Origin of the sequence: Saccharothrix tamanrassetensis (assembly GCF_014203665.1) — a bacterium.
In the GTDB taxonomy this organism is placed as follows: domain Bacteria; phylum Actinomycetota; class Actinomycetes; order Mycobacteriales; family Pseudonocardiaceae; genus Actinosynnema; species Actinosynnema tamanrassetense.
Genome location: NZ_JACHJN010000009.1, coordinates 228,464 through 285,222 on the forward strand (window position 1 = coordinate 228,464; position 56,759 = coordinate 285,222).

Consider the following 56,759-nt stretch of genomic DNA (forward strand, 5'->3'; position numbering starts at 1 on the left):
GATCGGGATGCCGTCGCGGAACTCCACCCAGAACGGCGGCAGCGCGGGCAGGCCGTTCTCGGCCAGCGTCACGTTGGCGCCCAGGATCGGGAACTTGGCGCCGTCGTAGGACTCGCGGAACTGACAGCCGTCCACCGGGTGGCACCCGCCGCGCTGCACGCGGAGGAGTTCCCGGTAGCCCTCGTCGAACTCGTGGTTGCCGGCGGCGGTGGTGTCCATGCCGACCCGGTTGAGGATCTCGACCGTCGGCTCGTCGTGGAACAGCGCGGACACGATGGGCGACGCGCCGATCAGGTCGCCCTGCCCGACGATGACGGAGTTGCGCACCTGGCCCTGGAGGTTCTTGATGTGCGTGGCGTTGTACGCCGCGCCGCCCGCTTCCACCTGGGAGCCGTCGGACAACGTGACCCGGCCGGACGACCCCGTCGGCGGCTCGATGTTGCCGTGCAGGTCGTTGATGCCGATCAACCGGACGTCGACCGTGCGCAGGGGCTTGTTGTCGGCCTGTGCCGGGGCCTGCGCGACGACGACGGCCAGCCCGGCCACGGCGCTGAGCACCAGCGCGGTCGTGGTCCGCCTGAACGAGGTCATAAGGGGGTTCCTCCCTCACTGCGCCCCGGTAGGAGGCGCACTACGGCGAGGGAGTTTGCCTCCCGGAGCTGACCGGCACCAGACAATCGCGTGGATCGTCCGTTAACGGAGATGTGCGGTCGTGGCGGCGCGCGGGCTTAGCCTTGTGGTGTGACTGAGCAGGAGCCCCGGTGGCTTGACGACGGCGAGATGCGTGCGTGGCGGAACTACGTGGTCGGGGCGTCCATGCTGGCGGACCGCCTGCACCGCGAACTGCAGGACCGGCACGGCCTCTCGTTGGCCGACTACGAGGTGCTCGTCCGGCTGTCCGAACAGCGCGGGCTGCGGATGCGCATGTCCCTGCTCGCCGACGAGGTCGCGTCCTCCAAGAGCCGCGTCTCCCACCAGGTGGCGCGGATGGAGCGCGAGGGCCTCCTGCGCCGCCGCGAGTGCCCCGAAGACGGCCGGGGTGTGTTCGCGGAGCTGACCGAGAAGGGCATGAGGACCTTGGAAGGCTCCGCCCCGACCCACGTCGACGGCGTCCGGGCCCACATGATCGACCTGCTGTCGCGCGATGAGCAGGAGGTGATGGCGAAGGTCTTCGACCGGGTCATCACGCACCTGCGCGGCCTGGACGGGTAACCTGCTGGACCGCGACACCGGGAAGCGTGGCAGAGCGGCCGAATGCACCCGCCTTGAAAGCGGGAGACGGGCAACCGTCCGGGGGTTCAAATCCCTCCGCTTCCGCAGGCCCGAGCCCCGATCACCATGCGCGGTGACCGGGGCTCTGCTGCGTCGTCTCAACCGCCGTCTCAGTTGCCCTCCGGACGGGTATCACCGTCTTTTGTCCTTGCAGCCCCGATCACAGGGACCTCTCTGTTGGCAGGGGCATGGGTTTGCGCAAACTGTGATCTGAAGGCCTGGTTTCCGGTGTGCGCGTTCAAGTAGTTTTTCCGCGAATGTGTTGACAGGCCCAGCGCGGCGGTGGCTCGGGGACGCCGGAACCCGCAGCGGGCGTGGACCTCAGCAGGGGGGCTTTGCCTTGTTCAGCAGTAGTGCTGTCGCGCGCCCGAAAACGGGCGTTCGGCTCGTCAGAGCGGTGACGGCGGGTGCGCTCGCGCTCGTCGTCACCCTCGGCGGCCACACCGCGTGGGCGCAGGACGGCGAACCGCCGCCGGCCACGGAAAGCGCGGTCCCCACCGAAACGCCCACCGGCACGCCGGAGCCGACGCCCACGGAAGCGCCGTCGGAAACCCCAGTGGAAATGCCGGTGGAAAACCCGACAAGTACTCCGACGGAAGCCCCGCCGGAAACACCGGTCGAAACCCCGTCCGCAACGCCGACCGAGACGCCGGCGACGACCCCCGAGCCCGTTGACCGGATCCCGGCTGACAAGCAGGCCGAGATCCTCCGGGAGGAGGTCGACGCGCAGGCGCCGCCGCGGGTCGCGGACCTGCGGGTGACGGCGTCGTTCGACCGCGACGTCTACCCGGTCGACAGCGACATCGCCATCCGCGTCACCGTGGCGAACGTCGGTCCGGTGCCCGCGACCGACGTCCGGCTCCGCGACATGACCAACCTCTCCCTGAAGTCCGGCCAGACGGACCTGCGCCGCGTGCCCGGTCCCGCGATCGGTCCCGGCGAGCACCGCACCTACGACCTGGTCGCCCGGCAGGACCACTTCGGCGGCCACGACCCGCACGAGGTGTACTTCGAGGTCACCGCCGTGCAGGGCGCACAGGACTGGCTCGACACCGACCCGACCCCCGACGACAACCGGGCCCGGATCACCGCCCGCGTCCCGCGCGAGTTCGGCTCGGTGAACGCGGTGGTCTTCGACGACGCCAACGGCAACGGCCGGTTGGACGACGGCGAAGGGCAGGGCGGTCTCTTCTTCAACGCCGACGGCGGATCGGTGTCCAAGCGGCTCAGCGGCGCGACCTCGCCGACCGGGGCCGTCGAGTTCGCCAAGGTGACGACCGGTCACTACCGGCTCAGCATCAGTTCGCCCGGCCCGGTGTCGAAGGTGCCCGCGCGGGGCACCAGCGAGTTCGACGTCGTGGCGGGGCAGACCACCACGGTGCTGGTGCCGCTGGTGGCGCCCGTGTCCGGGGTGCTGGTGCCGACCGTCGAGTTCCTGAACGACCCGTTCGTGAACGCCGGCGACCAGGTGCAGGTCAAGGTCACGCTCAAGAACACCGGGTCCGTGCCGCTCGACGGCGTGGTCGCGGTGTGCAACCGGAACAGCGGCGTGCCCGGTCTGTCGGGCACCGGCCCGGGGTGGGCGGCGTTGCACCCGGACGGCCCGGGCATCGCGCTGGCCGCCGGGGAGACCAGGTCGCTGGTCGTCACCGACGTCGTCCCGCAGGAGGCGTTCGACCACGGCAGCCTCTACGTGGGCTGCGACTTCGGCAACGACGGCCGCAACTCCGTCGGCTACCGGGGTTCCTCGGACTTCGCGGCCGTCGACGGCCGGTACGGCAGCGTCACGGGCACCCTCCTGTTCGACGACGGCACCGGTGAGCGTCCGCTGGCCGGCCGGCGCATCGTCGCGCTCGACCAGCGCACCGGCGTGTCGGCGGCCGAGGCGACCACCGACGACAACGGCGCGTGGCGGATCGACCGGGTGGTCGCGGGCCGCACGAAGTTCGTGGTGCCCGGCGAGTTCAAGCCGAGGGAAGGCGCCGAACTCGCGGCCGACGTCGTCGCGCGCCAGACCACGTCGGCGACGTTCCGGCTCGTGCCCGGCCCGCGGTGGGACGTGCCCGCGTACTCGCCGAAGATCGAGGTGACCGCGTCCTTCGACAAGGCCGCCTACGACGTCCGCGACGTGGTCACGGCCCGCTTCAAGATCGTCAACAACGGCACCGGCGGGCCGTACCCGGTGCGCTTCAGCGAGGACTACTCCGCCACCACCCTCCTCTACGAGAGGGGGCAGTGGGGCCCGCTGTCCGCGTCCTACCCGAACAACGGCGTTGAGCTGTGGCCCGGCCAGGTGCACGAGGTCACGGTCACCGGGACGATCCGCCCGTGGTCGACGACCGACACGGTCCGGCTGAAGGGTTCGTTCGGATTCCCCTACCCCGGTCAGCCCGACCCGTCCGGCTTCGACCTGTCGGCCAAGGTCCTCTTCCGGACCGGTGACGCCGATGTCCTCGTCTACGGCGACGCCAACGACAACGGCTCGTTCGACCAGGGCGAGGGCCTGCCGGGCATCGGGCTGTACTTCAACGGCGGCCTGCCGAGCCGGTCGTCCGAGGGCCGCACCGACGGCGCCGGCCGGTTCCGCCTGGTGGACGCCGCCGCCGGCGTCCACCAGGCGTCCGTGAGGACCGACGACACGGGTTGGGCCAGGCCGCTCGACTACTACGGCAAGTTCGTCGTCGAGGCGGAGCAGACCACGCCGGTGGAGCTGCGCCTGGTGCGCCCGCTGTCGAACACGCTGCACGCGACGGTGGAGTTCGACCGGGAGTCCTACGACAAGGACGAGCAGCTGGGCGTGCGGATCACGCTCGCCAACAACGGCCCCGAGCTGCTGGTGAAGATGTTCTGCGCCGGCGACTTGCCCGCACCGGACACCGGTCCGGAGTGGGGACCGTTCGCCCACGACGGCCCCGGCGTGGTGCTGAAGGCCGGTGAGACGCGCGAGTTCCACGTGGTCGACACGATCCCCGGCTACGCGGCCGACGAAGGCGTCGTGTCGCTGTCGTGCGGGTTCGGCCCCTCCAACGGCGACGGCCTGCCGTGGGCGCACGACCTGGCCAGGGTGACGGGCGTGACGACGACCGTCGACGGCCGGGTGCTGACCGGCGACAGGTACCCGTACGAGGGCGTGCCGGGCGTGAAGGTCGTGCTGCTGGACTACTTCACCGAGCGGCCCGCCGCGCAGGCGGTGGCCGACGGGTCGGGCGCGTTCACCTTCCCGGACCTGAAGACCGGCCGGTACAAGCCGGTCGTGGTGGGGCCGTGGCAGCTTGCCCCCCACAAGCAGAACCTGATCCGGGCGGTGCGGGGCTCGACCTACGCGCAGGACGTCCACGTGGTGCCCGGCCCGGAGGTGGCCGACCCGTGGACCGATCCGCCGGGCGACCCGGGCGCACCCGGTGACCCGAACGCACCCGGTGGCCCGGGACAGACCGCGGTCGCGGACGGCGCGAAGGCGAAGGGCGGCGAGTTGGCCGACACCGGTGCGAGCGTGATCAGCCTCGGCCTGCTGGGCGGGCTGGCGCTGGTGCTCGGGTTCGCCGTGGTGATGTCGAGCCGGCGCCACCAGGCGTGAGGTCTGCCCGGTAGGGCGTGGGACGGGGCGTGGTGCCGGCGAGCACCACGCCCCGCTCCGTGTCATCAGGCCCACACCGCGCGCTCGCGAACAGAGTGTTAGCGTCGCTAACCAACTGGCGGACCGAGGGATCGAGGTGGCCGTGACGACGTGGGAGGTGGTCTTCGTCGTCCTCGCCGGGGTGTTCGCGGGCGGCATCAACACCGTGGTGGGGTCCGGCACGCTGGTGACGTTCCCGGTGCTGCTGGCCGTGGGTTTCCCGCCGGTCACCGCGAACGTGTCGAACAGCCTCGGCCTGGTGCCGGGCTCGCTCAGCGGCGCCTGGGGCTACCGCCGCGAACTCGACGGCCAAGGCCCGCGGGTCAAGCGGCTGCTGCCGGCGTCGATCCTCGGCGGTGTGGTGGGCGCGGTCCTGTTGATCACGTTGCCCGAGGACGCGTTCGCCGCGATCGTGCCCGTGCTGATCTCGATCGCCCTGGTGCTGGTGATCGCCCAGCCCTGGCTCAACCGCAAGCTCGCCGAGCGTGAACGCCACGAGCACGGCGGCGTGGCGCTCTGGGTCGGCGTGTTCCTCGCGGGCATCTACGGCGGGTACTTCGGGGCCGCCCAGGGCGTGCTGGTCATGGGCCTGATGGGTGTCCTCATGAGCGAGCACATCCAGCGCATGAACGCCCTGAAGAACGTGCTCACCGCGTTCGTGAACCTGGTGGCGGGCGTGCTGTTCATCTTCATCGCCGACGTGGCCTGGGACGCGGTGCTCGCGCTCGCGGTCGGCTCCGTCATCGGCGGCCAGCTCGGGGCGAAGGTCGGCCGCCGGCTCCCACCCACCGCGCTGCGCGCGGTGATCGTGTTGGTGGGAGCCGTGGCCATCGTGCAGATCCTGACCCGCTGAGCCCCCGTCAGAGCCGGAACGAACGGGCCGCGGCCAGGAAGGCGTCGTTCTCCTCCGGCTCGCCGATGGTCACCCGCGCGCCGTCGCCGACGAACGCCCGGACGACCACCTTGTGCTCCAGGCAGTGCTCGTTGAACTCCGCCGTGCGCTCGCCCAGCGGCAGCCACACGAAGTTCGCCTGCGACACCGGCACCTCGTAGCCCGCGGCCTGGAGCTCACCGCGCACCCGGCCGCGTTCGGCGACGATCGCCCGGCAGCGGGTCATCAGCTCGTCCTCGGCGTCCAGCGACGCCAGGGCCGCCACCTGCGCCAGCGCGTTCACGCTGAACGGCACGTAGACCTTGCGCAACGTCTCGGCCAGCTCCGGCGAGCCCACCGCGTAGCCGACCCGCAGCCCGGCCAGGCCGTAGGCCTTGGAGAACGTCCGCAGCACCGCCACGTTGTCCCGGCCCGCCGCCCACTGCGCCTTGGCCAGCTCCACGCCGTCCGGCACGTCCGGGTCGTCGACGAACTCCTTGTAGGCCTCGTCGACGACGACCAGGGTCTCGGCGGGCACCCGCTCGATGAACCGCTCGATCTCGTCCCGGCGCAGTGCCGTTCCGGTCGGGTTGTTCGGGTTGCACACGAAGACCAGGCGCGTCTTCGGCGTGATCGCGGCCGCCATCGCGTCCAGGTCCAGGCCGTGGGCGGCGGTCAGCGGCACGCGCGTCTGGCCCGCGCCGACCACCGAGGTGATGATCGGGTAGGCCTCGAACGAGCGCCAGGCGAACACCACCTCGTCGGCCTCGGTGCAGGTCGCCTGCACCAGCTGCTGGCACAGCGTCACGGATCCACAGCCCACGGCCAGCTGCCCGGTCGGGACGCCAAGCTTGTCGCCCAGCCGCGCCACGAGGTCGGTGGCCGCGGTGTCGGGGTAGCGGTTCACGGCGGTGGCCGCGTCCGCGATCGCCCGCACCACGCTGGGCAGCGGTCCGGCGGACACCTCGTTGCTGGCCAGCTTGATCGCGCCCGGGATGTTCCTGCCGGGCACGTAACTGGGTAGCGCGGAGAGGTCTGCGCGGGTTCGCACGGTCATCCGAGGACTCCTTCCGGTTCTGAGCTGGACGTTAGCCGCTCAAGACCCGGATGGGGCATACCCGCCGTCTGGTTGCTCACGTTGACTGGTGTTCACCCCCACGTGGAAGGGTTGGCCCATGACACCTACCCGCACCGAGACGCTCTCGCTCACCGACGGCCGCACCCTGCGGCTGACCGTCGCGGAGCCGGAGAACGTCGTCCGCGGCGGTCTGGTCGTGCTGCACGAGGCGCGCGGCGTGACCGACACCGTCCGGGGTCTGGTGAGCGGGCTCGCCGCCGAGGGGTGGCTGGCCGTCGCACCGCACCTCTACCACGGGGCCGAGGACGAGCCGGAGGACGCGGCGGAACGGGTCAGCGAGCTGTCCGGCGAGTCCGTGCTGGCCGACACCGACGTGGCGTTCGTCTGGTTGGGGCAACGCGGCGTGAGCGCGGACCGACTCGGCGTGATGGGTTTCGACCTGGGCGGATCGGTCGCGATGGTGGTTGCGGGAAGCCGAAGCATCGGCGCGGCGGTCACCGTGGGTGGCGGCGGCATCCTGGAGCCGCTGTCCGACGGGCTCCCGTCGCTGGTGGAGGTGGCGGAGGAGCTGGCGTGCCCCTGGTTGGGGCTCTACGGCGACGACGACGAGAAGATCCCGTTCAGCGACGTGGAGAAGCTCCGCGACGCGGCGGCCGACGCCCCGGTGGCGACCGACGTGGTGCGGTTCGAGCACACCAGCCACCGGTTCGACACCAGGCCGGAGGCCAGTGCCGAGGCGTGGCAGCGGGCGTTGAACTGGTTCGACTCGCACCTGCGGTAGAACTCCGCCCGAGGGTCTTCACGGCGGCTTGGAACCGGACCGGCTTCCCGGTACATCTAAGGGGAGTGTCCGGAACGCCGATGCGAACGCTGCTGGGTAACGCGCGGCGCGGCTGCGGCGAAGACCGCAGTGCAGGGGGTAACTGATGAGCGACGGCAACACCGTTCCACTGACACAGCCCGCGCCGGTCGCACCGCAACCGGTGCCGGTTCCGGCTGTCGACAGCTCGACCACGCAGGTGATCACACCGGACGTGCTGGCGGGCCTGGTGCCGTCAGGAGCCCCGGTCGTGCCCGTTCCACCGGCCGTGGACGCGGTGACCGCCGGTGCCGTGAACCCTGGTGCCGCGCACCCCGGTGTCGCCGGTCCCGGAGTCGTCGATCCCGGTGTCGCCGGCCCCGGCGGGGCGGGCACCGGTGTGGTCGACGCGGCTCCGGCCGCGCCCGACCCGACGTCCACGCAGGTGGTCACGCCCGAGGCCGGGGTGGTGGCGGGGACGCCGAACTTCGCCAGCGTCGCGCAGGCCGACCTGCAGAAGGCGACCACCGCGCTGGGCGCGGTGGACAAGCAGAACGTCCAGCTCGACCTGGACAAGCAGGCCGTGCGGGACCTGGTGCGGATCATCTCGCAGGCCCGTGACCTGGTCGACAACGTGCGCGACCGGGCGGTCAACAACCTCGACGTGGAACTGCAGTTCGGCAACAACTGGGTCGGCGAGGCGATCGGCCGGCGGCTGCGCGAGGTGGCCGTGGGCAACGACGCGTCGGCGGTCAGCGTGATCGGCGACTTCATGCAGGTGCTGTTGGAGGTCGAGGAGACCATCCGCGAGGCGGCGCGCAACCTCGAAGAGGCCGACGACGACGCGGCGGACACCTTCAGCTCGGCTGGTGTGGGAGAGGTCAAGGGCCCGTGAGCGACAACAGGTACGGCGGCCAGGGGCAGGGCGGCCAAGGCCAGTACGGCGGTCAAGGCGGCCAGTACGGCAACCAGGGCGGCGGTCAGCACGGTGGCCAGGGTCATGGTGGCGGCCACGGCGGTGGTCAGGGCGGTGGTCAGGGCGGCCACGGCAGTGAGCCGCCGCCCAGCGACCTGGGGCAGAAGGTCGACTGGATGGCGTTCTCCCACCAGGCCCTCTACGACATGGTGCACACCGGCGTCGACCTGAAGGCCGCCGGCTCAGCGCAGGCCGACTGGGCCGCCGTGGGCAAGGCGCTCGGCGAGGTGCAGGAGCTGCTGGCCAAGGCGATCAAGCAGTCCCAGCAGGCGTGGGCGGGCGAGACCGCGGACCTGGCGCGGGAAGCGCTGGAGTCGGTGGAGAAGTGGGCGCTCAACACCAGCGACCACGCCGACAACGTGGCCAAGTGCATCGGCGACGAGATCCAGCACGTGCAGACCGCGCGCGAGATGATGCCCGCGCCGACCCCCGCGCCGCAGGTCGTCGAACCGGTCGGGGCGGGCGGTGGCGGTGCCGCTCCGGTGGTCACCCAGACGCAGCCCGAGGCCCGCGCGCCGCGCGTCGGGTCGCAGCGGCTGATGGCCGACGGCGTCTACGAGCCGGTGCCGGTGGACGGCCTGCGCGCGGCGCCGAACCCGACCCCGACGTCGCCGACCAGCCCGTTCACCGGCCTGGAATCGGTGTCCGCCCCGGTGGTCGACTCGGTGCTGACCGCCGACGCCACGCACCGGCAGGCGGCCGAGGTGATGGCGATGTTCCAGCAGAACTCCTACGCCGTCGACCGGACCGTGCCGTCGTTCAGCCCGCCGACCAACCCGGTCGCGCCGACGCCGCCGCCCGTCGTGGTGCTGCCCCGCGGCCCGGTCACGCCCCCGTCCACCGGTGGCGACGGCGGTCCGGTCGTGGTGAACAACAACCCGAACCAGCCCGTCGACCGCGGTGAGCGAGGCGAGCGTGAGCGAGGCGGTGGCACGAACCCGCAGCAGGGCCGCGGCGGTGCCGGCGGCGGAGGCGGCGGCTTCGCGGGCGGACGTGGCGGGAGGCCGGTGCCGATCGGCGCGTCCGGTGGCGGTGGTGGCGGCGGTGGTCCGGCTCCGCTGGGCAGCCCCGGCTCGATGAGCGGCGTCGAGCCCGGTGCCCGTTCCGCGGCCGGCGCCAACCCCGGCAGCGTGACCAGCACGTTCCAGTCGCCGAAGTCGGTGACGCCGCAGTCCGGCATGATCGGGGCCGCCCCGATGGCCGCCCCGCCGCCCGTGGGCGCCACCGGCGGCGCGAACGAGCGCAACCGGCCCGGGTACCTGGAGGACGACGAGAACGTGTTCGGCGTGGACCGCAAGGCTGCCCCACCGGTGATCGGCCTGTGACCGAGCGCGTCTTCCGGCTCAGCGCCGTGGAGTTCTTCCTGCTCTGGCAGGCGGTCCACCGCGACGCCCACCCGGTCCCGCTCGGCACCCGGCACTACGGACACACCCAGCAGGAGCGGGCGCGGCTGGTCGAGACCGCGTCCCGCGACCTGTTCGCCCGCGGCCTGGGCACCGTGCAGCGACCCGACGAGGAGCTGTACGGCGTCCTGCGCGGTCTGGCCGAGTTCGAGGTCGGGCTGGAGGTCGTGTTCACCCGCAACGGCGAGCAGGCCCGCGGCCTGGCCACCGCCGCGTGGCACGGCGCGTTCGCGGGCCGGGTCGGCGAACAGGTCCAGGTGACCGGCTTCCGCCCGACCGCGCTCGCCGGCCGGACCGTGTCGACCCTGCCGCCCGCGCCACCCGGCAACGGCCGTTCGGTGAACGTGCGGTGGGACGACTACCTGGCGGCGGGCGCGGCGGGCGTCGCCGACGGCTCCGAGGGCTTCCTCGACGTGCTGCGCGGGGTCGGCCTGCGGGAACCCGAGGCGAACACCCTGATGCGCGCCGTGACGACCCGCAGCGGCGGTGGCCAGGTGGGCGTCATCGCCCGCAACCGGGCCGGCTACCTGCACCCGACCGGCGCGGCGATCTCGTGGCTGGACACGGCCGACGGCCGGTACCTCGTGCGGCGCAACGGGTCGTGGCTGGTGGTCGCGCCGACCGACGCGCAGCGGCTCACGTCCGCCGTGGAGGAGATGCTGGCCGGAGCCGGCCGCAACTAGGCCCTCCGCGCGGCCGGTCGTGCCTTCGGCCCTGTGGTGGCCGCCGACGGCCGCAACCCGTGCGACGTGTGGCCGGCGACTGTGGTTCCGCGCGCTCCGATGAGCTAGGAACTGGGGTATGACCGACATGCAGGCCGGCACCGCCGCCGGCGAGGCAGAGCTGCTGTGGCGTCCGGACCCCGACCGGGTCGCGGGCAGCCGCATGGCCGCGTTCCGCACCTGGCTCTCCACGGAGAAGGGGCTCGAGTTCGCCGACTACCCCGCGCTGTGGGAGTGGTCGGTGACCGACCTGGAGGCGTTCTGGGGCGCGATCGCCGAGTTCTTCGAGGTGGTGTTCCACAGCGAGCCCACGGCGGTGCTGACCGAGCGCGTGATGCCCGGCGCGGAGTGGTTCCCCGGTGCGACGCTGAACTACGCCGAACACGCGCTGCGCCGCGACACCGACGACCTGGCGGTGATCTTCCACCGCGAGGACGGCCGGTCGGCCCGGCTCACCTACGCCGAGCTGCGCCGCCGCGTGGCCGCCGTGCGGGCCGGTCTGGTGTCGCTGGGCGTCGGGCGCGGCGACCGGGTGGTGGCGCTGATGCCGAACTCGCCGGAGGCGCTGATCGCGTTCCTGGCGACGGCGTCGCTGGGCGCGGTGTGGTCGTCGTGCTCGCCGGACTTCGGCGCGCGGGCCATCGCCGACCGGTTCACCCAGATCGAGCCGACCGTGCTGGTCGCCGTGGACGGGTACCGGTACAACGGGCGCGGGTTCGACGTGCGGTCGACCGTGGAGCAGCTGCGGGCGGAGATCCCGTCCTTGCGCGCCACGGTGCTGATCGACTACCTGGGCGGCACCCTGCCCGGCGTGGTCGCCTGGGACTCGCTGCTGACCGGGTTCGCCGGCGCGGAACTGGCGTTCGAGCCGGTGCCGTTCGACCACCCGCTGTGGGTGCTGTACTCGTCGGGCACGACGGGGCTGCCGAAGGGCATCGTGCAGGGCCACGGCGGGATCGTGCTGGAGCACCTGAAGATGCTCGCGCTGCACAGCGACCTGGGGCCCGGCGACCGGTTCTTCTGGTTCACCACCACCGGTTGGATGATGTGGAACTTCCTGGTGTCCGGCCTGCTGGTGGGCACCACCATCGTCCAGTTCGACGGCAGCCCGGCGCACCCCGACCTGTCCGTGCTGTGGCACCTGGTGGAGCAGCACCGGGTCACGTACTTCGGCACGTCCGCCCCGTACATCCAGTCGTGCCTGAAAGAGGGCCTGGAACCGGCCGACCGCCACGACCTGACCGCACTGCGCGTGGTCGGCTCCACAGGTGCCCCGCTGACCCCCGAGGGCTTCCGCTGGATCGCCGACGCCGTCGGCCGGGACGTGCAGATCGCCTCGGTGTCCGGCGGCACCGACCTGTGCACGGCGTTCGTCGCGGCGTCCCCGGACCTCCCGGTGTGGCTGGGGGAACTGTCCTGCCGGGCACTGGGCGCGGCGGTCTACGCGTACTCGGAATCCGGCGCGCCTGTCGTGGAGGAGGTGGGCGAACTGGTGATCACCGAACCCATGCCTTCCATGCCGGTCTTCTTCTGGAACGACCAGGACGGTTCACGACTGCGCGAGGCGTACTTCGACACGTTCCCCGGCGTGTGGCGGCACGGCGACTGGATCCGCGTCACAGCGCGCGGCTCCGCCGTCATCTACGGCCGCAGCGACTCGACGCTGAACCGCGGCGGCGTGCGGATGGGCACCAGCGAGTTCTACCGGGTCGTGGAAGGCCTGCCGGGGGTGGTGGACTCCCTGGTGATCGACACGTCGGGAGCGGGCCGGACCGATGGCGAGCTGCTGTGCTTCCTGGTGCTGGAGCCGGGCGTGGCGCTGACCGACCTGGAACCGGCGCTGAAGACCGAACTGCGCACCAACCTGTCCCCGCGCCACGTCCCGAACCGCTTCGTGGCCGTGGACGAGATCCCGAGGACCCTCAACGGCAAGAAGTGCGAGGTGCCCGTCAAGAAGATCCTCGCGGGCACCCCGCCGGAGCAGGCCGTGAGCCGGGACGCCCTGCGCAACCCCGACGCCCTCACCCCGTTCCTGGCCCTGGCGAGGTAGGTCGGCGAGACGTGCGCCACACGACCCCCGCCTGAACCCCGGATGAACACCCTCCTCGTACCTCCTGACCAGCACGGACGGGGGTAGGAGGGGGGTGTTTTGCTAGTCGGGTGCCGACCTGTGTAACCTATGCGTCGTAGCCGAGGGCTCCGGGAGGCTTCGCCTAGTCTGGTCTATGGCGCCGCACTGCTAATGCGGTTTGGGTTTATCGCCCATCCCGGGTTCAAATCCCGGAGCCTCCGCAACACCCGGCTTCGGCCTGGTGACAACTGAAGAACGATGCGCTCGTAGCTCAACGGATAGAGCATCTGACTACGGATCAGAAGGTTGCAGGTTCGAATCCTGCCGAGCGCGCATCGCAGAACCGCAGTGAGACCACCCTCTCACTGCGGTTTCCGCTATCTCCGGGCCTCACCTCGTTGTTCCGCTATCGCTGTCGGAGTCCTTGGGTGTCCGAGCGTTGCTCTTCGTGGCACGATCGACCTGGTAGCTTCGGCTGCGCCGTTCGCCACTTCCGGCAGGACGCTCATGTAGAGGTCGCTGGTCATGGCAAGCCTCGAGTGCCCCAGCGTCATCCTGGATGACCTTCAGGTCGATGCCGGCGGAGGGCATGAGCGTGATCCGACGATGGCCGGCTGCGGTCAGTGTCGCCACTGCGGCAACCGCCTTCAACATCCCCCGCAGCAAGGCGTAAGACCTGATCGCACGCGGCGAGTTCCCGGCCAAGGCCATGCGACCCGGTGGGCATTACAAGATCGTCACCGCGTCGATCATCCGTGCCCTGTCGGACGGAGGTGGTTAGGCCGAAGCGGTCGCCACCGGGCCGAGCGGGACGCTCATCAGCTTGTCGAACCGATAGATCGTGCCTTCTCGGCGCAGCTCCACCAGCGCCACCTCGGACACGGCTGCGGTCACAGGTGGCCGTTCGCGCAGCTCGTCGATCATCGGCAGCAGCAGCCTGACCACCACGTCGGTGTTGGCGTAGGCGATGCTCAGGTGCGGCCGGAAGTACCGGGTGTCCATGTGCGCCCGGTCGCCGACCACATCACGCACGGCGTCCGCCAACGCCTGGTGCATGGGAAAAGCGCTGACCAGGGGGACACGCTGAACCTCAGGGCACCCCGCGAACGTGCCAGCGGCCCGATCTCCACCTTGAACGGCGACAGCCGCAGGCACCGCTTCCGAGCGGCGTTTGCGGCTGTCGCCGCGACCTCTGCGGCCACCTGGTTCACGAACCCGACTCGTCCCACCGTCAGGTGCAAGGCGTCCAAGGGCACAAGATCGAAGCGCTGGTGCTCCAGGCGGGCCTGACACTGCTTGGCGAGCTGGACCAGTTCGGTCCCGTCGAACGGCAACATCCAGTAATAGGCCCGACGACCGGACGGCCACTCGGGACGTACCCAGTGGTTCTGCATCCGGTCCAGCGAGAAGAACGACTTCCAGTCATGGCTGCGGATCACGTCGACGTCATCGAGATCGTCCGGCAGCCGCGACGGGAAGGCAGTCACTTAAGGATCTCCCTGGTGTACGAACCCCCCAACCAGTCCTCAACCTCGCCACCGACGAAACGGCCCTCCAAGCGGCCCTTGCCTACGCCGCGATGGATCTACCCGTCGTGCCTGGCGTGGTCTGGCACTAGGGCCGCTTCGTCAATCCCACCACTGGCGATCCAGTGACCCGTGTGACTCTCCAACAAGCCGACACCGCCACCACGGATCCCGCCCAGGTGCGCGAATGGTGGGAAGCGCCAACTCGCCGCGGCCAAGCCGTACTCGCGGTCGTCGGCTCACAACTGGGTGCCGTCTCCATCCCGCTCAGCCTCACCTAACGACTCATCCAACACCCCTGGTTCACCATCCGCCCGACCCCGTCGTGCAGATCCCGGACCTGCCCATCGCCTTCGTCCTGTACCGCCCGCTCACACCCCCGTCCCTGGTCACCGACCACGTCCGAGTCGTGGACGAGGGCACGACGATTCCGCTCCCGCCCACTGCGGTCGGCTCGATTTCGTCGGCTGGTGGATGTCACTCGAGCAGGCCGGCAACACACTCCTGACCGGCCAAGAATTGGCAGATCTCATCCACAGCATCGAGGACAGCAGGCATGACCGACCAGCCCGACACGAAGCCCCAGTGGGCCGAAGCGGGATTCCAACGGTTTCTGCACGGCCTAGCCCACGAGCACGGCCCCGAGGCTCTTCGCCATCGCCAACGAGTACGGAACCCGCCACGACGCCGAGATTGCCGCCTACGGCCTGGTCTTCCCAGGCCACGTCGAGGTGGTCACGATCGAAGGGCACTTCCGCACGCTCACCGACACCGCTGGAAGTGCTCTTGGTGCCTTCACCCGCATGGCGACGGTCGAAGGCAAAGGCCCACCTGCTGTGGCTGGACGAGGCGATGAACAGGCTCTAGCGCCCTCGTCCTCGCGACTCCACCGCAGGCACCAACCGACGCGGCGACTGCTCCAGCGTCTGCCCGGGACGCCGAGACACCGCCGCCACCTCCTTTCCCGGCCGTGGTCCAGAAAGCGCCGAAAGCCGCGCAACAGCAGCCGCTGCGGCCTTCCTTCGATGCACCCGTCCACGAGCCTTCTGCCAATCGCTGATCTCCACTAGCAGCGAGACAAGAGCAAGAACCAGTCCCGCGATCGAGAATCCCACGCAAGTACGGGTGTCGAAGCGCGACCGCATCCCCAATCCCGCCACCTCCCGCGCGGCCCGCCGCAGCTTTGTCGCGCTGACATGCGCGGCAGTTCGAAGTCTAGATATCGACGATCAGCTAGCCGATCCTGCTGAGGCGGGCCGGTGGTGCGGATTGCTCGTTACCTTGCAAGCTATCTGAATTGGCTATCCGGTGCTGCCGCGAGGGTGATAGGTTCGGGTGGTGGTGGGTAGTTCGGTTGAGTTCTCGCACCTACCTTGTGGGCTTGGGGTCTGGACAGAGTGGTCCCGCTCAGGTTAGGGAGTCGTGGGCGGCGAGACTGTCGATCGATTCTCCAGTTCACCTGTGGTGGCGTTCCTGATCTCCTGCGAGTTGCCCAAGCGAAAGTTGTTCGGGTCAATTACTGCATCCTCGATTGAGTAGAGGTGCTCGTTTGCGCGTACAGGAACGGCGTGTGGATCTTCAATCTCAACCCACGACTCGTCACGGGAGAGGGGGACTTCTGACCAGTGCACGTATGACGGGACGATGCGGTGGCTCAGCAGATCGACGAGTCCGCGGCACTCAACCGGATCGACGTGGCCAAGCCAATAGCGGCGTCGGACGGTGTAACTGATGACAAAATCGTACACAGGCCGCCACCGCGGTTCGTTATTGACATCAGTCACGTAAATCTGCACTGGTTTGGTACTGATAAGTTTCACTGGACCGTCGGCACGGATATCTAGCTGCCGTGAGTTCCACAGATCCGTGAAGCGCTCCGGTATACGAATTCGCGTCTTGCCGCCATCGTCGGACAAGTTGGCGAACCAGCCAACGCGATCGTCACTGTAGATGGTGTCGCCCGCCTCCGCATGGTGTGAGAGCGATCCTGATAGGACGGGTGTAAGTGTCGTCCAGAGCACAGGCAGCTTGAGTACATCACGCCAACGGCCAGTCACACTGTCATGTAGGGCGTACAACTCGATACCGAGATTGCGGGCATAGCGGAGGGCCGGCGCGGTGAACCCTCGATTACTCACCAATACGCCGCGATCTGCGCCAGTGTCCCTTAGGACCGTGGCCAACTTGTCTAGATCAGTGAGGTCGGCCCGCCGCCCACGATCTTTGACCTCCACGACGGCCAGGCGGGGCTGCTTGGTCGCATCCGACCACCGGATGCTCACATCTATTTGACGCTGTGCGCCGGAAAGGCGACCTAGGATGCGATCATTGTGTTTAACGACCGCGCGGTCCCCTTCGAGCTCACTGAAGATCTGATGGGCAAGTAGTTCCAGATCCAGGCCAGGGCGAGCGGACGAAGGGGGCGGCTCGTTCTCAGCGTCATGCACGGCGAATGACAATACCCCTGAAGTCTGATACTCCCTTGCAGGCAGGCAATTCGGCGTTACAGCTTGGCCCACGAGGGGAAACGCGCCGGCGGCGACACCGGCGACGCGATGCTGCTGCTCGGCTGGACCTCCGAGGACCTGCCCAGGCGCACCATGCCCGGATTCGGGCACAACGGTTCAGACGGGACGGGTTCAGGTGCCTTGGTCGTCGGTCCGGCCGATGATCCACCGGGTCAGGGTGTCGAGGTAGCCGGGTGCCAGTCGGGTGCCGCCGTCGGTCCGGACGCGGTGGTCGGCACCGGGGAATACCTCGACGGTCAGCGTCGCCCGGCTGTCGCGGTGGCGGTGGCAGGCGGCGGCGGTGAAGAGGCGGATGCTGTCGGCGACCGGGACCACCTCGTCGTCGGCGCCGAAGATCGCCAGGTGCGGGCACCGCAGGCGCAGCGCGTCCGGGATGGGGTCGTGGTCCTGCTTGCGCTTGAGGAAACGCCAGAGGCGCTCGTCCACTTGGGCGGCGTGCTCGGTGAACGCGGTCGGCGGGGATTGGGTGATTCCGATCGCCTCGGCGAAGTCGGCGTCGCGCCGACCGGCCTCGATGACGCGGTCGTAGGCGGCCAGCGCGGCGTCGACCTCGTCGTCGGTGATCCCCTTGGTTCGCCGCAAGGTGGTGGACAGCTCGTAGCGGTCCTGCGCGGCGGGTGTCGTACCGGGCCCGCCGTTGGTGACGACCCACGGCACGTCGTCCCGCAGCGTGGTGGTGCGCAGGACGACCCAGCCGCCTTCGCTGTGCCCGAACAGCCCCACAGCCCCGCTCCGCACTTCCGGTCGCGCACGCAGGAGATCCAGGGCGGCAGCCGCGTCGGACGCCAGGTCGTCGATCGACGCGTCGAGCCAGTCGCCGGACGACCCGCCGACGCCGCGCTTGTCGTAGGACAGCACGGCGATCCCGGCGTCCACCAGGTGCCGCCGGATCGCCGGGAAGTGCGTGTCGTTGTCCCGGTCCGACGGCCCGGACCCACCAACCATGACCACACCCGGCAGCGGCGCACCGCGGTCGGGCAACGTCAGCGAACCGGCCAACACCACCTCGGCGTTGGTGAAAGTAACGTCCTCCAACAGGATTCCCCCTGAGCCGACGATGACCACCGGCGTAGCGCCGGCCCCATTTCGAGGTACCGGATCGCTCCGCCGCCTCGCACAACGCCCAGTGTCCTGCGCCGGTCAATCAAGATATGGGGCGACGCGTTCGCGCACCGCCGCCGGCCCGGCCCTCAACTCCATGCGCCTCAACGAATACGACCAAGAGTGGCGGCGGGTCGTCTACGGGCAGATGCGCCCCGGAGCCGTGTGCGTCAGGGACCATGAAGCATGCGCTCGGATGGCTGGCACCTCACCGAAGACGTCGATGACTTTCTCGCCCGAGCCGGGGACTTCCTGCGCTCACGCCCCGCCCTGCACACCATGCCGTTGACGGTGTTCGAGAAGCTGCGGACCTCCGGGGTGGACGCATACGGCGAAGCCACCGTGTTCGGCCGGCTGGAGCAAGGGGGAGAGGTCCGCGCCATCTTCTACCGCCGTCCGACCCACCGCCTGAGCCTCACCGCCGTCCCCCCAGAGCAGGCCGACGCCCTCGCCGCCCACCTGGCCGACCTCGGCCACCCTCTGGCCGGCGTCACCGCGGACCACGACACCGCTACCGCTTTCGCCGAGGCGTGGCAGCGGCACACAGGCGCAGTTCCGGTAGACAGCCTGCGGGTCCGTCTTTATCGTCTCGGCACGCTCACCCCGCCGCAGCCGGTCCCGGAGGGCCGGGGGCGCGTTGCGGGCGCCCAGGACCGTGACCAGGTCATCCGCTGGTGCGGTGAGTTCGTCGCCGATGTCGGAGAGGCCCCCGCCGACTCGTGGGCCGACTCCCGCTTCGCCGACAAGCACTTCACGTTCTGGGAGACCCCGGACGGCACTCCCGTCTCCATGGCGGGCACGACCTCGATGGTCGCCGGCATGGTCCGCCTGGACCCCGTCTACACCCCGGCCCACCTCCGGGGGCGTGGCTACGCCGGCGCCGTGACGGCCGAAGTGAGCCGTGCCGCGCTGGCCGCAGGGGCGACGGACGTGGTGTTGTTCGCGGACCCGGCCAACGCCACCAGCAACGCCCTCTACCAGCGCATCGGATACGTCCCGCTCGCCGACTTCGCCGGCTGCGACTTCCCGAAAAGGTAGCGCCAGCACTACCCACGAACGGACGCTGACGCGATTCTGGTCGCCCGTTCCCGTCTCTAGGGTCGAGTGCAGCGAGGACTCGCCGGGGCCATCACGTGACGACGTGAACGCGAATCCCGGAAACGGGAAAACTGAGGCGAAGGAACAGGGCTGTATGAGGACGAGCATGCGACGGGTCGGCGTGGCGGTCATGACGGCCGCGTTGTTGACCGGGGTGGCCGGGCAGGCCGTTGCCGTTTCGCCGGAGAACCGCGAGGACGCCGCGCAGGATTCCGCGCAGGCCGCCGGGCGGGATCGTGCGGAAGTGCGGCGGGCGATGGACGAGGTGGTGGCGACCGGGGCGGCCGGGGTGGTGATGCGTGTTCACGATCGGCGGGGCGAGTGGGCCGGCAGTGCCGGTGTCGCTGAACTGCACCGGCCGGCCAAGCCGGTTGTCGACGGGCGGTTCCGGGCGGGCAGTATCACCAAGACTTTCGTTGCCACGGTTGTGATGCAGTTGGTGGGCGAGGGCAAGGTCGGGTTGGACGATCCGGTGGACCGCCACCTGCCCCGCTACGGGCTCGACCGCCGGATCACGGTTCGAATGCTGCTGCAACACACCAGCGGCCTGTTCAACTACACCGGTGACGTGAAGCCCGATGGCACGACGGACCCCGGCATTCCCATGTGGGGCCAGGACTACGTGGACAACATGTTCCGCACCTACCGGACCGACGAACTGGTCAGGTTCGCGCTCACCAAGCCCGCCAGGTTCGAGCCGGGCGCGCGCCACTCCTACTCCAACACCAACTACTCGCTGCTCGGGCTGCTGATCGAGAAGGCGACCGGGACCGACTACGACACCCAGGTCGAACGACGGATCTTGAAGCCGCTCGGCCTGCACGGCACCAGCCTGCCGGGCACCCGGACGGGGATCCCCGGCCCGAACGCGCACAGCTACATGGCATACCAGCACGGTGGCAGGCTGAAGACGGTCGACGCGACGAGGATGAACCCCTCCTGGGCGGGCCCGGCCGGGGAGATCATCTCCACCACGCGGGACCTCGACACGTTCGTCTCCGCGCTCCTCGGCGGCAAGCTCCTGCGCCCCGACCTGCTGGCCGAGATGCGCAAGTCGATCCCGGCAGCGGCCGAGGGCAGCCGGATCGGCCTCGGGCTCTTCCAGACGGACTTCGGCCCGAACTGCACCGGGCACGGCCACACCGGAGGAACCCAGAGCGCGACGACGTACATGTACAGCACGTCCGATCGCAGCAAGCGGGTCGTGTTCTCGGTGACTCACGGCACCATCGACTCCGCTGACCCGGCGGCGCGCGAGAAGTTCGGCAAGACGATCGACAAGCTCGCGGCCTTGGCGTTGTGCGGCACGCCGCAGCGGTGACAGCGCGGCGGTGACAGCGCGGCGGTGAACCCGGTCCGACCCAGCCGGCCGGTGGACCTGTGCGCGCGGAGCATGTCCTCAGATCGGGGCGGGGCCCATCATCTCGGGCCCCGTCCCGATTTCGGCGCAGCAACCTCGCCCGCCCTTCGATGTCAAAGATGCTTGACACGGTGTCCGTCTTGCTTGACACTGGCCATGTCAAGTTTGCTTTACATGGAGGTGGGGGAGTGTCGTACGAGGAGAAGGGGACCTGGGTCTACCTCCTGGCCGGCGCGGGCAGCTACTTCGTCTACGTGATCGTGCTGCTCGGACGGGTGGGCGACGGGGCGTTGGTCGACGTGCCCTTCAAGTCCGCGATGTTGTGGGCGGTCGGAGTGGCTGTCGTGCTGTCCGTGGTGGGACGGGTCGTGGTGGAGATCGTCAAGCCCGGCGGCAGTTTCAAGCGGGACGTGAGGGATCGGGAGATCCACCGGTTCGGTGAGTACGTCGGTGGCGTCGTCCTCGGCGTGGGAATGGTGGGTCCGTTCGTCCTCGTGTTGGCGGAGGCCGGTTATTTCTGGGTGGCCAATGCCATGTACGCGGTCTTCGTGTCGGCCGCTGTGGTGGCTTCCGCGACGAAGCTCGTTTCGTATCGGCGGGGGCTGTAGCTTTGGGCAAGCCGACGAAGATCACCAATTCCATTCGTGCGCTCCGGTTCGCGCACGGGGAAATGACGCAGGCCGAACTGGCCGCACGGGTCGATGTCACCCGGCAGACGATCATCGCCATCGAGCAGGGGAAGTACTCGCCCTCGTTGGAAATGGCGTTCCAGATCGCGCGGGTGTTCGGGGTCGAGTTGGGTGAAGTGTTCCAGTACCCGGAGGAGGAAGCGTGAAAGCTCTTGTGCAGGACCGCTACGGGGCGCCCGGCGAGGTGCTGGCCGTCGGTGACATCGACAAACCGCTGGTGAAGGATGGCGAGGTGCTCGTGCGGGTAGCGGCTGCGCCGGTTTCGGGAACCGACTGGCACCTGGTGGCCGGGCTGCCTTATGCGATGCGGTTCGTGACTGGGCTGCGAAGACCGGCCAATGGGGTGTTCGGGTTGGATTTCGCGGGCACCGTGGAGGCGGTCGGTCGCGGTGTGCGGTCGTTGCGGGTCGGTGACGAGGTTTTCGGGTGGTACGACGGCACGTTCGCCGAATACGTGTCGGTGCCCGAAGGACAGGTGACGGGCAGGCCGCACAACGTGCCGGTGGAGGCCGCCGCTGCGGTGCCGATCGCGGCGTTCACCGCGCTGCAGGCGGTCCGGGACCTGGGCGAGGTCGGGCCGGGGCGGAAGGTGTTGATCTCCGGTGCGTCCGGTGGCGTGGGTGCTTATGCCGTGCAGATCGCCAAGGCCCTGGGTGCGGACGTGACCGGCATCTGCGGGGCCGCGAAAGCCGATCTGGTGCGGTCGATCGGGGTCGATCGGGTCGTCGACTACCGCGCCCGGGACTTCCGGGACATCGGTGAGCGGTTCGACGTGCTGATCGACATCTACGGCAACCCGTCGATCAGGGACTGCTCGCGGGTGCTGAGGAAGGGCGGGACGCTGGTCTTCGTCGGCGGCACGGGTGGCCGCTTGTTCATGGGGACCGACCGATGGGTGCGCGGCGTGTTGGCCGCGCCGTTCCTCGGCTTCAAGGCCCGTCCGCTGGTGCACAAGGACCGGCACGACGACCTGGTGACGCTGCGGGGGCTCATCGAGTCCGGCGCGGTCACCCCGGTCGTCGGGCGCACCTACCGGCTCGACCAGGTCGCCGCGGCCATCGAGGACGTGCGGGCGGGCCGGGTGCGCGGGCAGGCCGTCGTCACTTTCTAGCGCAGTTCGGCCAGCACCCCGTCGGTGAACGCCGGCCACGCCTCGATCGCCCACTCGCCGAACCGGCGGTCGGTCAGCGCCACGCACGCCGCGCCGGCCTCCGGGTCGAACCACAGGAACGTGCCGGCCTGCCCGAAGTGGCCGAACGTCCGGGCCGACGACGACGCGCCCGTCCAGTGCGGCGACTTGTCCGCCTTGATCTCGAAGCCCAGTCCCCAGTCGTTGTGGCGCTGCAGGCCGTAGCCCGGCAGCACGCCGCGCAGCCCGGGGAACGCCACGGTGGTCGCCTCCGCCACCGACGCCGCCGACACGAGCTTCGGGGACTGCACCTCCGCCGCGAACCGGGCCAGGTCGGCCACGGTGGAGGTGACCCCCGCCGCCGGTGAGCCGGCCAAACCGGACGACGACATGCCCAGCGGCGAGAACACCGCCTCCGCCAGGTAGTCCGCGAACGGGATGTCGGTCGCCGTCGCCACGAGGTCCGCCATCACCTCGAAGCCCGTGTTGGAGTAGATCCGCTTGGTCCCCGGCGCGGCCTGCACGTCCGCCGAGTCGAACGCCAGCCCCGACGCGTGCGCGATGAGGTGCCGCAGCGTCGCACCTTCCGGCCCGGCGGGCTGGTCCCACTCGACCGCGCCCTCCTCCACGGCCACCAGCACCGCGTAAGCGGTCAGCGGCTTGGTCACCGACGCCAGCGGGAACCGTTGGTCGACCGGTCCGAACGTGTCCAGGACGCGTCCCTCCGCGTCGATCACGGCCGTGGCCACCGTCTCGACCGGCCAGTCGGACACCGCGCGCAAACTCTCCATGCCGCAAACTCTGCCATGTGTCACCACGTGAGCTGGTCGTGCTCGGCACCGCGAGCCAGGTGCCCACCCGCACCCGCAACCACAACGGCTACCTGCTGCGCTGGGACGACGAGGGCTTCCTGTTCGACCCCGGCGACGGCGCGCAGCGGCAGATGCTGTTCGCCGGTGTCCCCGCGCGGGACATCACCCGCATCTGCCTGACCCACTTCCACGGCGACCACTGCCTCGGCGTGCCGGGCGTCGTGCAGCGGCTGTCGCTGGACCGCGCCCCGCACCCCGTGCACGCCTACTACCCGGCGTCGGGGGCGCACTTCTTCGAACGCCTGCGGCACGCGAGCTCGTTCTACGACACGGTGGACCTGCGCGAGGTGCCGGTGACCGGGCCGGGGCCGATCGCGGTGGGGCCGTTCGGCGCCCTGGAGGCCCGCCGGCTCGACCACTCACTGGAGACCTACGGCTACCGCCTGGTCGAACCCGACGGCCGTCGGATGGTCCCGGAACTGCTGGCGCGCCACGGCATCCGCGGCCCGGCGATCCGCGACCTCGAGCCGCCGCTGCTGGACGAGGTGAGCGTGCCGCGGCCCGGTCAGCGGTTCGCGTTCGTCATGGACACGCGGCTGTGCGACGGGGTGTTCGAACTCGCCGACGGTGCCGACCTGCTGGTGATCGAGTCGACATATCTGCACGTCGACGAACGCCTGGCGGTCGAGCACGGCCACCTCACCGCCGCCCAGGCCGCACGGGTGGCGGCCGAGTGCGGCGTGCGCAAGCTCGTGCTCACGCACTTCTCGCAGCGCTACGACGATCCGGCGCTGTTCCACGCCGAGGCGGCCGAGGTGTTCGACGGCGAGGTCGTGGTGGCCGCGGACCTCGACCGCGTCCCGGTGCCCAAGCGCCGGTAGCCGCTCGACGCGGTGGTGGACGCCGATCGGGCCGATCTGGAACGTCACGTCGCCGACCAGGCGCAGCGCGCCGGTGACGACCGCGACGACGATCACCAGCCCCAACAGCAGGCGCAGCAGCGCCGACCAGCTGGTGGCGAGCCGGTGCAGCAGGGCGGGCCAGCTGCGGGGGTCCTGGGGTGCGGCCATCGTCGGCTCCTCGTTCGCGGGGGTGTCGATCTCCAGTGAAATGAGCCCGCGAACCGCCCGCAACGACCGGTTCGGCAACATGCCGGCAATTTGCCGCAGGCGCCATCCGGTGGTCGGCAATTTGCCGGAAATTTGCGGTCCGCGGTCGGGTCGATTCGGCAATTACCCGGCAAGAACGGCGGTCCGGAGCGGCAAGTCTTCGGCATTTCCCCAGCTCGCGGATGGGGTTTCCGCCATTTTGCGGACAATGTGCGCGGACTTGCCGGGCCAGGTGGTTGATCTACCGTTTCGAGTGCCTCAAGATCGGGTGGCAGGTCCGCTAGCATCCGCGTTCGTTCCGCCACCCCCCGTACTTCGCCGAGGAGTCACCGTGCCGGTTCCCATCGAACAGCGGCTGCACAAGGCGCTCGGTGTGCGCGGGTTGGACCTCGTCCTGCTCAAGGCCAGTGACCTGGGGCGACGGCTGCACGTCCACCCGGAGGACGACGACTGGGGCGTGCTCGCCAAGGTGCTCTGGCAGGTCGAGAACACCATTCGGCTGGTCACCAACGACGAGAAGAACCGGGACATCCTCAGGTACGCCTACAACACGCCGCGCGACTCCGAGCTCAACGCCCGGTGGTTGGGTGATCGGCTGGAGTTGTTGGCCGGCCGACGGGGCAAGGGGTGGGCCGCGTTCACCACGAACAAGGTGGTCGGCCGATTGACGACTTCGGTCGGCGGGCATTTGCGGCGGAACCTCCCGGTGCCGCCCGCGGAACGGCTGGTCGAGCTGGTCGAAGTGGAACGGGAGTACAGCCGCACGGGGATCGGGCGGGCGCGGATCGAGGTGGACGGCAATCACCTGTCGAACCTCATCGACGCGTGGAACACGTCCCGGCGCGACGAGATCGAGTACTGGCTGGAGCGCTGGACCCTGCACTTCGAGGTCGAGGACGACTACCTGGCGACCGTGCGCACGGCCGAGCGCGGCGAGTTCCTGTGCGTGTTCACCACCGCCGAGCGGCTCGGCGAGTACCAGCGGTCGTCAGGGCGGCGGCCGGGCGGCTCGGCGACCCGCGCCGAGGGCGTCCACGTGCTCGGTCTGATCGCCCGGATCCCCGGCGTCGGGCTCGCCGTCGACCCGGTGGTCGGCGGCACGGGCAGCACTTATTGGACCGCCGAGGAAGTGGCGCGGCGCTGGTCTGTGGAGGAGTGACATGACGGCCGACGGCTTCTCGGTGGACCTGGCCGAGCTGGACGAGTTGGCCCGCAGGCTGCTGGCGGTCGCGGACGGCGGGCGTGGCCACGTGGTGTGGCGGTTCGGCATCGACGCGACCCGGCTCGCCGAGTCGGACCCGTTGCGCGAAGCCGTGACGGTGTACCAGCGCAGCCTCTACGCCGCGCTCGACCGGCTGTGCGGCGGGGCGGAGCGGACGGCGGCGGCGCTGCACGCGATCGCCGCCGAGTACCGGACCACCGACGAAGAACTCGCCGCGCGGTTCGCCCGCCTGGCCGACACCGGGGCGGGTGAGCACGATGGCGGATCGACCGCGATCACCTGAGCCGGAGGACGACGACCCGTCCTCCGTCACGCAGCCCGTGCGGGTGTTCGGGGCGTCCGAGCAGGCGCCCGGCAACCCGGGGTGGACGCGGGCGCTGGCCGACACCACCACCGCGCAGCGGGAACCGCTCGCCGACGGCGTCGAGCAGCTGCCCGGCATCGACCCGGCGTTCTGGCACGGCCCGGCCCGGGAACGCTTCGCCACCGCACGCGATCGGCTGGCGGACGAGTGGAAGACCGTGCACGACGCGCACGACGCCGTGGTGCGCCGGGTCGACACCTACAGCACCTTCGTGCACCAGCTCCAGCACCTGTGGGAGGCGGATCGAGGCAACCCGGCCGCGCTGCGCCACACGGCGGAGCTGCACGAGCGGACCACGGCGGCCCTGGCGGCCGAACTGCTGGCACGGGCGGCCCAGCTCGACGCCGTGGCGGTCCAAGGCCTGCCACCCGCGCCGGGGCCGGCCACCGAACCGCAGCCCGGACCACAGCCGGAGCCCGAAGCGGAGCCGGAACCGGAATCGCAGCCGGAGCCGGACAACGAACCCGAGCGGGACAACGAGCCGGAGGCCAGCGAGCCTGACCGGACCGCGGACGACCAGCCCGAGCGGGACGACGAGCAGGGCCCGGACGACCGGCCCGAGCCGGCGGCCGAGCACGCCGAGGACGGGTCCGCGGCCGACAGCGAGTCGAACGGGGCGGTGCCCGGCGGCGGCGACCTCTCGACCGGCAGCCACCCGGGCGACGGCGTGCACCAGGCCCCGACCGCCGTCGACGCGCCCGAAGCCCACGACGCCCCGACCACCCCCGCCCACCGCTTCCACCTCACCGAGAAACTCGGCGTCCAGCTCCAAGCCGGCGTCCGGGTCTTCCGCATCCCCTGGGAGCTCCCGCGCCGCTAGGTCCGATGTGGACCGCCACCCCACTGGTCGCGGATCAGGCCGTCGAGCGAGGACTCGCGCGGGTGCCAGCCGAGCGCCCGGAGCTTGGTGGTGTCGGCGCGGAGTTCCCTGGTCTCACCGGGGTGGGCGGGTTTCCGGTCGACGGCGACCTCGCGGCCCGTCACCCGGCGCACGGCCGCCAGCACGTCCGCGACGGACGCCGGCGTCGCGCCGACGTTGTACGCCTCGTGCCGCCCCGGCTCGCAGGTCTCCAGCGCCAGCACGAAAGCCCGTGCCGCGTCCCGCACGTGCACGAAGTCGCGCACCGCCGTCCCGTCGCCGTAGACCTCCATCGACGGCAGCCTGCCCGCCGCCACGCCGCACGCCCTGGTGATCACCCTGGTGTCGTCGCGGTCCCCGCCGCCGGCGACGTTGAACAGGCGCAGGGTCGCCGCCGCCGTCGAACCGGCGCGGGCGGTCCAGGCCAGGGCGTCCTCGGCGGCTGCTTTCGAGGCCGCGTAAGGGTTCGTCGGCTGTCGCGGGTGGTCCTCGGTGAGGACGTGGCACAACGGCGTGCCGTACACCCCCGCGGTGGACGCCAGGACGAACCGCGGCGGTGCCGCCCGGAGCAGGCGGAGGGTGCCGGTCACGTTCACGTCGTAGTAGGCGAGGGGATCGTTGAACGATTCCCTCACTCGCGGCAAGGCGGCCAGGTGGATCACACCGTCGGCCGGCGGGATGTCGGCCGTTCGGATGTCCCCGGCGAACGGGACCACCGCGTGCCCGGCCGCGCCGAGTTCTCCGACGACGCTGCGGCCCAGGTAACCGCGGGCACCGGTGACCAGAACGCGCATGTCGCCATCCCAGCACGACGTCACTCCGACGACTGACAGCGGCCCGGTGGAAATTGGCCCTAAAGGTGTTGTCGTGCCCGGCCGATACAACCCAAGTGAGTTACCCGCATCCAGTCATGCACACGAGCATCGAGGGCGTACTCGCGGACTACGCCGTTCGGGAAGCCAAGCGGCAGTGCTTCCTGGAGACCGCCGCGGCGATCGTGGCCGCCGCCCCGCCCTCGCTGGACGACACGCTGCTGGGCCTCACCCTGCCGTCCCCCGAGTCGAACACCCGGCGCGCCTTCCTGAACCGGGCTGACCAGGTGCTTCGCGACGCCGCTCGATGATCTCGCGCCGGTGGTCCCGAGGCCATCGGCAAGTTTCATCCCCTCGTTGCCGGACCGTGCTGGGCCGGTGCCCAGGAGTGCCTCTACAGTGCGTGGCACCGGCGCTCGCCGGTTGTCTCGTCTGCTTCTCATAAAGCGAGTTCTCGGCGATGGATCATGTCCTTTCCGCGCTCCAGGAGCGCCTCGGCACGTTGTTCGGCGACCGGCTGGTCGTGCTCGCGGGCGGTACCCGGCTGAGTACCCGCGCCGGTGAACTCCACCACCTCGGTGCCCGCCACACGCTCGTGCTGTCGACGGACGACCACGCGCCGCTGCACGACTCGGGCGTCGCCCGCTGGGTGCCGCTGGGCATCGCGGGCGGGTTCGTCGCGGTCGAGCAGAACCGGCTCACCCGGCTGCTCACCTCGCCCAACCGCCGGGTGCGGGAAGTCCTCGAGGACTTCGACCCGACCGGTGACGCGCTGGTGATCAGCACGCCGTACCTGCACACCCCCGAGTTCGCGGGCCGGCCGGTGCTCAACGCGCGCCGCCCCGAATGGGTGGAGCTGGAGAACAAGACGACGATCGACGCGCTGTGGGACGAGCTGTCCGCGCCGCGCGCGCCCGCCGTGGTGCTGGACCTGGACTTCGAAGGGCTGTGGAACGCCACGACCGAGCTCGACCGGGGCGCGGGCGTCGTGTGGTCCGGCGACGGTCCGGCGATCAACGGCGGCGCGAACTTCGTCCGCCGGGTGCGCGACCGGCAGGAGGCGCTGGACGCGTTCGAGGTGCTCCGCGCCAAGTGCGACTTCGTGCGCGTGATGCCGTTCCTGGAAGGGATCCCGGTGAGCGTGCACGGGATCGTGTTCCCGGACGGCACCGCCGTGCTCCGCCCGATCGAGATGGTCGTGCCGCGCCGCCAGGGCCAGGCCCGGTTCCTGTACGCGGGCTGCGCGTCCTACTACGACCCGCCCGCCCGGATCCGCGAGGAGATGCGCAACCTGGCCCGCCGCGTCGGCGAACGGCTGCGCGAGACGGTCGACTACCGGGGCACGTTCACCCTGGACGGCATCGCCACCGCCGAGGGCTTCCTGCCCACCGAGATCAACACCCGCTACGGCGGCGCGATGGTGTGCTTCGAGGACGCGCTGCCGCAGCTGCCGCTGGCGCTGGCGCAGGTGGCCCTGGTCGCCGGGCACGACCTGGGCGTGTCGTCCATCGAGTTCGAGGAGCTGCTGGTCGCGGCGGCCGACGACTACCGGCACGGGACGGTCGGCGCGAACGTCCGCGCGGTCAACCCGACCGAGACCGTGGAACGCCCGATCGTGTTCACCGAGTGGTCGTGCCGGTTCGCGCACCCCGACGAGGTGCCCCACGGCACCCTCCGGCTGCGCCCCTCGCCCCTGGGGGCGCGGCTGGAGCTGGACTTCTTCGCCGACCAGCTGCCGCTGGGGCGTCCGGTGGCGGCGCTGACCGTGGCCGCGTTCGCCCTGGCCGACCAGGAGTGGCAGACCGGGCTCGGTCCGCTGGAACCCGCCGTGCCGGTCGAGGACGAGGTCGCGGTGGCCCCCGTGGTCGAGCTGGACGCGGTCACCGCCTAGCCGAGTATGCGAAATTCGGTCAGTGGTCGTAGGCGGTCAGTTTCGGCCGGCCTTTGGGGAGGTCGTCGACGGACTCGGCGAGTTGGCGGACGGACTTGAGCAGCGGCTCGCCAGGGTGGGGCGTGTGGTTGCGGTAGGACGGGTAGTTGTGGTGCTTGTGGCTGAGAGGCTGTTGTCCGGCAGGTCCTTCTCCCTGCCGGACAAGGACTGTTGACATGGCGTCCCAGTCGAAGCGGCCGGTCAGGTTGACAGCGCGGGATCGTGAGGCGTTGATCCGGCTGATCACCACGGGTGTGCATCCGACGTCGTCGATCAGGCGGGCCCAGGTCCTGCTCGATCTGGACACCTCGGTGGGCGAGCCGGACCCGGAGGAGGTGATCGCGGCCCGCCTCGGGGTTTCGGGTGAGATGCTGCGGCTGGTCGCCAAGCGGTTCGCCGAGACCGGCGGCGATGCGCTGCCCACGGTGTCGCGCAGGAAGCGGGACCTTCCGCCCGTGCCGTCCCCGGTGACCGGCGAGGTGGAGGCCCGGCTGGTCGCCCTGGCGTGCTCCTCGGCCACTCGACCATCGGCCGGGTTCTGAAAAAACGGAACTGCGCCCTCATCTGAGGAAGTGCTGGAACATCCCGCCGCGGGCGAATGCGGAGTTCGCCGCCCGCATGGAGGACGTGCTCGCCGTCTACGCCCGGCCGCACGACCCTTTTACGCCGGCGCTGCTCGTACAGCCCCGGCGTCTGCGGGAGTTCCCGGTAGGGGCGCGAGTCACTGCGCCTTAAGCGGTACGGCGACTTCCCGGAAACCGGTTCGGGCATCTCCCGCGAATCGGTTCCGAACCGGGCCGGGTGGCCGGATCAGGCGGCGCCGATCGACACAGCCACGCAACGTGCGTATTGCCCTTCGCGGATCGCGCTTATGATCCCGCCGTGGCCGGCCATGATGGCCATGGCCGGGAAGCTGGTGCGAGGAATGCGGTTCAAGCGCACGACAAGGGCGGTCATCGCGTCCGCGGTCGCCGTGACGATGGCCATGGCGGTGACCGGGCCGGCCGCGGCGGCGGAGGACTTCAGCGGGCGCTTCACCAACCACCTGGCCAACCCGAAGCCCGACTTCCTGCTGACCCTGCGGGACACCCACGTGCCGCAGGGGATCGCGTACTGGCGCGGCGATGGGCACGGAGCCCGCTTCTTCGTCACCTACTACGACCCGTCCGACAGGTCGAACACCCGCCTCGCGGTGCACGGCGCCGAAGGCAGGTACCTCAAGGCCGTCAAGATCAACGGCGAGCACGTCGGCGGCGTCGTGGCCTGGCGCGAGTGGCTCTACACCATCGACACGGTCAGCAGCTCGGGAACCACCCTGCTGCGCAGGTACCGGCTCTCCGACATCGCCACCACCGGCCACGGCGAGGCCCTTCCGCAGCGCGACGTGGAGCAGTTGCCGACCGGCGCAGGCGCCTTCCTCACCATCCACGACGACAAGCTCTACTTCGGCAGCCACACCAAGGACAGGCACTACACCGAGCACGGCAAGCTGTACACCTGGCCGATGAACACGGCGTCCGGCAACCCCACGCCGAGCCCCGCCCAGTGGGGCGCCAGCATCGGGATCCCGGGCAACGTCCAGGGGCTGGTCGTCACCGCCAACCACTTCGTCTTCTCGCAGAGCTGGGACCGCGACTGCTGGAGCCGCATCACCGTCCGGGAGCGCGGCGAGGGCTTCGCCGGCGATCGCTTCATCTACGCGCCGGCGATGTCCGAGGGCATCGTCAACGCGGCCGGCTCGCTGTACGTCAACTTCGAGTCGGGTGCCGACGTGCCCCCTGATCACCACTACGCCCGCACCGCGCGCAACGTCGTCCACCGACCGTGGTTCGGGAGCCTGACGACCTTCATCACCGACATCCAGGCCAACGGGCGGAGGATCAACGACCGGTCGCCGTACGAGTGCGTCGCGGGCTAGCTGTACTGCCCTGGGAGGTTGTGGGCGGTTCGACACGTAGTCGGATGATGTCGGAATGAGGGAGGGCCTCCGGGTTCGGTGTGGATTGCGACGTCTACACCAAGCCGACGGAGGCCCTCGTGACCCACGCCAACGCACCGCTGACTCCTAGTGTGTCGCTGCTTAGTTGTGGTGTGTGGCTGGGAGGCTGTTGTCCGGCAGGCCCTTGTCCTGTCAGACGAGGATGGTTGTGGTGTCGGAGATGAAGCGGCCGGTCACGTTGACTGCGCGGGATCGGGAGGAGTTGCTTCGGTTGACCGTCACGGGTGTGCGGCCCGCGTCGGCGATCAGGCGGGCTCGGGTGCTGCTCGCGTTGGACACCTCGGCAGGCGAGGTCGACGCGAAGGAACTGATCGCGGCCCGGCTCGGGGTCTCGGGTGAGATGCTGCGGCTGGTCGCCAAGCGGTTCGCCGAGACCGGTGGCGACATTCACGCCACGATCTCGCGCAAGAAGCGCGATCTTCCGCCGGTGCCGTCCCCGGTGACCGGTGAGGTCGAGGCCCGGCTGATCGCCATGGCGTGCTCGCAGCCCCCGGCGGGGCACGCCCGGTGGTCGTTGCGGCTATTGGAAAAACACGTCGAACTCACCGAGGACATCCCGAACCTGGATCACTCCACCATCGGCCGAATCCTAAAAAAACGGAACTGCGCCCTCATCTGAGGAAGTGCTGAAACGCCTCGTCCGGGTCGGCGTCGCGCCGCACCGGGCCGTTGGTGGTCTCCAGGCACAGCCGAGTGCCGTGCACTACTGGTAGATTGTCGCGGCTAACTCTTGGGGTATTCTGTCGAATTCGCCACCGTCACCTGCCCAGCTCCCGGCCCGTACGAGCTGTGCGTGCATGCCAAGGGCCGGGAGCGGGCACTCGGACTGCCCGAGGCCACGTTCGACCGTGACGTGGAGCAGTGGCTGGTCCGCCTGTGGCCCGCCAGTGCCTCGCGCTGATCGTGCCGGGCAGGCGACCACCGACTGCAAGGCCTTTCGCGGTCCACACATCCCTCACCGCAGCGCCGACCCCCGGCTGAACATCTTTCGTTCGTCTTCGGTTACCGCCTGGACGCACGCATTACCCGTCTAGGCGCGGTCACCGGGTCGGCCGCAGTAGTCGTCACGCCGTAACACGCCCCGAACGCAGGTACCCCCTAGCCGTAGGCGGCCATGACCGCGAACCGGTACCCCATCAGCTGTGCGGTCACCACGGGTGGCTGGTGGGGCGGGTAGCCGCCGGTGTCGTAGGCGTGCAACAGGTCCGGGTCGCCCTGCGCGATAGCGCGCACCCGTCGCTCGTCGGTGCTCTCACCCAGCAGCAGGTGCAGGGCCACGCATGCCGCCTCCACCAGCAGCGGTGGGTGGGTGCCCGCGTACGCGATGTTCTCCACCACGTCGACGACGTGCTTGGGCGCCACCTCGGGCACCGCGATCGCCAGCGCCACGGCGCACGCGACCTCCGCGCCCGCCAGCGCGTCGAACACCCTCGGCGCACCCTTGGCGACCGCGTACCGCGTCTGGGTGATCCAGTCCGGTGGGAGGCGGGGCAGTTCGCGGCCCACCGGGTTCCAGCGCCGCCGGGTGCGCCTGCCCTCGTAGGTGAAACCCGCGCTCGCCAACGCGAGCCCGGCCAGCAGGAAGATCACCCGGTCGCGCACCGCGCCGGGCACCTTGTAGTTCGCGCCCAGCTCCACCAGGAACGGCACGGCGCGCACGCTCGCCTCGGACACCGTGTCGTCGTCCAGCAGACGTCTCTCCAGGGCGGCACACGCATCCAGGTCGCCTTCGGCGGTCCGGCGCAGAAGGCCGTTCACGCCGGTACCGCGGGACAGCCGGGTCCACGAAACTCGCTCCAGTCCACGCAACGGGTCCGGCCGTTGCCAGGCGGGTGGCAGCTGCATGCCGGGGAAGCTACGTGACAACCGGTCTGGAATAACGCAACGGGCAACGGCACGCCAGGGGTATTTCCGAGGAGTCGTACGATCACCGCGTGCGTGGACCCTCCTACAAGGTCGTCGACCTGTTCTCCGGCGCGGGCGGCATGAGCCTCGGGTTCCAGGCGCACCGGGACTTCGCCGTCGTGGGCGCGGCGGACGCCCAGATCGGCAAACCCTCGTCGCGGCTGGGTTCGTTGCGGTGCAACGGGACCTACCGGGACAACATCGGCGTCGACCCGCTCCAGGTGGACCTCGGCCGGCTCGACCCGGCCGTGCTGCGCGAGGTGTGGGGGCTGCGCCGGGGCGAGCTGGACGTGCTGGTGGCCTGCCCGCCGTGCTCCGGCTTCACCCGGATCACCGCCGCCAACCACCTGCGCGACGACCCGCGCAACTCGCTGGTCGGCCGGGTCGCCGCGTACGTGGCCGAGCTGCGGCCCCGGATCATGCTGCTGGAGAACGCCCGCGAGCTGGTGAAGGGCAAGCAGCGGCACCACCTGGACGGGCTGGTCGACCAGCTGGTGGAGCTGGGGTACGCGGTGGCCGCCTCGTCGCACATGCTGTCCCGGTTCGGCCTGCCGCAGCTGCGCGAGCGCGCGGTGGTGGTGGCGGTGGACGCCGGCGTGCCGCTGCGCACCATGGACGACCTGTGGGCGGGCTGGGAGGTGCGGCCGGGGGCCGTGACGGTGCGGCGGGCCATCGGCAAGCTGCCGCCGGTCGCGGCGGGCGAGGCCGACGCCGAGGACCCGATGCACGTGTCGCCGTCGTTCCGGCACGACCGGTCGCTGGACCGGATGCGGGCCATCCCGGCGGACGGCGGGTCGTGGGGCGACCTGGTCGGGTCGCCGGCCGAGCAGCTGCTGAACCCGGCGCAGCGCAAGATCATCGACGAGGGCAACTGGGGTTCGCACCCGGACGTCTACGGGCGGCTGTGGTGGGACGAGCCGGCGCGGACCATCAAGCGCGAGTGCGGGCACGTCGGCAACGGCCGGTACGCGCACCCGGAGCAGCACCGGCTGTGCACGGTGCGGGAGATGGCGTTGCTCCAGGGGTTCCCGCGCAAGTTCCGGTTCGACGTGTCGATCATCGGCAACGCGTACCGGCATCTGGGTGACGCCGTTCCCCCGTTGGTGTCATTCCAGCTCGCGGCGCTGTGCAAGTGGATCCTCGCTGGTCAGCCGCCTACGGCGAAGGATCTTTGTCTCCCTGGGACGTCGCTGCGGGTGGGCGACATCCGGCCGGTGGCGGTGGCGGAGCTGGTCGCCTAGATCACCGTTTCGCAACGGTGTGGCGTCGGTTTGAGTTGACAGCTACCACGTCTTCTGCGACATAACTGCTCTGACCTGCGGTGATGTCTATCGCAGCCGGACGGTTGGGGCCGTTCGCCACCTGTCGAAACGGCCGTTCGGCCGTTCGGGCAAGGTCATCTGCGCGTGTTTGGATCATCCACTCGGGACAGTCGGGCCGCGTTTTGGCTGCTCGAAGCCACTGCTACGCAGCGTGTCACCCGTCACCGTCCGAGTTTCACTCGATCGGATAGTGTTCCGCCGATTCCTGTCGATTCGGTGTCGGTGGCCCCGTCCCTGCGGCCCCACCGGACCCGACACGGACCGCCGCCTTGAACCACACCATCGGGCTACTCGTGAGCCTCAAGGAGACACATGGCACCCCGGTTGACCCTGAAGCGCATGGGGGCTGCGGTCCTCGGCGCCTCCCTCGTGCTGCTGTCCGCGCTCCCCGCCGCCGCCGACGCCGTCCAGGTGACGCCGTACCCCGACGCCGGGACGCAGGGCATCGGTCTGCACCTGACCGACAAGGACGGCAAGCCGCTCAAGAACCTCGATGGTGGCGACGCGTTCAACACCAGCCTGATCGGTCTCAAGATCATCGAGAACGGCAAGGAGCAGACGGCCACCGCGTACTGCGTGGAGCTGCCGACGCGCCTGATGGACAACACCCCCCTCAAGGAGGTGCCGTGGGACCAGCACCCCAACCAGAACACGAAGTTCAAGGAAAACGCGAAGTACGTCAACTGGATCCTGCACAACAGCTTCCCCGTGCTGGACGTCGAGCAGGCGCGTAAGGCGTTCAACCTGCCCACGGTCGAGAAGAGCGCCTTCATCGCCGGCACGCAGGCCGCGATCTGGCACTACACCGACGAGGCGCGGCTCGACGAGGGCGACGCCAGCATCGAGCCCCCCGGTATCGACGAGGACGTCGTCGCCGTCTACAAGCGGCTGACCGACCCGGCGATCAACGTGGGCATCGACCAGGAGCCCAACCCGACGCTGACGATCGACCCGAAGGAGCTGGAGGGCGAGGCCGGCAAGCTGATCGGCCCGTTCACCGTCGCCACGACGGCCGACAAGGTCATCATCGAGGCCAAGGTCCCGGCCGGCGTGACGTTCACCGACAAGGACGGCAAGGAGCTGGAGGTCGTCAAGGAGGGTGACCTCAAGGCCACCGCCGAGACCAAGGTCGGCCAGATCTTCGTCAAGGTCGCCGAGGACGTCGAGCCCGGCTCGATCGAGTTCACCGTCCACGTCACCGCCCAGCTGCAGCACGGCCGGTTGTTCGTGGCCAGCGACCGCAACCACAAGACCCAGTCGCTGGTGATCGCCAAGCCGGTCCAGGTGGACGCGAAGGAGAAGGCGAAGGCCAAGTGGGTGGAGAACACCACGCCGACCTCGTCGTCGTCGGCCACCACCACCACGACGACGACCACCGAGACCACCACCACGGCGCCCACCACGACGACGACCGTCGCGGCTGCCCCCGGTGGCGGCGGTGACGACGACCTGGCCTCGACCGGTGCGTCCATCTTCGTGCCGCTGCTGGTCGGCCTCGGCCTGCTCGGTGCGGGTGCCGCGGCCATGATCATCGTGCGCCGCAAGAAGACCGCGTAGGACCGCTAGCTGAGAACGGCCCCCTCGGGATCCTCCGAGGGGGCCGTTCCCGTCTGCCGGCCTCGGACGTCGGTGACCGTGGTCGGTGCGTCCGGAGGTCGGGCGGTCGGGCGGTGGCCAGGCGGGGCAGGGCGGTGGTGAGGCGGTGGTCGGGCGTCGTCGCCCGCCGGAGGTAGCGTTTGCCGCTGGGGACGCGAGGCCGATTCGGGTAGCCTGCGTCAGGAGTGCGAGGGAGCACCATGAACTTCGACGAGATCAAGAACAAGGCGTCCGAGCTGCTGGAGGGGAACCACGAGAAGGTGGACCAGGGCATCGACGCCGCGGCCGGTTTCATCGCCGGCAAGTTCGGTCACGACGAGCAGGTCAAGACGGTGGCCGAGAAGGCCAAGGACATCCTTCCGGGTGGAGAGTGAACTCGTTCAACACGGCTGAGCGGGTTGCCCCGGCCGGGGAGACCCGCTCTCCTTCCGCGCAGATGGTGACCTGGCAGGGCTACGACGCGCCGCGCCTCGAACAGGTCCGCTTCCTGCTGTCCGAACGCAAGCTGCGGGCCTCCGGCCGGCTGGTGACGGCGGGGCCGGACCAGCAGTACAGCGGTTCGTTCGAGGTGTCCGTCGGCGAGACCGGCGCGGTCACCCGACTGCTGCTGCGCACCGCCACGGTGTCCGAGGAACGCCAGATCTCGGTGTCCCGCTCGTCCGAGGGCGTGTGGCTGGTCGACGCGGGCTCGGGCGCGGAACGTGCCGACTTCGACGGCGCGGTGGACGTGGACGTGCAGTTCGCCGTCCTGTTCAACGCCATCCCGATCCGCCGCCTGAACCTCCAGAACGAGCCGGGCGAACACGAACTGCCCGTCGTCTACGTGACGTTGCCCGACCTGACGGTGCGACTGGTCCGCCAGACCTACCGGACCGTGTCGGTGGACGAGGAGCGGTCCGTGGTGTCGTTCGAGAGCGGCGACTTCCAGCAGGACATCACCGTCGACAAGGCCGGCCTCGTCCTCGACTACCCGGGCATCGCCCACCGCATCTGACCCGCCTTCAGACCACCGCTTCGGGTGAGCAAGCGCTTGCCGGTGTCCGACGCGCGCCTTGAACGCGGAACCCGACCGCGAGCGTCTCCGAACAGCGCGAAGCCCTGGCTCCCGTCGTCCGGCGGGCCTACCAGGGCTCACTTCCTCGGTCGAGCGACCTCGGCTGACGTAAGGCTATCGGGCGCAGCTTGATCGCGGAGTCGCTGGATCGGGGGATCAGACCCGGACGGCGATGGCCATGCCCTGGCCCACCCCGACGCACGCCGCCGCGATACCCAGACCCCCACCACGGGCTCGCAGGTGGCGGCACAAGTCGATGATCATGCGCGGCATGGAGGCGCCGAGGGGGTGGCTGTAGCCGATAGCGCCGCTGACGAGTCCGGGCGCGAGCGTCTCCGAACAGCGCGAAACCCGGGCGCCCGTCGTCCGGCGGGATCCTGCCCGGGTCCACTTCCTCGGCCTAGCGGCCTCGGCTGCTCCTCAGCCTACCAACTCCACCGCGGCTCGGACCTCGCTGGATCGGGGGATCAGACCCGGACGGCGATGGCCATGCCCTGACCCACCCCGACGCACGCCGCCGCGATACCCAGACCCCCACCACGGGCTCGCAGGTGGCGGCACAGATCGATGATCACCCGCGGCATGGAGGCGCCGAGGGGGTGGCCGTAGGCGATGGCACCGCCGTGGACGTTGACCTTCTCGCGGTCCACTTCGGGCAGGTGGTGCAGGACGGACAGGGCCATGGCGGCGAAGGCCTCGTTGATCTCCCAGAGGTCCACGTCGTCGCCGGAGATCTTGAGGCGGGTCAGCAGCTTCCGGATGGCGGTGACCGGGGTCAGGGTGAAGCGGTGCGGTTCGTCGGCGGTGACCGCGCTGCCGAGGATCTCGCCCAGCGGCGGGATGCCGAGGTCGTCCGCCACCGACTCGGTGCCCATCAGGACGGCTGCCGCGCCGTCGTTCAACGAGGACGAGTTGCCTGCCGTCACCGGGCCCGACTCGGAGAACGCGGACGCCAGCCTGGCCAGTCGCTCCAGCGACGTCTCCGGTCGCACGGATTCGTCACGCCGCACGGCCGTCCCGTCGCGCAGTTGCACGGGGAACGCGAAGCCGTCGTGCACCCCCGCGTCCCACGCCGCCGACGCCCGGCGGTGCGAGCGCAGGGCGTAGACGTCCATCTGCTCCCGGGTGATGCCCAGCGCCACCGCCACGTCCTCCGCCGCCCGCCCCAGCGGCACGGTCCACTCGCTGCGCATCCGGGGGTTCACCAGGCGCCAGCCGAGCGCGGTCGACGCCTGTTCCAGCCGGTCCGGGAACGGCTTGTCCGGGCGGGCCACCACGAACGGGGCCCGGCTCATGCCCTCCACGCCGCCGGCGACCAGCAGCTCGGCGTCGCCCATCGCCAGCGTCCGACCCGCCTGCACGATGGCCTCGCCGCCGGACGCGCACAGCCGGTTCACGGCCACGCCCGGCACGGTCGGGGGCAGGCCCGCCAGCAGCGCCGCCATCCGGCCGACGTCGCGGTTCTCCTCGCCGGCACCGTTGGTGTTGCCCAGCAGCACGTCCTCCACCCGCGCCGGGTCCACCTGGTGTCTGCGCAGCAGCTCGGTGATCGGCAGCGCGGCCAGGTCGTCCACGCGCACCCCGGACAACCCGCCGCGGTAGCGGCCGAACGGGGTGCGGGCGGCGTCGAGGATCAGCGGGCGGTGCATGGAACTCATCTTGTCACCGGATGGCGGAAAGTCACGATTCGTCACTGACCGACGAAGAACGGCACGAACGCCGACGTCGGTCGCACGTCCGGGGACGTGCTGAACAGCTTGACCTCGATCATGTGCGGGCCGAAGGACAACCCGCCGGTGTTCAGCGCCAGCCGGTACACCCCGGCCACGCCCGGCCCGCCCAGGTCCGTCGGCACGGCCGCCACCCGGTCGCCGTCCAGCCGCACGGTGAAGCCGGCCAGCCCCGCCAGCCCGGCCCCGCGCTGCCCGGACCGGCCGTCCAGGGTCAGGTCGAACACCACCCGGCCGCGCCGGATCGGCGAACCCTCCGGCACCGGGCGACCGCCGGCGTCCAGCACCGTCCCGTTCGCCCGCGCGAGGACCTGCTCCAGGCCGCTCAACGGCACCTTGTCCACGCTCGGCTTCGGCGCGGGCGGCGCGTCGGGTGCGGGGGCGAGTTCCAGGTCGACGTGCGTCGCCTGCACCCGGACGCCGGTCAGCACGGTCACCGGTAACCGGTCGCCGTCCAGGACCAGCGCCGACGCGGGCAGGTCCGCCACCACCGGGTAGCCCACCGTCTCCCGCCACGGCGCTCCCGGCACGGCCGGCCGCAGCGGCACCCGCGTGTCGCCGACGGCCAGGGCGAACTCCGGCGCGGTCGGCGAGGGGTCGGTGTGCAGCAGGGTCATCCGCAGCAGGCCGCCGGTCACCCCGCGCAGCGGCGTCCCGGTGGACGGGGCGGCGTCGGGCGCGACCGCGACCCGCACCTCCGGCGACGGCACGAACGGGGGCGCGGCGGCCGGGGCGGCGTCGAACGCGACCAGGCTGACGTTCACCCGCTGCCCGGTCGGCCCGGACACCGAGACCAGCGCGGTCGCCTCCCGCCAGCGCGGCACCGCCGGACTGGTCGCCACCACCTCGCCGTCCAGCAGCACCCGCGCGCCGTCGCGGCGCAGCGCCAACTCCCAGCGGTGGCTCAGGCCCTGCTCCAACGTCGGCACCGCGCGGGTGGACGTGGTCGGCGTGCCCTCGGCGGTCAGCACGTCGACGGACGTCTTGCCGTTGCCGCTCATCACCCGCAGCCGGATGGCGTCCGGCGGCAGGCCGTGGCCGCTCACCGTGCTCACCGGGCCGGGCACCAGGTCGACGGCCAGCTCCCCGTCCGCGCCCGGCGCGTCCGTCTCCACGATGAACCGCCCCAGGTCGTCGGCGTCCCGCAGCACGAACGGCGTCCGCGACCGCAGCGAGGCGGCCGCCGCCGCGCAGTTGCTGCTGATCACCAGCCGCGCCCCGTCGTCGCCCTGGCCCGGGGTGGCGCGGGCGCAGTTCGTCCTGGTCGCGAGCCGCCACCGGGTCGGGTCCGGCGCGTCCGGCCGGTCGAACCTGTCGAGCAGCGCGTACTCGCCGAGGTCGGGTGTGCGCGAGGTGCCCTCGGCGCGGGAGGGCTCCGAGCGCTGGCCGAACGCGTCCACCGCCCGCACCTCCACCTGGTACCGGACGCCGTCGTCCAGCCCGTCGAGCTGGGTGGCGGACTGGGCGATGAGCTTCGTGCGGTCGAGCCTGCCGTCCCGGCCCCAGCGCACCTCGTAGCCGGGCGCCTCCTTCCCGGACCACCGCACCTGGAGCCGGCGCGGCCCGGGCACCACCCGCAGGTCGGCGGGCTGCTCCGGCGGCGCGCCCGGCGTCGACACCAGCACGCCTTCGGCGGCGAACGGCGCGAGGGACGTCGGAGGTGGCGCGGACGTGCTGGCGCGGGGGTTCGGATCACCCGTCCCGGTGCTCCGCAGGACCGCCACCACCCCGCCGAACAGCACCACACCAGCGGCGATGGCGGCGATCCGGCGACGGTGCATGGCGTCAAGCTATGTCAAGCCACCCGGTCGGGGTGATCGCGGTCACTAGGCGTTGCGCACCCGATACCTACGGCGGGCCGATCTCGAACGACCGCGACGCGCTCCGGGTCTCCAGCCGCTCGTCCACCGGGAGCACCCGCACGTCCACCTTGTGGCCGCCGACGGTCACCCCGTTCAGGTCCAGCAGGAACTCGTGCCGCCCGCCCGCCGCCCGCCCGGTGGGCAGCACGGCGAGCCGCTGCCCGTCCAGGTCGACCTCGACGCCCTTGATCCCGGCGATCTCCCGCTCGGTGGTGGTGAGCAGCTCGACCACGATCCGCGCCCGTCCGCCGCGCGGGAACCGGTCGGTGGCGCCGGTGTCGTGCAGGACGGCCACGGCCGGCGGCGGCACCTCCGGGTCCGGCAGCTCCCGGTCGGTGACCTTGGGCAGCACCCGACGGGCGGCGGCTCGGCCGTCGTCGACCACCAGGTGCGAGCCGTTCACCAGGACCTTCTGCGTCGCCCGCAGTCGGACCGAGGTGTTCCCGGTGGGCTCCGGCAGCGGGAAGTCGGCGTACACCCAGGCCGACCTGATCGACACCGGGTCGTCGGACGGCGGCATGAACGCGGCCGGCGCGGACCGCCCGCCGAACTCCACCGTGATGGGGACGTCGCGGACGTCCGACTTCACCGAGACCACCGCCGCCACGACCCGCACGGAGTCGCCGCCCTCCAGCCGCCGGGCGGGCGTGGCACCCAGCTCGGCCGAGTCGGTCTCCCCGGCACCGGCCCCCAGCGGCACGACCGACGCCGGGACGGGGCTCTCCGGCGCGCCGCCCACCCCGAACGCGTCGAGCCGGGTCTGCTGGATGTTGCGGAACGCCAACCGGGGCCGGACGACCGTCCACGGCACCGCGACCGACGCCGCGGCCAGCGCTTCACCGTCCCGCAGCGCCACGACGGCGTCGGGCAGGACGCGCAGTTCCCAGCGGTGCCGGACGCCGGGCGTGGGCGGCGGGGACGTGCCGCCCACCGGGACCACCCGGGACGTGGTCGGCACGCCCGAACCCGTGTCGAAGCTCGCGCCGTGCGGGGTGATGCGCAGGACCAGCGAGCCCGGCGGGTACGGCTCGGACAGGTGCCCGATGTCGTGGAACGGCTCCGGCAGCAGCGCCACCACCAGCTCGCCGTCACCCCGGACCGTGCTCGGCCCGTCGGTGGTGAGCACGACCCGGCCCACCGCGCCGTCCTCGCCCGGCACGCCCAGCCGCAGCGGGACGTTCGACTGGAGGTCCAGCACGTCGCAGGTGACCTCCAGCCGCTTGCCGTTCAGGGGGCGCAGGCCCAGGCAATCGTCACCCGAGCCGAACACCCGCCAGCGGTGCGGGCCCAGCGCCTCCGCGCCGTCGAACACGTCGATCGGCTGGACCAGCTGCTCGACCCACTTCCCGTCGTGGGCGAGCCGGGGCACCGCCTTCGCCACGGCGGGCTCGGACCGCACACCCAGCCCGTCCACCGCGCGGACCTCCACGGTGATCTCGGCGTCGGCGTCCAGGTCGGTCAGCTCGGCCTCGGTCGCCTGCACCAGCCGGGTCCGCCCGGCCCACCGGACCTCGAACCCGCCGTACGCGACCCCGCCGGTGGCCGTCCAGGTGGCCCGCAGACTCGTCCGGTCGGGGGCGGTGAGCTTCAGGTCCGTGGGTGCGGTCAGCGGTCGGCTGTCCGCGACGTACTGGACCCGGTCGTCCAGGAACTCGCCGAACTCGCGCGGGAAGGGCTGCGTCGACCCGTCGCGCAACACCACGACCGCGCCCGCCACCAGCACCGCACCGCCGAGCCACCCCACAAGCCTGCGACGCTCCACCCGTCGACTCTATGAGGTGCGCGCGAGTGCGGTGCTTCCGTTCAGAGCAACGACCCGTCCGCCGCGCGACCCCAGGGCACGCAGGGCTTCGAGCGCCTTGGGCGAGGTCAGGTCGATGGTCACGTCGACGAGGTCGGCGGACTGGACGTCGTGCAACGCCTGCCGCGCCTGGTGACCCGCGTCGATCGTCTTGGCCAGCCCGCCGGTCGACGCCAGCGAGCCGCGCGCCGCACCCAGCCTGCCCAGCGCGTCGTCCACGGCGTCCAGCAGCGCGGACCGGTTGCCCTCGCACATCGCGCGGACGAGTTCCGGGCGGCTGCCCGCCACCCTGGTGCCGTCGCCGAACGAGCCCGCCGCGAGGGCCAGGGCGAGCGGACCGCCGTCCGCGCCGACGCTGGCGAGCACGGCGGCCAGGATGTGCGGCAGGTGGGAGATGCGCGCCACCGCCGAGTCGTGCTCCGCGGCGGTGGTCGGCACGACGTGCGCCTTCGCGGCCAGGGCGAGTTCGACGACGTCGGTCAGGACGTCGAGATCGGTGCCGTCCTCGGCGGTGACGACCCAGGCGGCGTCGCGGAACAGGTCGGCGTTCCCCGCCGCCCAACCGGACGCCGACGTGCCGGCCATCGGGTGGCCGCCGACGTAGCGGGCCCGCGGGGCGACCCGTGAGACCAGTTCGCCCACCGGGCCTTTGACACTCACCACGTCGGTGAGCCGGACCCCGGCCGGCACCCGCCGCAGCACCTCCTCCACGGCGGGCAGCGGCACCGCGACCACCACCAGGGCGTCCCGGTCCTGTGCCCGCGCCAGTGCGCCGCCGAGGTCCAGGACGTCGAAGCCGTCCGCCCGGGCCGCGTCCGCGTCCTGCGCCGACGCGGTGACACCCCACACCACCCGCCCGGCCGCGGCTGCGGCGCGCAGCACCGATCCGCCGATCAAGCCCAGTCCGACCACGCACACGTCACGCACGGGGCTCATCCTGCCGGCGACCGGCGGCAATCCCGGCAACCGACGATCAACCGCCCGCGGGCCGACGCCCCGGTGCCCCGACCGGTCGACCGGTCGGGGAGCGGTGGCGCGGGCGCGGGGTGGCGCGCCCGCGCCGGTCCGCCGGTCAGCGCAGGGCGTCCAGGGCGAACGCCGTGTAGACGATCACGCCGTGCTCCATCGCCGCCTCGTCGAACAGCACCCGGCTGGAGTGGTTCGGTTCGGCGTTGGCCAGTTCCACCCCTCGCGGGCACGCGCCGAGGAAGGCCATCGCGCCGGGCACGCGTTGCAGCACGTAGGAGAAGTCCTCGGCACCCATCAGCGGGTCTTCCATGGGTGCCGCCCAGCGGGAGCCGAGGGCGGCGGTGGTCACGTCGATGACGTGCGGGCCGACCTCCGCGTCGTTCACGGTCACCGGGTAGCCGGGGATGATGGCGACCTCGGCCGTGCAGCCGTGCGCCGCCGCCACGTGCTCGCAGACCCGGCGCAGCTCCTGGTGCACGAACGTCCTGGTCTCCTCGGAGAGGGTCCGGATGGTGCCTTCCACCACCGCGGTCTCCGGGATGATGTTCGTCGTGGTGCCCGCCTTGATCTGGGCCACGGTGACCACCGCCGGCTGGTGCACGCTGACCCGGCGCGCCACCATCGTCTGCAGCGCGCCCACCATCGCGGCGGCGGACGGGATCGGGTCCACCGCGTCGTGCGGCATGCCGCCGTGGCCGCCCTTGCCCTTCACGACGACGTGGAACATGTCCGCCGAGGCCATGGTCGGGCCGGGGCGGGAGACCACCACGCCGGACTGCAGCGTGGACGTGATGTGCAGCGCGAAGGCCTTCTCCACCGGCGGGCCGGCCGCGTCCAGCACGCCTTCGTCGAGCATGTGCTTCGCGCCGTGCATGCCTTCCTCGCCCGGCTGGAACATGAACACCACCTGGCCGGACAGCGCCTCCCGCCGCGAGCACAGCAGCCGGGCGGCGGACGCGAGCATGGCCACGTGGGTGTCGTGGCCGCACGCGTGCATCGAGCCCTCCACCTCGGACGCGTACGCCAGGCCGGTCTCCTCCTGGAGCGGCAGCGCGTCCATGTCGCCGCGCAGCAGGACCGTCGGCCCCGGCCGCGCGCCGCGCAGCACGGCGACCACCGACGTGCTCGACTTCCCGGTGGTGATCTCCAGCGGCAGCCCGGTCAGCGTGTGCTGGATCGCCGCCTGGGTCGCGGGCAGGTCGAGGCCCTGTTCCGGGTTCCTGTGCACCTGCCTGCGTAGCGCCACCGTCCTGGGCTGTAGGGCACGAGCTGCCTCCACGAGCCCGGTGAACCGTGGCTCGGGTGCGGTCGTCTGTGCGTTCGGCAGAGTTGTGCTCATCCCTCGATAGTGGCATCGGAAAGCCCCCGACGCCCGGAGCCGAGCCCCCCGTGCTACCGGGTGCACTCCGGTGGCCCTACGGTGTGCACATGGCACACCAGGAGCCGGTCAACGGCTTCGCTGTCGCGGTGGTCCGAGAGGACGGCCGCTGGCGGTGCAGCAGGATGGACAGCTCGGCGCTGTCCGAGCTCGACGCGGCGATCACGGAACTGCGCCAACTGCGCTCCACAGGTGCCGTCTTCGGGCTGCTGGCGGTGGACGACGAGTTCTTCATAGTGCTGCGCCCGGTGCCCGGCGGAGTCGCACTGCTGCTCTCGGACGCCGCCGCCGCGTTGGACTACGACATCGCCGCGGACGTGCTGGACCTCCTCAGGGTGGACCCGCCCGACGAGGAGGACGACGAGCTGTGGCCCGAGGGGGACCTCGCGGTCCTCGCCGACCTGGGCATCCCCCAGCACGAGTTGCAGGTGATCGTGGACGAGGTGGACCTGTACCCGGACGAGCAGCTCCAGATGATCGCCCAGCGGTGCGGCTTCGGCGACGAGTTCACCAAGCTGCTGGACACCATCCAGGCGTGACCGACGAAGACCTGGTGCGGTCGGCCCTGGAGGTCGCCGGACGGGCGCCCCGGACCGGTGACGTCCCGATCGGCGCGGTGGTGTTCGCCCCGGACGGGACGGAACTGGCCCGCGCCTGCAACGCCCGCGAAGCCCTCGGCGACCCCACTGCCCACGCGGAGGTGCTGGCGCTGCGCGCGGCGGCGGCCGTGTTCGGCGACGGGTGGCGCTTGGGCGGCTGCACGCTCGCGGTGACCGTGGAGCCGTGCACCATGTGCGCCGGAGCGCTGGTGCTGGCACGGGTCTCGCGGGTCGTGTTCGGTGCCTGGGAACCGAAGACCGGTGCCGTGGGGTCGCTGTGGGACGTGGTGCGGGACCGCCGGCTCAACCACCGGCCCGAGGTGGTGGGCGGCGTGCTGGCCGAGGAGTGCGCGGCCCTGCTGGAGTCGTTCTTCGCCGATATGTGATGCCACTCACATCGGCGTGATACTTCGGTCGGACGAGGCATCCAAGGAGTTGGCGGGCCGCTTTCAACCTGGCCGTCCTGACACAACCGGAGCAGTGCGGGACCTTCATCGCACCTTCTTTCGGCGGGGTGGCTGCGGACCATGCCGGGATGCGGCGTCGGGATCGTTCCAGGAATAGCCCGCGCGGGTGATCCCGTTGATCTGCACGGCGGCTTCCGCGCTGGGACGATTGGCTGGTGTCCGTCGAGATCGCGGACGCCGCGCTGGCAGGCGGCGTCGCCAGGGGTGACCTGGCCGCGTTCGAGATGCTGGTCCGCCGCTATTCGGGTCGGGTCTACGGCCTGGCGTTCCGGGTGCTCGGCGACCGGGCCGAGGCGGAGGACGTGACCCAGGAGGTGTTCGCCACCGCGTGGCGGCGACTGGACTCGCTGACCGAGCCCGCCGCGGTGCGGACCTGGCTGTTCCGGGTCGCCCACCGGCAGTGCCTGGGGGTGTTGCGGCGGCAGAGGCCCGATCCGGTGGGGGAGTTGCCGGACTGGGGGGGCACCCCGATCGGCGTCGGCCCCCCGGCAGCGGACCCCTCGGCGGTGGCCGAGACCGTGGCGGCGGTCGCGGCGTTGCGGCAGGCGTTGCGGGTGCTGCCGGAGGCGCAGCGGGTGGCGTGGCTGCTGGCCGAGGTGGACGGGTTGTCGTACGCGCAGATCGCGGCGGCGGTGGGCGTCAGCGAGGAGTCGGTGCGGGGCAGGCTCGCGCGGGCCAGGGTGCGGCTGGCCGAGGTGATGAAGGTCTGGCGGTGACGACGTCCTCGAACGCCACCCCTGAACCCGCTCCCGAACCGCCGCCCCGAACCCGTCGAACCCGCTCCCACGAGCCCCGCTGAAACCGTGCCGGCTCCGGCGATCGAGCCCGCCGAACCACCGACGCCGACCGCGCGCAGCGGACACCGGCCGGTGCCCTCCCCTGGCCGGACCCCCGTTACGGGCCGGGTCGGGGGTCTTGTATTGTTCTCGGCGGTGGCGTGTCCGAGCGGCCGAAGGAGCACGCCTCGAAAGCGTGTGAGGTGAAAGCCTCCGTGGGTTCAAATCCCACCGCCACCGCTGAAGACGGGGCCTGATCCGCGGAGACGTGGATCAGGCCCCGCTCTCGTTGTCCGGGCTCCGTGTCCGGGACGGGTTCACAGCGCATCTGGTCGCGTGGCTCATCGCGGGAGTGATCTCCGCACTGCCGACGAGGTCACCCGGAGTCGGATTGGCGGCTGGTTGGCGCACATGATCGAGACGCGATCGGTCGCGACCGCGAACACCAACCACCGGGCGATGCGGCCGTTCTCCACGTGGCTGATCGGTGACGGTGTCATCACCCGCTCGCCGATGGAGGGGACGCCGCAGCCCGAGACACCCGGCAAACCGATCCCGTCATCCGCGACTGGGAGATGACCGAACTGCCGAACGGCTGCTGGTGGAGGAGAGGTCTCTTCGCACCTGCCCACCCTTGCGTGAATGCGGCGGTTGGGGTCGACGGCAGGCGGATCACGAGCAGCGCGGGGTCGATCCACCCCGCCCCGGTCCGCCACCAAGCCCAGTCGACCAACTTCTCCACCGTAAGGGCGAGCACCTTCGCGGTGTCGAACCGCGCACGCGGTGGGGGTGAACTCCTCGGGCACGTGGTGCAGGGACCGACCCGCCACCCGCTCGCAAACCTTCGCGTAGTCGACAGTGTTCAGGATGAACTGGTGCTACCTGAGATCGACTCGCAGGCTCGGGCGGAAGTGACCGTCCGGCTTTTCGGCGCACACCTTCAGGAAGGCCACGGTCGTATCCACGATGCGAACCGCCTCGTCCCCGGTCATTCCCCTTGCCCTGGCGTCGGCGGGCGGGGACGACGAGGCGATCTGCCGCTTCGAGGACCTGATCCCGCGCATGGGTGCTGAACGGCTGCGCGGGAAGGCGGGACGGATGACCGACTTGGCGGGGCTCTACTCGAAGACCGGTCGGTTGAACGAGGCGCGGGACTTGGTGGATCAAGCGGATACGGCGCTTGGTGACGTCCGGTCCACCAGGGTGACGGATCGGCTTGCGACGTTGCGCCGGAGCATCGCCGCCTGAGGGCGGAAGGCTTGCCGGAGCGACACGCAGCTCGGCAAGATCACGAGCGGTGGGGCTGCCGACCAAGCCCGGCGCGATCTCGTCCTGACGGTGACGGTTGCAACGCCCCGAACCGGACGCAAAGGAGAAGGTCCACGCATCGGGGGCGCGGCTCGCCTCGTCAGGCGACCGCGCCCCCGTCGTGTGCGCTGTGCCCGGACCGGCGCTGGGAGGGCCACCGGAAGGGCACGTCGTCGACCTTACCCCATGATCGAACACACGTTCGAGTGATCATCAGGATTCCTCCGTGCGAGGTATCCCACCCTCGGCACGGCTTTCGGTGACTGCCGGTGACTGGTCAGCGGCTTCTGTCACCGAGCCCGTCCCGCCGGCAGCGGCGCCAAGGCCGCCGTCGGGCGGCGAGACGATCCGACTGTTCGCGCCTACCTGATCGTGCCATCGTCCGGGGGCGAGGTTGGCGCTGATCATGTCCGCGGCGCGTTGCACGGCCGCCGCGATGGAGGTCAGCCGTCGGCCGTCGAACACCGCCGCGCCCACCGCGCCGACGGGCTCGCCGGAAGGCGCATGGACCGGTGCCGCCACGCAGGACGCCCAGGGGACGGAGTCGTAGTCGAACGCGACGCCCCGCGCACGGGCGTCGGCGGTCAGCTTCTTCCACTCCTTCGTCGAGTAGCACTCGGGCGGAGGCATCCCGAGGGTGGTGGCCGCGGTCAGGATGTCCGCCGCGCAGCCGGGTGGGAGTTGCAGCCCGGCGCGCCACGGGCGGATCTGGTCCACTTCGCCGCGGAGCCCGGCGACCAGCAGCGAACGCCCTGCTTCCGACATCGACACGCCCACGCTCGCGTTGTCGAACGCCGTGGCGAGTTCCCGGAGCGGGCGGCGCGCAGCCACCCGCAGCAGCGTGTCGGGCTGCCAAGCCTGTCCCAGGCGGAACATGCGCGACCCCATGCGATACCGCCCGGCCCTGCGCTGCACCGCACCGAGCGTGACGAGCTGGTCCAGCAGCCGGTGTGCGGTGGCCTTGGGCAGCCCGGCACCGGCGGCGAGCCGGGTCAGCCCGGCTTCTTCGACGCGCGCGAGTTCTTCCAGCAGGGCGAACGCACCCTCCAGCACCCCGCGTCCTGCCCCGGAGGTACTGCCCGCCCTCTCCCGCTCCGACCGTTCCCCCACTCCCGCCCCCTTGCACCGGCAACGGAACGACCGCAGTCGACGCGGCCCCGGCACCCCCGTGCCGCTCCCGGTCCGCTCAGCGGACCGCGCACTTCTCCGTCAGCTCCGGCCAAGGGCATTCTGCTCTGCACCGCCGACCGTGCGGTACCCGCTTCATCACGTCGCGGGAGGGGGATCTCCTGCCGAGTGCGACACGGCTCATCGCAGCACCACGAATTGCCCGTCGTGTTGGAGGGGCAACGCTTCTCGTCGGGCTGCGGGCGCCCGCTCCTCGTCGCAGGAGCTGCGATCGAATTTCAGGCACGCTTTCCTGCTGCCGACCGAGAAGGTGGTGTTGACGTCACGACGTGTCTACACCGACGGCGTCGAAGAACCGGTGGTTCCCGCGTTCACCAGCTCGAACCCTGCCGTCGCATCGGTCGGCCCGTCAGGTGAGGTGACTGCGCGCGCTACCGGCTTCGCCGATATCACGGCGTCCCACGCGGGTCTCGACTCGGTGACGCGGGTGACGGTTCGCGACAAGCGTGACGCCCCGGATTTCACCAAGCAGAGCGAGATCGTCGGGTCGTACGGGCCAGACTCGATGTTCCTGCGGACGATGTTCAACACGCCCCACAGCGAAATAACCGGTCCTCGTAACCCCCACCCTCGGATCGCTCATGCGGCAAGCCGGACTCAATGCGATGACGACGGGCTTCTACTTCAACCCCGGCGACCGGGCACCGCGCGACTTCGCCGCCTGGAAGGCCGGTATGGACCAGCTCCACAGCGCGATAAGCCGAGTCGCGCAGGAGAACGACCTCGGTATCTACCTGACCGGCGACGACATCGCCCGGACCAAGAACGAGCTGTTCGACAGCGTCTGCGACAGCCCCGATCCCGCGGTGTGTCCTCAGCCGACGTCCCAGGCGAAGATCAGGTATGCGCTCGACTGGGCGAAGAACTCCCGGCGCGTCATCGGCATCGAATGATCGACGAGGTCACCGCTCTCTGGGGTAGCACGCCGACGCCGACGGACGGCCGCTGGCACACGCCGCCGCCGAGGCTCGAAGACAACTCGTTCGGCAAGCTCATGGCGACCATGAACTCCACCGGTCGCCCCCACATCACGGGGACCTGCCTCGGCACATCGCAGACCACCCGAGGTGCGCCTCGGCGTCCCACTGCCGTTGTCGGTCGCCCGAGCGAAGCGCGCAGCGCACGTCTGCGCATGGTCAACAGTTAGTGACGGCTTCTTTCGCAGTTCACTCGTTCCGGGGAGGATGCGCGGACCCGCCAACATCCGGAGGATTCCGTTGAGACCCACTCCGCTGCGCGTCGGTTTAGCGGTCGCCGCGGCTTCGGCCGTGTCACTCGCCCTCGTGACGCCCGCGACCGCCGCGCCCAGCCCGGACGCCCTGATCGCCGAGGTCTACGGCGGCGGGGGCAACGCGGGCGCGACGCTCACCACGGACTTCGTCGAACTGGCGAACCGGAGCGCGAGCCCCGTGTCACTGGCCGGCTGGAGCGTGCAGTACCTGCCCGCGGGCGCCTCCGCGTCCAGCCAGTGGCAGGTCACGCCGCTGAACGGTGCCGTCGAGCCCGGCAAGCGCTACCTGGTGGCCGAGGCCAAGGGAGCCGGCGGCACCGTCGAACTGCCCACCCCCGACGCCACCGGCACGATCGCCATGTCCGGCAGCGGCGGCACGATCGCGCTCGTCACCGCCACCACGGCGCTGACCTGCAAGACCGTCGCCGACTGCGCGGCCGACGCGCGCATCCGCGACCTGGTCGGCTACGGCACGTCCACGGTCGTCCGGGAGGGCACGCCGACCGCCAACCTGAGCAACACCACGTCCGCCGCGCGCCCCGCGCTCGACGACACCGACAACAACTCCGCCGACTTCGCGGTGGGTGCGCCGACCCCGGTCAACGGCAAGGGCCAAGGCCCCGGCGACCCGGAGCCCGAACCCGAGCCGGGGGACAAGCGGATCCACGACATCCAGGGCACCACCCGGATCTCGCCGCTGCTGGGCGCGAAGGTCGCGGGCGTCCCCGGCGTCGTCACGGCCACCCGCGCCACGGGTGACCGGGGCTTCTGGTTCCAGGACACCGCCCCGGACGCCGACCCGCGCACCAGCGAGGGCCTGTTCGCCTACACGGCCGGCCTCGCGCCGACCGTGGAGCCGGGTGACTCGGTGCTGGTCAGCGGCACGGTCGCGGAGTACCGGCCGGGCGGTGACACGGCGGGCAACTCGAACCAGACGCTCACCGAGCTCACCGGCGTGACGGTCACCGTGCTGTCCAAGGGCAACGCCCTGCCCGCGCCGGTCGTGCTGAGCCCGCCGGACGGGTACCTCCCGACCGCCGGGGGCGGCAGCATCGAGGCGCTGGACCTCAACCCCTCGACCTACGGCCAGGACTACTACGAGTCGCTCGAAGGCGCGTACGTCCAGGTCGACAACGCCCGCGTCGTCGGCCCCACGAACAGCTTCGGCGAAACGTGGATCACCACCCGTCCCACGCAGAACCCGACCGCGCGCGGCGGCACCAATTACCTCGGCTACGACCAGCCCAACAGCGGCCGGATCAAGGTCAAGGCGGGCAGTGCCACACCGCAGACGAGCAACGTCGGCGATGTGTGGCGCGGCGCGACGGTCGGCAACGTCGAGTACACGAACTTCGGCGGCTACACGCTGGCCACGAAGACCGTGGGCGAGCACGTCTCCGGTGGCATCACACCGGAGAAGACCGACGCGGCGCGTCCTTACGAGCTGTCGGTCGCCACGTACAACGTGGAGAACCTCGCCGCGACGAACGCGCAGGCCAAGTTCGACCGCCTGGCCGCAGCGGTGGTGACGAACCTGTCGTCGCCGGATGTCGTCGTGCTGGAGGAGATCCAGGACAACAACGGCGCCACGGACGACGGCACGGTCGCGGCGGACGCGACGTTCGGCAAGTTCGTGGACGCGATCGTCGCCGCGGGCGGACCCCGCTACGAGTGGCGGCAGATCGACCCGCAGAACAAGACGGACGGCGGCGAGCCGGGCGGCAACATCCGGGTGGCGTTCCTGTTCAACCCGGCACGCGTGTCGTTCGTGGACCGCGCGGGTGGCGACGCGACCACGCCGGTCTCCGTCGTGAAGCAGCACGGCCGCGCGGCGTTGTCCGCGTCGCCGGGCCGCGTCGACCCGACGAACCCCGCGTGGAGCAACAGCCGCAAGCCGTTGGCGGGCGAGTTCAAGTTCCGCGGCCGTACGGTGTTCGTGGTGGCGAACCACTTCAACTCCAAGGGCGGCGACCAGGCCCTGCACGGCCGCTACCAGGAGCCGAACCGGTCGTCGGAGGTCCAGCGCGGGCAGCAGGCCACGGCGCTGCGGGCGTTCGTGGACCAGGTGAAGGCCGTGGACCGGGGCGCGAACGTGGTGCTCGCGGGCGACATCAACGACTACCAGTTCTCGCCGGCGGTCGCGACGCTGACGGCGGGCGGCTCGATGGTGGCCCTGATCTCGACGTTGCCGGAGGCGGAGCGGTACAGCTACGTGTTCGACGGCAACTCGCAGACCCTGGACCACATCCTGATCAGCGCCAACATCAACCGGTACCGGTACGACGTGGTGCACATCAACGCCGAGTTCGCCGACCAGGCCAGCGACCACGACCCGCAGGTGGTGAAGCTGCGGCCGAGCACGGGCAACGCCCAGGCCGACCGGGTGGTGTTCTTCCTGGAGGAACTCCTGGAGTGCCTGCCCAGACAGTGACCTGCCGCGAACGCCGAAACGGCCCCGCTCGGAGAAATCCGGGTGGGGCCGTTCCACGCTGTAGCGCGACTTCGCCGAGGGCTACCGGTGGGGCCGGCCGTTCGCGCCCAGCGGGTTCCGGTTCTCGGGACGACCTAAGGAGACCCGCCGACGACAGAGCCCCGGTCACCTGACGGTGCCGGGGCTCTGGTCTGCGGAGGATACGGGATTTGAACCCGTGAGGGGGTTAACCCAACACGATTTCCAGTCGTGCGCACTAGGCCGCTATGCGAATCCTCCGTCAACGAGCCTACCCAACGGAGGGATTGCCGACCAAAACGGCTGGTCAGGACGACGGCTCGGGTGGGCGGAGGAGAACCGGCGCGGTGCGGTCGCCGTGGACCGCCCCGCAGCGGGTGCCCGTGGTCGGTTCGATGATCGAAGTGCCGGGGTGGTCGGCAGGCGCTGCGGGACTACCGGCTACACTGACTGCGGACCTCGTGCGGCACACATCTCGCGAACCTCCCCAGGGCCGGAAGGCAGCAAGGATAAGCGGGCTCTGGTGGGTGCACGGGGTCCCCTCATTCTGTCGGACCCCTTCGGTAGGGTCTCGTCCGTGGCGCTCGCCCTCTATCGCAAGTACCGGCCGGCCACCTTCGCGGAGGTGGTCGGGCAGGAGCACGTCACCGATCCGCTGCGCACGGCGCTCGGGTCGGGGCGGGTCAACCACGCCTACCTGTTCTCCGGCCCGCGCGGGTGCGGCAAGACGTCCTCGGCGCGCATCCTGGCGCGGTCGCTGAACTGCGTGGACGGGCCGACGCCCGACCCGTGCGGCGAGTGCAACTCGTGCGTCGGGCTGGCGCCCAACGGCGTGGGCAGCGTGGACGTGGTGGAGCTCGACGCCGCGTCGCACGGTGGCGTGGACGACGCCCGCGAGCTGCGGGACAAGGCGTTCTACGCGCCGGCGGAGTCGCGCTACCGGGTGTTCATCATCGACGAGGCGCACATGGTCACGACGCAGGGCTTCAACGCCCTGCTGAAGATCGTGGAGGAGCCGCCGGAGCACCTGATCTTCATCTTCGCGACCACCGAGCCGGACAAGGTGCTGCCCACCATCCGCTCCCGGACGCACCACTACCCGTTCCGGCTGATCCCGCCGTCCTCGATGCGGGCGCTGCTGGAGCGCAACTGCGCCGCCGAGGGCGTGGCGGTCGAGCCGTCGGTGTTCCCGCTGGTGATCCGGGCGGGCGGCGGGTCGGCGCGGGACACGCAGTCGGTGATGGACCAGCTGCTGTCCGGTGCGGGCCCCGAAGGTGTGACCTACGAGCGGGCGATCTCGCTGCTCGGCGTGACCGACGTGGCGCTGATCGACGACGTGGTCGACGGTCTGGCGACCGGTGACGGCGCGGCGGTGTTCGGCACCATCGACCGGCTGGTGGACGCCGGGCACGACCCCCGGCGCTTCGCCTCCGACCTGCTGGACCGGCTGCGCGACCTGGTGCTGCTGCACGCGGTGCCCGACGCGGCGGAGCGCGGCCTGGTGTCCGCGCCGGACGACGTGGTGGCGAAGATGACCGGGCAGCGAGAGGCGACCCGGCCCGGCACCATCACCCGTTGGGCGGAAGTCCTGCACCAAGGTCTGACCGAGATGCGCGGCTCCACCGCGTCCCGGCTGCTGCTGGAGCTGGTGGCGGCGCGGATGCTGCTGCCGTCGGCCAGTGACGCGGAATCCGCCGTGCTGCAACGCGTCGAACGCCTGGAGAAGTACGGCCCACCCGCCAGTGCCGCTCCGGCCGGTGCCGCGCCAGGGGCCGGTGGCACGGGCTTCGGCGGTGCTGTCGGCGGTGGTCCCGCCGGTGGCGGTCCCGCCGGTGGTGCGGTTGCCAACGGTGCGATCGGTGCCGGTGGTGCGGGCGCCGGTGCTCCGGTCGGCCCCGGTCCGGCGGTCGGCGGTGCGGCGGTCGGCGGTGCGGCGGTCGGCGGTGCGGCGGCTGAGAGCGGCCGGACCTTCCAGCGACCGTCGCAGCGGCCCGCGCCAACCGCCGAGGAACCCGCCGAGTCGGCTCCACCTCAGGCGACGCGGGCGCCGGGCGCAGCCGCCCCGGCCCGGCCCGTCGACGAGGCCCCGCGACCCGGCACGCCCGCCCCGACCCGTGCGGCGGGCGAGTCCGCCCAGGCCCCGACCGGTGACCCGGTCCCGGCCCCGCCGGACGACGAACCCGTGGGCGAGCCGGCGGCGGACGGGACAGCGCCGGCCGTCGAAGCGCAGCCGGCCCCCGGCGGGGTGGACGCGGCGGAGATCCGGCGGCGGTGGCCCGAGCTGTGCGGCATCGTGCGCGGCATCGCCGGGCCCAGTGCCGGGGCGTTGCTGACCAGCGCCCTGATCGGCGCGGTCGACGGCACCGCGGTCACCGTCAGCCACACCTCGGCCCCGCTGGCGCGGAGGCTGGCCGAGCAGCGCAACGTCGACGCCATCGCCACCGCGTTCGCCCAGGTCTTCGGCGGCACGTGGCAGATCAGCTGCGTGCAGGGCGACGCGAGCGCGGGCCCCACGCGCCCCACGCCGCCCGCCCGGCAGCAGCGCCCGGCCCCGACCCGGCCCAGCCAGGCCGCCCGCGCGCCCGAGCCGACGAGGCAGGCGCCGTCGTCCCGCCCGACGCCCGCCGACGACGTCCCGCCGCCGCCCGAGCCGCCGGAGCCCGATGAGCCCCTCCCGCCGGAACCGGTGGACGAGGAGGAGATGCTCGCGGAGGCCGCGCGGCCCGGCGAGGCGGGCGAGCAGCTCGACCCGGAGGCGGTCGTGCTCAAGCTGCTCGCCGACGAGCTGGGTGCTCGCCCGCTGAAGACCTGATCCACGCGGCTACCCTGGTGACAAACCCCAACGGAGAGGAACCCGCGGTGCAACCCGGTGGGCCGAACATGCAGCAGATCCTCCAGCAGGCGCAGAAGATGCAGCAGCAACTCGCCGCCGCCCAGCAGGAGCTGGCCGAAGCCGAGGTGACCGGCACCGCGGGCGGCGGGCTGGTGACCGCCGTGGTGTCCGGCGGCGGTGAGCTCAAGAGCCTCAGCATCGACCCGAAGGTGGTCGACCCGGACGACGTCGAGACGCTGTCCGACCTGGTCGTCGCGGCCGTGCGGGACGCCAACCGCGCCGCGCAGGAGCTGGCCGCGCAGAAGATGGGCCCGCTGGCGTCCGGCATGGGCGGCATGGACGAACTCGGTGGTCTCGGCGGGCTGCTCGGCTGATGTACGAGGGGCCCGTCCAGGACTTGATCGACGAACTCGGCAGGCTGCCGGGCGTCGGTCCGAAGAGCGCGCAGCGCATCGCCTTCCACCTGCTCGCGGCGGACCCGGCCGACATCGGCCGGCTCCAGGACGCCTTGCAGAAGGTGAAGGACGGCGTGGTGTTCTGCGATGTGTGCGGCAACGTCTCGGCCGAGGCGACCTGCCGCATCTGCCGCGACCCACGGCGTGACCTGACCCTGATCTGCGTGGTCGAAGAGCCGAAGGACGTGCTGGCGGTGGAGCGGACCCGCGAGTTCAAGGGCCGCTACCACGTGCTGGGCGGCGCGCTGGACCCGCTGTCCGGGGTGGGCCCCGACCAGCTGCGCATCCGCCAGCTGCTGACCAGGATCGGCACCGAGGTCGACGAGATCATCATCGCCACCGACCCGAACACCGAGGGCGAGGCGACCGCGACCTACCTGGTCCGGATGCTGCGCGACTTCCCCGGTCTGACCGTGACGAGGCTGGCGTCCGGTCTGCCGATGGGCGGCGACCTGGAGTTCGCGGACGAGCTGACCCTCGGCCGGGCGCT

51 protein-coding genes, 5 tRNA genes, 1 other RNA gene and 1 pseudogene (2 of these 58 running past the window's edge) are annotated in these 56,759 nt (G+C 71.0%); 40 read left to right on the forward strand and 18 right to left on the reverse strand.

The window, feature by feature from the left end; genetic code table 11:
* A protein-coding gene (locus tag FHS29_RS27025) for a bifunctional metallophosphatase/5'-nucleotidase (protein ID WP_184695260.1) crosses the window boundary here: on the reverse strand, window positions 1-591 show its 5' end (the start). It extends 1,128 nt beyond the left edge of the window; only the first 591 of its 1,719 coding nucleotides appear in the window; it begins with the start codon at window positions 589-591; its stop codon lies off the left edge, out of view.
* A gap of 150 nt (window positions 592-741) precedes the next feature.
* On the opposite strand from FHS29_RS27025, the gene FHS29_RS27030 reads away from it, so the two are divergent.
* The 4 genes from FHS29_RS27030 (at window position 742) to FHS29_RS27045 (ending at window position 5,741) form a co-directional block, all read left to right on the forward strand.
* Window positions 742-1,212, forward strand: coding sequence for a MarR family winged helix-turn-helix transcriptional regulator (locus tag FHS29_RS27030; protein WP_312865118.1), 471 nt, complete (start codon window positions 742-744; stop codon window positions 1,210-1,212).
* Window positions 1,213-1,232: 20 nt separating this feature from the next.
* Window positions 1,233-1,317: transfer RNA gene (locus tag FHS29_RS27035), tRNA-Ser, on the forward strand.
* A gap of 352 nt (window positions 1,318-1,669) precedes the next feature.
* On the forward strand, window positions 1,670-4,849 hold the full coding sequence (locus FHS29_RS27040) for a carboxypeptidase-like regulatory domain-containing protein (RefSeq protein ID WP_184695262.1): 3,180 nt from the start codon (window positions 1,670-1,672) through the stop codon (window positions 4,847-4,849).
* A gap of 142 nt (window positions 4,850-4,991) precedes the next feature.
* Complete coding sequence (locus FHS29_RS27045; RefSeq protein WP_184695264.1) at window positions 4,992-5,741, forward strand: sulfite exporter TauE/SafE family protein; 750 nt, start codon at window positions 4,992-4,994, stop codon at window positions 5,739-5,741.
* Window positions 5,742-5,748: 7 nt separating this feature from the next.
* On the opposite strand, the gene hisC is transcribed toward FHS29_RS27045, so the two are convergent.
* Window positions 5,749-6,816 (reverse strand): histidinol-phosphate transaminase, encoded by a 1,068-nt coding sequence (hisC, locus tag FHS29_RS27050; RefSeq protein ID WP_184695266.1) that lies wholly within the window; start codon window positions 6,814-6,816, stop codon window positions 5,749-5,751.
* A gap of 118 nt (window positions 6,817-6,934) precedes the next feature.
* Here hisC and FHS29_RS27055 point away from each other — a divergent pair, with 118 nt between their 5' ends.
* From FHS29_RS27055 to FHS29_RS27085, 7 genes are all read left to right on the forward strand, one after another.
* A complete protein-coding gene (locus FHS29_RS27055) occupies window positions 6,935-7,618 on the forward strand; it encodes a dienelactone hydrolase family protein (protein ID WP_184695268.1) in 684 nt (227 codons plus the stop codon).
* 145 nt (window positions 7,619-7,763) lie between these two features.
* The gene (locus tag FHS29_RS27060; protein WP_184695270.1) at window positions 7,764-8,531 is read left to right on the forward strand and encodes a hypothetical protein; all 768 of its coding nucleotides are present in this window, start codon (window positions 7,764-7,766) and stop codon (window positions 8,529-8,531) included.
* Window positions 8,528-9,937: a hypothetical protein gene (locus tag FHS29_RS27065; RefSeq protein ID WP_184695272.1), complete on the forward strand. Its 1,410-nt coding sequence runs from the start codon at window positions 8,528-8,530 to the stop codon at window positions 9,935-9,937. Before FHS29_RS27060 ends, FHS29_RS27065 begins: the two co-directional genes overlap by 4 nt.
* The gene (locus FHS29_RS27070; protein WP_184695274.1) at window positions 9,934-10,698 is read left to right on the forward strand and encodes an ESX secretion-associated protein EspG; all 765 of its coding nucleotides are present in this window, start codon (window positions 9,934-9,936) and stop codon (window positions 10,696-10,698) included. The genes FHS29_RS27065 and FHS29_RS27070 overlap by 4 nt, the downstream gene beginning before the upstream one ends.
* Before the next feature lie 118 nt (window positions 10,699-10,816).
* Complete coding sequence (locus FHS29_RS27075) at window positions 10,817-12,787, forward strand: acetoacetate--CoA ligase (RefSeq protein ID WP_184695276.1); 1,971 nt, start codon at window positions 10,817-10,819, stop codon at window positions 12,785-12,787.
* A gap of 152 nt (window positions 12,788-12,939) precedes the next feature.
* A tRNA-Ser gene (locus FHS29_RS27080) sits at window positions 12,940-13,029 on the forward strand.
* Between the two features lie 39 nt (window positions 13,030-13,068).
* A tRNA-Arg gene (locus FHS29_RS27085) sits at window positions 13,069-13,141 on the forward strand.
* Between the two features lie 444 nt (window positions 13,142-13,585).
* On the opposite strand, the gene FHS29_RS27090 is transcribed toward FHS29_RS27085, so the two are convergent.
* The 4 genes from FHS29_RS27090 to FHS29_RS27105 form a co-directional block, all read right to left on the reverse strand.
* Entirely contained in the window at window positions 13,586-13,810 is a 225-nt protein-coding gene (locus tag FHS29_RS27090; protein ID WP_184695278.1) for a 2'-5' RNA ligase family protein, read from the reverse strand.
* A complete protein-coding gene (locus FHS29_RS27095; RefSeq protein ID WP_184695279.1) occupies window positions 13,780-14,295 on the reverse strand; it encodes a hypothetical protein in 516 nt (171 codons plus the stop codon). Before FHS29_RS27095 ends, FHS29_RS27090 begins: the two co-directional genes overlap by 31 nt.
* 1,451 nt (window positions 14,296-15,746) lie before the next feature.
* Window positions 15,747-16,781, reverse strand: coding sequence for a restriction endonuclease (locus FHS29_RS27100; RefSeq protein ID WP_184695280.1), 1,035 nt, complete (start codon window positions 16,779-16,781; stop codon window positions 15,747-15,749).
* A gap of 192 nt (window positions 16,782-16,973) precedes the next feature.
* Window positions 16,974-17,897 (reverse strand): alpha/beta hydrolase family protein, encoded by a 924-nt coding sequence (locus tag FHS29_RS27105; RefSeq protein ID WP_184695299.1) that lies wholly within the window; start codon window positions 17,895-17,897, stop codon window positions 16,974-16,976.
* Between the two features lie 252 nt (window positions 17,898-18,149).
* Here FHS29_RS27105 and FHS29_RS27110 point away from each other — a divergent pair, with 252 nt between their 5' ends.
* The 5 genes from FHS29_RS27110 to FHS29_RS27130 all read left to right on the forward strand — a co-directional run bounded on the left by FHS29_RS27110 (window position 18,150) and on the right by FHS29_RS27130 (window position 22,221).
* The gene (locus FHS29_RS27110; protein ID WP_184695301.1) at window positions 18,150-19,001 is read left to right on the forward strand and encodes a GNAT family N-acetyltransferase; all 852 of its coding nucleotides are present in this window, start codon (window positions 18,150-18,152) and stop codon (window positions 18,999-19,001) included.
* A 154-nt stretch (window positions 19,002-19,155) separates the two neighbouring features.
* Entirely contained in the window at window positions 19,156-20,382 is a 1,227-nt protein-coding gene (locus FHS29_RS27115) for a serine hydrolase domain-containing protein (protein WP_184695303.1), read from the forward strand.
* Between the two features lie 227 nt (window positions 20,383-20,609).
* Entirely contained in the window at window positions 20,610-21,029 is a 420-nt protein-coding gene (locus tag FHS29_RS27120; protein WP_184695305.1) for a hypothetical protein, read from the forward strand.
* A gap of 2 nt (window positions 21,030-21,031) precedes the next feature.
* The gene (locus FHS29_RS27125; RefSeq protein WP_184695307.1) at window positions 21,032-21,256 is read left to right on the forward strand and encodes a helix-turn-helix transcriptional regulator; all 225 of its coding nucleotides are present in this window, start codon (window positions 21,032-21,034) and stop codon (window positions 21,254-21,256) included.
* On the forward strand, window positions 21,253-22,221 hold the full coding sequence (locus tag FHS29_RS27130; protein WP_184695309.1) for an NAD(P)-dependent alcohol dehydrogenase: 969 nt from the start codon (window positions 21,253-21,255) through the stop codon (window positions 22,219-22,221). Before FHS29_RS27125 ends, FHS29_RS27130 begins: the two co-directional genes overlap by 4 nt.
* Here the strand turns inward: FHS29_RS27130 and FHS29_RS27135 are convergent.
* Entirely contained in the window at window positions 22,218-23,030 is an 813-nt protein-coding gene (locus FHS29_RS27135; RefSeq protein WP_184695311.1) for a serine hydrolase domain-containing protein, read from the reverse strand. The genes FHS29_RS27130 and FHS29_RS27135 overlap by 4 nt on opposite strands.
* Before the next feature lie 17 nt (window positions 23,031-23,047).
* On the opposite strand from FHS29_RS27135, the gene FHS29_RS27140 reads away from it, so the two are divergent.
* The 4 genes from FHS29_RS27140 (at window position 23,048) to FHS29_RS27155 (ending at window position 26,566) form a co-directional block, all read left to right on the forward strand.
* Window positions 23,048-23,932, forward strand: coding sequence for a ribonuclease Z (locus tag FHS29_RS27140; RefSeq protein WP_184695313.1), 885 nt, complete (start codon window positions 23,048-23,050; stop codon window positions 23,930-23,932).
* Between the two features lie 559 nt (window positions 23,933-24,491).
* On the forward strand, window positions 24,492-25,319 hold the full coding sequence (locus FHS29_RS27145) for a hypothetical protein (protein ID WP_184695315.1): 828 nt from the start codon (window positions 24,492-24,494) through the stop codon (window positions 25,317-25,319).
* Between the two features lies 1 nt (window position 25,320).
* Entirely contained in the window at window positions 25,321-25,665 is a 345-nt protein-coding gene (locus tag FHS29_RS27150; protein WP_184695318.1) for a hypothetical protein, read from the forward strand.
* The gene (locus tag FHS29_RS27155; protein ID WP_184695320.1) at window positions 25,640-26,566 is read left to right on the forward strand and encodes a hypothetical protein; all 927 of its coding nucleotides are present in this window, start codon (window positions 25,640-25,642) and stop codon (window positions 26,564-26,566) included. Before FHS29_RS27150 ends, FHS29_RS27155 begins: the two co-directional genes overlap by 26 nt.
* On the opposite strand, the gene FHS29_RS27160 is transcribed toward FHS29_RS27155, so the two are convergent.
* The gene (locus tag FHS29_RS27160; RefSeq protein ID WP_184695322.1) at window positions 26,563-27,399 is read right to left on the reverse strand and encodes an NAD-dependent epimerase/dehydratase family protein; all 837 of its coding nucleotides are present in this window, start codon (window positions 27,397-27,399) and stop codon (window positions 26,563-26,565) included. The two genes, FHS29_RS27155 and FHS29_RS27160, sit on opposite strands and share 4 nt — an antisense overlap.
* Window positions 27,400-27,515: 116 nt before the next feature.
* Between FHS29_RS27160 and FHS29_RS27165 the strand changes: the two genes are divergently transcribed.
* Window positions 27,516-27,728: a hypothetical protein gene (locus FHS29_RS27165; protein WP_184695324.1), complete on the forward strand. Its 213-nt coding sequence runs from the start codon at window positions 27,516-27,518 to the stop codon at window positions 27,726-27,728.
* 149 nt (window positions 27,729-27,877) lie between these two features.
* Window positions 27,878-29,308, forward strand: coding sequence for an ATP-grasp domain-containing protein (locus FHS29_RS27170; protein ID WP_184695326.1), 1,431 nt, complete (start codon window positions 27,878-27,880; stop codon window positions 29,306-29,308).
* 46 nt (window positions 29,309-29,354) lie between these two features.
* Here FHS29_RS27170 and FHS29_RS38645 read toward each other — a convergent pair.
* Window positions 29,355-29,450 (reverse strand): annotated as a pseudogene (locus FHS29_RS38645) (IS982 family transposase); the annotation flags it as partial.
* 73 nt (window positions 29,451-29,523) lie between these two features.
* On the opposite strand from FHS29_RS38645, the gene FHS29_RS27180 reads away from it, so the two are divergent.
* The 3 genes from FHS29_RS27180 (at window position 29,524) to FHS29_RS27190 (ending at window position 31,965) form a co-directional block, all read left to right on the forward strand.
* A complete protein-coding gene (locus FHS29_RS27180) occupies window positions 29,524-29,889 on the forward strand; it encodes a COG3415 family protein (protein ID WP_246440878.1) in 366 nt (121 codons plus the stop codon).
* Between the two features lie 329 nt (window positions 29,890-30,218).
* Entirely contained in the window at window positions 30,219-31,265 is a 1,047-nt protein-coding gene (locus FHS29_RS27185) for a hypothetical protein (protein WP_184695327.1), read from the forward strand.
* Window positions 31,266-31,506: 241 nt separating this feature from the next.
* Entirely contained in the window at window positions 31,507-31,965 is a 459-nt protein-coding gene (locus tag FHS29_RS27190) for a helix-turn-helix domain-containing protein (protein ID WP_184695528.1), read from the forward strand.
* 479 nt (window positions 31,966-32,444) lie between these two features.
* On the opposite strand, the gene FHS29_RS27195 is transcribed toward FHS29_RS27190, so the two are convergent.
* The gene (locus tag FHS29_RS27195) at window positions 32,445-33,191 is read right to left on the reverse strand and encodes a hypothetical protein (RefSeq protein ID WP_184695328.1); all 747 of its coding nucleotides are present in this window, start codon (window positions 33,189-33,191) and stop codon (window positions 32,445-32,447) included.
* 89 nt (window positions 33,192-33,280) lie between these two features.
* On the opposite strand from FHS29_RS27195, the gene FHS29_RS27200 reads away from it, so the two are divergent.
* The 4 genes from FHS29_RS27200 to FHS29_RS27215 all read left to right on the forward strand — a co-directional run bounded on the left by FHS29_RS27200 (window position 33,281) and on the right by FHS29_RS27215 (window position 37,163).
* Window positions 33,281-34,492 (forward strand): DNA cytosine methyltransferase, encoded by a 1,212-nt coding sequence (locus FHS29_RS27200; RefSeq protein WP_184695329.1) that lies wholly within the window; start codon window positions 33,281-33,283, stop codon window positions 34,490-34,492.
* Window positions 34,493-34,912: 420 nt separating this feature from the next.
* Window positions 34,913-36,130: a thioester domain-containing protein gene (locus FHS29_RS27205; protein ID WP_184695330.1), complete on the forward strand. Its 1,218-nt coding sequence runs from the start codon at window positions 34,913-34,915 to the stop codon at window positions 36,128-36,130.
* 239 nt (window positions 36,131-36,369) lie between these two features.
* A complete protein-coding gene (locus FHS29_RS27210) occupies window positions 36,370-36,543 on the forward strand; it encodes an antitoxin (protein ID WP_184695331.1) in 174 nt (57 codons plus the stop codon).
* Window positions 36,540-37,163, forward strand: coding sequence for a putative glycolipid-binding domain-containing protein (locus tag FHS29_RS27215; RefSeq protein WP_184695332.1), 624 nt, complete (start codon window positions 36,540-36,542; stop codon window positions 37,161-37,163). Before FHS29_RS27210 ends, FHS29_RS27215 begins: the two co-directional genes overlap by 4 nt.
* Before the next feature lie 216 nt (window positions 37,164-37,379).
* On the opposite strand, the gene FHS29_RS27220 is transcribed toward FHS29_RS27215, so the two are convergent.
* The 6 genes from FHS29_RS27220 to FHS29_RS27245 form a co-directional block, all read right to left on the reverse strand.
* Complete coding sequence (locus FHS29_RS27220; RefSeq protein ID WP_312865127.1) at window positions 37,380-37,526, reverse strand: hypothetical protein; 147 nt, start codon at window positions 37,524-37,526, stop codon at window positions 37,380-37,382.
* A 164-nt stretch (window positions 37,527-37,690) separates the two neighbouring features.
* Window positions 37,691-38,872, reverse strand: coding sequence for a thiolase family protein (locus tag FHS29_RS27225; RefSeq protein ID WP_184695530.1), 1,182 nt, complete (start codon window positions 38,870-38,872; stop codon window positions 37,691-37,693).
* A gap of 41 nt (window positions 38,873-38,913) precedes the next feature.
* Complete coding sequence (locus FHS29_RS27230) at window positions 38,914-40,734, reverse strand: fibronectin type III domain-containing protein (protein ID WP_184695333.1); 1,821 nt, start codon at window positions 40,732-40,734, stop codon at window positions 38,914-38,916.
* Between the two features lie 67 nt (window positions 40,735-40,801).
* The gene (locus FHS29_RS27235) at window positions 40,802-42,577 is read right to left on the reverse strand and encodes a fibronectin type III domain-containing protein (RefSeq protein WP_184695334.1); all 1,776 of its coding nucleotides are present in this window, start codon (window positions 42,575-42,577) and stop codon (window positions 40,802-40,804) included.
* A gap of 9 nt (window positions 42,578-42,586) precedes the next feature.
* The gene (locus FHS29_RS27240; protein WP_184695336.1) at window positions 42,587-43,543 is read right to left on the reverse strand and encodes a prephenate dehydrogenase; all 957 of its coding nucleotides are present in this window, start codon (window positions 43,541-43,543) and stop codon (window positions 42,587-42,589) included.
* 145 nt (window positions 43,544-43,688) lie between these two features.
* Window positions 43,689-44,924 (reverse strand): M20 metallopeptidase family protein, encoded by a 1,236-nt coding sequence (locus FHS29_RS27245; protein ID WP_184695338.1) that lies wholly within the window; start codon window positions 44,922-44,924, stop codon window positions 43,689-43,691.
* An 89-nt stretch (window positions 44,925-45,013) separates the two neighbouring features.
* On the opposite strand from FHS29_RS27245, the gene FHS29_RS27250 reads away from it, so the two are divergent.
* The 5 genes from FHS29_RS27250 (at window position 45,014) to FHS29_RS27270 (ending at window position 48,053) form a co-directional block, all read left to right on the forward strand.
* Window positions 45,014-45,502, forward strand: coding sequence for a tRNA adenosine deaminase-associated protein (locus FHS29_RS27250; protein ID WP_184695340.1), 489 nt, complete (start codon window positions 45,014-45,016; stop codon window positions 45,500-45,502).
* Window positions 45,499-45,948 carry a nucleoside deaminase gene (locus FHS29_RS27255; RefSeq protein WP_184695342.1) on the forward strand — a complete coding sequence of 150 codons (450 nt, stop codon included), beginning with the start codon at window positions 45,499-45,501 and terminating at the stop codon, window positions 45,946-45,948. The genes FHS29_RS27250 and FHS29_RS27255 overlap by 4 nt, the downstream gene beginning before the upstream one ends.
* A gap of 236 nt (window positions 45,949-46,184) precedes the next feature.
* Complete coding sequence (locus tag FHS29_RS27260) at window positions 46,185-46,745, forward strand: RNA polymerase sigma factor (protein ID WP_184695343.1); 561 nt, start codon at window positions 46,185-46,187, stop codon at window positions 46,743-46,745.
* A 215-nt stretch (window positions 46,746-46,960) separates the two neighbouring features.
* Window positions 46,961-47,045, forward strand: a tRNA-Ser gene (locus tag FHS29_RS27265).
* 726 nt (window positions 47,046-47,771) lie between these two features.
* Window positions 47,772-48,053 carry a hypothetical protein gene (locus FHS29_RS27270; protein WP_184695345.1) on the forward strand — a complete coding sequence of 94 codons (282 nt, stop codon included), beginning with the start codon at window positions 47,772-47,774 and terminating at the stop codon, window positions 48,051-48,053.
* A gap of 273 nt (window positions 48,054-48,326) precedes the next feature.
* Here the strand turns inward: FHS29_RS27270 and FHS29_RS27275 are convergent, their stop codons facing one another.
* A complete protein-coding gene (locus FHS29_RS27275; protein WP_312865119.1) occupies window positions 48,327-49,166 on the reverse strand; it encodes an IclR family transcriptional regulator in 840 nt (279 codons plus the stop codon).
* 716 nt (window positions 49,167-49,882) lie between these two features.
* Here FHS29_RS27275 and FHS29_RS27285 point away from each other — a divergent pair.
* Both FHS29_RS27285 and FHS29_RS27290 read left to right on the forward strand, forming a co-directional pair.
* Window positions 49,883-50,194, forward strand: coding sequence for a hypothetical protein (locus tag FHS29_RS27285; protein ID WP_184695351.1), 312 nt, complete (start codon window positions 49,883-49,885; stop codon window positions 50,192-50,194).
* 291 nt (window positions 50,195-50,485) lie between these two features.
* On the forward strand, window positions 50,486-52,963 hold the full coding sequence (locus FHS29_RS27290) for a DUF8508 domain-containing protein (RefSeq protein WP_184695353.1): 2,478 nt from the start codon (window positions 50,486-50,488) through the stop codon (window positions 52,961-52,963).
* 194 nt (window positions 52,964-53,157) lie between these two features.
* Here FHS29_RS27290 and FHS29_RS27295 read toward each other — a convergent pair.
* A tRNA-Ser gene (locus FHS29_RS27295) sits at window positions 53,158-53,242 on the reverse strand.
* 190 nt (window positions 53,243-53,432) lie between these two features.
* Between FHS29_RS27295 and ffs the strand changes: the two genes are divergently transcribed.
* From ffs to recR, 4 genes are all read left to right on the forward strand, one after another.
* An RNA gene (ffs, locus tag FHS29_RS27300) (signal recognition particle sRNA small type) lies at window positions 53,433-53,527 on the forward strand.
* Between the two features lie 31 nt (window positions 53,528-53,558).
* The gene (locus FHS29_RS27305; protein WP_184695355.1) at window positions 53,559-55,793 is read left to right on the forward strand and encodes a DNA polymerase III subunit gamma and tau; all 2,235 of its coding nucleotides are present in this window, start codon (window positions 53,559-53,561) and stop codon (window positions 55,791-55,793) included.
* Window positions 55,794-55,861: 68 nt separating this feature from the next.
* The gene (locus FHS29_RS27310; RefSeq protein ID WP_221456729.1) at window positions 55,862-56,188 is read left to right on the forward strand and encodes a YbaB/EbfC family nucleoid-associated protein; all 327 of its coding nucleotides are present in this window, start codon (window positions 55,862-55,864) and stop codon (window positions 56,186-56,188) included.
* Window positions 56,188-56,759 carry the 5' portion of a recombination mediator RecR gene (gene recR, locus FHS29_RS27315; RefSeq protein ID WP_184695359.1) on the forward strand. 22 nt of this gene lie beyond the right edge of the window, so only the first 572 of its 594 coding nucleotides appear in the window; it begins with the start codon at window positions 56,188-56,190; its stop codon lies beyond the right edge, outside the window. The genes FHS29_RS27310 and recR overlap by 1 nt, the downstream gene beginning before the upstream one ends.

What these genes read in the sequence shown, in the direction of transcription:
- FHS29_RS27170 (WP_184695326.1), top strand. Translation starts at nt 27,878, where the DNA reads ATGGATCATGTCCTTTCCGCGCTCCAGGAGCGCCTCGGCACGTTGTTC.
- FHS29_RS27090 (WP_184695278.1), bottom strand. Translation starts at nt 13,810, where the DNA reads ATGGACACCCGGTACTTCCGGCCGCACCTGAGCATCGCCTACGCCAAC.
- FHS29_RS27310 (WP_221456729.1), top strand. Translation starts at nt 55,862, where the DNA reads ATGCAGCAGATCCTCCAGCAGGCGCAGAAGATGCAGCAGCAACTCGCC.
- FHS29_RS27205 (WP_184695330.1), top strand. Translation starts at nt 34,913, where the DNA reads ATGGGGGCTGCGGTCCTCGGCGCCTCCCTCGTGCTGCTGTCCGCGCTC.
- FHS29_RS27135 (WP_184695311.1), bottom strand. Translation starts at nt 23,030, where the DNA reads ATGGAGAGTTTGCGCGCGGTGTCCGACTGGCCGGTCGAGACGGTGGCC.
- FHS29_RS27160 (WP_184695322.1), bottom strand. Translation starts at nt 27,399, where the DNA reads ATGCGCGTTCTGGTCACCGGTGCCCGCGGTTACCTGGGCCGCAGCGTC.
- FHS29_RS27185 (WP_184695327.1), top strand. Translation starts at nt 30,219, where the DNA reads ATGATCCCGCCGTGGCCGGCCATGATGGCCATGGCCGGGAAGCTGGTG.
- hisC (WP_184695266.1), bottom strand. Translation starts at nt 6,816, where the DNA reads ATGACCGTGCGAACCCGCGCAGACCTCTCCGCGCTACCCAGTTACGTG.
- FHS29_RS27250 (WP_184695340.1), top strand. Translation starts at nt 45,014, where the DNA reads ATGGCACACCAGGAGCCGGTCAACGGCTTCGCTGTCGCGGTGGTCCGA.
- FHS29_RS27270 (WP_184695345.1), top strand. Translation starts at nt 47,772, where the DNA reads ATGCGAACCGCCTCGTCCCCGGTCATTCCCCTTGCCCTGGCGTCGGCG.
- FHS29_RS27150 (WP_184695318.1), top strand. Translation starts at nt 25,321, where the DNA reads ATGACGGCCGACGGCTTCTCGGTGGACCTGGCCGAGCTGGACGAGTTG.
- FHS29_RS27165 (WP_184695324.1), top strand. Translation starts at nt 27,516, where the DNA reads ATGCACACGAGCATCGAGGGCGTACTCGCGGACTACGCCGTTCGGGAA.
- FHS29_RS27115 (WP_184695303.1), top strand. Translation starts at nt 19,156, where the DNA reads ATGAGGACGAGCATGCGACGGGTCGGCGTGGCGGTCATGACGGCCGCG.
- FHS29_RS27210 (WP_184695331.1), top strand. Translation starts at nt 36,370, where the DNA reads ATGAACTTCGACGAGATCAAGAACAAGGCGTCCGAGCTGCTGGAGGGG.
- FHS29_RS27190 (WP_184695528.1), top strand. Translation starts at nt 31,507, where the DNA reads ATGAAGCGGCCGGTCACGTTGACTGCGCGGGATCGGGAGGAGTTGCTT.
- FHS29_RS27075 (WP_184695276.1), top strand. Translation starts at nt 10,817, where the DNA reads ATGACCGACATGCAGGCCGGCACCGCCGCCGGCGAGGCAGAGCTGCTG.
- FHS29_RS27055 (WP_184695268.1), top strand. Translation starts at nt 6,935, where the DNA reads ATGACACCTACCCGCACCGAGACGCTCTCGCTCACCGACGGCCGCACC.
- FHS29_RS27155 (WP_184695320.1), top strand. Translation starts at nt 25,640, where the DNA reads ATGGCGGATCGACCGCGATCACCTGAGCCGGAGGACGACGACCCGTCC.
- FHS29_RS27230 (WP_184695333.1), bottom strand. Translation starts at nt 40,734, where the DNA reads ATGCACCGTCGCCGGATCGCCGCCATCGCCGCTGGTGTGGTGCTGTTC.
- FHS29_RS27285 (WP_184695351.1), top strand. Translation starts at nt 49,883, where the DNA reads ATGCGGCAAGCCGGACTCAATGCGATGACGACGGGCTTCTACTTCAAC.
- FHS29_RS27290 (WP_184695353.1), top strand. Translation starts at nt 50,486, where the DNA reads ATGCGCGGACCCGCCAACATCCGGAGGATTCCGTTGAGACCCACTCCG.
- FHS29_RS27245 (WP_184695338.1), bottom strand. Translation starts at nt 44,924, where the DNA reads ATGAGCACAACTCTGCCGAACGCACAGACGACCGCACCCGAGCCACGG.
- FHS29_RS27060 (WP_184695270.1), top strand. Translation starts at nt 7,764, where the DNA reads ATGAGCGACGGCAACACCGTTCCACTGACACAGCCCGCGCCGGTCGCA.
- FHS29_RS27225 (WP_184695530.1), bottom strand. Translation starts at nt 38,872, where the DNA reads ATGCACCGCCCGCTGATCCTCGACGCCGCCCGCACCCCGTTCGGCCGC.
- FHS29_RS27195 (WP_184695328.1), bottom strand. Translation starts at nt 33,191, where the DNA reads ATGCAGCTGCCACCCGCCTGGCAACGGCCGGACCCGTTGCGTGGACTG.
- FHS29_RS27110 (WP_184695301.1), top strand. Translation starts at nt 18,150, where the DNA reads ATGCGCTCGGATGGCTGGCACCTCACCGAAGACGTCGATGACTTTCTC.
- FHS29_RS27180 (WP_246440878.1), top strand. Translation starts at nt 29,524, where the DNA reads ATGGCGTCCCAGTCGAAGCGGCCGGTCAGGTTGACAGCGCGGGATCGT.